The organism is Variovorax sp. Soil_C_33 (assembly GCF_057656935.1).
In genome coordinates this window covers 382,206-438,642 of the sequence record NZ_JBDGJK010000002.1, presented here as the reverse complement: position 1 = coordinate 438,642, position 56,437 = coordinate 382,206, and the positions used below count along the sequence as shown (strand labels likewise).

Here is a 56,437-nt window from a genome sequence, read left to right as displayed (position 1 = left end):
GTCGCCCATGTGGATGCAGCGCACGTCGGGGTCGAGGGGAAGGGACCAGGCCAAGGATCCGTCTGCCTGTTTTTGCGGCGAAAGGACGCCGGGGAGGTTCTGATAGAAGAAGGGCGCGACGACGAAGGTGTGATTCGCGAACCCGGCCTCCCGGACGATCCGATCGATCCTGGCCTTGCCGGTGAAGTGCGCCACGTCGAACTTGCCGCCGCTGATCGCTTCCACATTGGGCAGCGTCGACCAGACAAAGTGTTTGACGCCGGCGTCCTTGGCCGCGCGTACCGCTGCCGTTGCCTGCTTGAGCTCGTCGGTGCCCTGCTCCCAGAAGTTCGTGACCAGAAAGACGCCATGGGCTCCTTCAAATGCAGCTTGAAGGGTTTCCGGGCGGTTCAAGTCCGCTGCAACGACTTCATCGGCAAGTCCGCGATGCCGGTCCGGATTGCGAGTCAGCGCGCGTACTTTGAATCGGCCGCTGGCTTGCAGGGCGCGCTTGACTGCGCCTCCCTGCTGGCCGGTTGCGCCGATCACGGCGATCAGTTTTCTATCGTCGGATGCCATGTCTATTTCCTTGCTTCAAAAAAAGCTTGCCGCAGCCGCGCGCCGATGCGCCGGATCTCGGCCTCGCCCTGATCGAGCGCCGTCTTGTTCGTGTGCACCGAGTAGCGCCCCACCACCAGTTCGTGCGGGTGCTTCACGGCCGAGCCCAGAACGAAGGCCGTGTCGCCGTGGGCCACGAAGTCGATGGCCGCGCCGGACTCCTCGAAGATCGCGAGCTCGCCGGCGACGACCGGTCCACCCGCATCGAGCCGGCCGGCGTTGACCGCGACCCAGCCGACCGTGTGGCCGGCGGGCGGCGTGTAGCGCCAGCGCTCGCCGTCTTTCAGGCGCACGGCCAGATAGTTCATCGACGCCGGCGCGGGAATGACGCTTTGCGCCGTGCCGTGGCGCCCGAGCAGCACGCGTGCCGGGCCCTCCTGCGGCACCTGCGAGGGCGCGAGGTAAAGGCTTTGGGCGGGCGCGTTTTCTTCCGCAGCGGGCAACGCCACCCAGAGCTGGAAGCCCAGTACCGGCGAGTCGCCGACCGGCGCGCCGGTGTGCCACACGCCGTTGCCGGCGCGCATCCATTCCACGCCGCCGGCGGGCAGCACGCCCTTCTTGCCGGTCGTGTCTTCATAGCCGACGTCGCCTTCGATCATGAAAGTCAGCGTCGCGATGCCCGAGTGCGGGGGCATGCCGAAGCCCTTGTGGCCGGGCTCGGGCCGGAAGCCGAAGAGGTCGAGAAAGACGAAGGGCTTGAGAACCTCGCCCAGATCGCTCGGACTCACGAGCCGCGTGATCGGCCCATGCGTGCTGCCGCGCGTGCGGTAGACGATGGCGCGGGCTTTGGTGTCGACGATGGTGGTCATGCGATTTCCCTCAGTCCGGCGCCGGGAGCGAGACGGGCCGCAGCCGCCAGGCCACAAAGGCCGCGAGCGCCCCGAGCACCAAAGCCGGCGCAGGATTGCCGCCGATCAGCAGCACGTGCGTGGCCGCCGCTGAGACCATGGTGGCGCCGAGCAGCAGGCCGCCGAAGAAGCCGGTTGCAGGTACGAGCAGTAGCACGGCGCCGACGACTTCGACCGCACCCGTCAGGTAGCGAAACCACTGGCCCAAGCCGATGGCATCGAACACCTGGACCATCTGCGGCACGCCGGCCAGCTTGGCGATGCCTGCCGCGCCGAAAGCCAGCGCCAGAAGAATGCGAACTCCCCAGACGATGCGGCGCTGCGTGGGGGAAAGGGGAGAAAGAGTCATGCACAGAAGATTAGGGCCGCAGCTATTCATCGACTAGACGGCACAATCGGATTGCACTCATCCAAGAACAGAAGGAATTTCCTCGTGCTCGACCTGAACGACATCGCCATGTTTGTGCAGGTGGTGCGCTGCGGCAGCTTTGCCGAGGCGGCGCGGCGCCTGGGCGTGCCGTCCAACACCTTGAGCCGGCGCATCCAGCAGCTCGAAGCCCGGGTGGGCACGCGGCTGTTGCAACGCTCCACGCGCAAGCTCACGCTCACCAGCGCCGGGCAGGCGTTCCATGAGCGCTGCGCAGGTGCGGTCGACGGACTGTTCGAGGCCGGACAGGAGTTGATGACGGGGAGCCAGGAACCCAGCGGCCTGGTGCGCGTTGCGGCGATGGCCGATTTCTTCGACTTCTTTCCGATGGAATGGGTGGCTGAATTTCTGGCCGCGCATCCGCGGGTGCGAATCGACTTCGTGCTCAGTGATGCGAAGGCCGATCTGATTGCCGAGCAGATCGACGTCGCGTTTCGCGGCGGCCCGTTGCGCGACTCCGGCTACGTCGGTCGCCAGCTTCTCGGCGTCCGCAGCGACGGCATGGTCGCCAGCCCTGCCTACATCGCCGCGCGCGGCAGGCCAGGCACGCTGCAAGAGTTGGCGAGCCACGACTGCGTGACTTCCGCCCATCCCAGCGGCCGCGCTGTTTGGCGGCTGACCGGACCCGAGGGGGTGGAAGAGGAAGTGCAGGTGGCCGGCCGCTTCTGCGGGAACACGGCGCAGGCATTGCGCAAGGCGACCCTAGCCGGCCTCGGCATCGCGCTGCTTCCACCGAGCATGGCCGGGCTCGACATTCGGGCGGGCCTGCTCGTGCCGGTGCTGCCGCAATACCAGCGCCGGGGCCACGGATTGAACGTGCTCTATCCGAGCCGGCGGCAGCTTCCACGGGCGGTGTCGGCGTTCATCGGCTTGGTCACGCAGAAGCTGAGTGCGGCAGAGGCGTTGCCGGCGGTGCTCCGGCCCTAGGCCGGCACGGCGTCGATGTTCGGCCGGTCCCAGTGCCGGTGCTTAGCGATCGCCGCGATGAAATCCTGCGCGATCTGCGTGGCGGCACTGGTGTCGCCGAGGTTGGTGGCGGGCGTCGCGGCCACCACCACGCCGGCCGGCGCCTTGGCCGGATCGGCACCGACGCCCAGCGTCGCGAGCAGTTTCACGCCCTCGCCCACCGTGCAGATGGCCTTGCAGTGCTTGTAGGCCTCGAGCACGAAATGCAGCGCATCGCCGCTGCGCGCCAGCGCCTCCGCGCCCTGCGCGCCGGCGGGCACGAGTACGGCATCGAACATCACCGAAGGCATGTTGGCGAAGGTGGCGTCGACATCCAGCTGGCGCCTCGACGCGCTCGCGACGGTGCCGAGCCGCGGGCCGACCACCTTGCACTGCGCGCCCGCCTGTTCGAGCGCTTCGCGGATCGGCTTCAGCGAGGCCGAGTCGATGCCGTCCATCACCAGGATCGCCACCTTGCGCGTCTTGATCGAGCCGTCGCCGGTGTCGGCCATGCTGAGCGCGCGCGACTCCTCGATCGGCAGCGTCATGCGGTGCTCGCGATAGCCGGCCCGGCCCGCGGCCGCCTTCGCATCGGGGGCGTTGATGCCCAGCGGCTCGGCCACGCGGCGCGCGAGCTTCTCGTCGACGTGAGCGAGGTTGTCCACCATGCGCTGGCGTATCGCCGGCGCCTCGACCTTCGAGAGCTCGAAGCGGAAGGCCGCGATGATGTGCTCCTTCTCGGCCACGCTCTGGCTGTTGAAGAAGAGCCGCGCCTGCGTGAAATGGTCGTCGAAGGAGGGGCTGCGGCGCCGCAGCTTGGGCGGGTCGATTTCCTCGGGAAAGGACTGGAAGCCGCCGCTCGCGCCGTCGATGCGGAACTCCTTGCCGTCGATGAGCGAGTGCGGTTCGTAGGCCACCTGGCCGCGCGCGATGCTCTGGCGGTGCATGCCGTCGCGCTGGAAGTTGTGGAAGGGGCAGACGCTCTTGTTGATCGGCAGCTCGTGGAAGTTGGCGCCGCCCAGGCGCGAGATCTGCGTGTCGGTGTAGGAGAACAGGCGGCCCTGCAGCAGCGGATCGTTCGTGAAATCGATGCCCGGCACCACGTGGCCCGGGTGGAAGGCCACCTGCTCGGTCTCGGCGAAGAAGTTGTCGGGGTTGCGGTTGAGCACCAGGCGGCCGATGCGCTGCACCGGCACCATCTCCTCGGGCACGATCTTGGTCGGGTCGAGCAGATCGAAGCCGAAGGCATGCTCCTTGTCCTGCGGAATCAACTGCACGCCCAGCTCCCATTCGGGGAAATCGCCGCGCTCGATGGCCTCCCACAAGTCGCGCCGGTGGAAGTCGGCGTCCTTGCCGGCGATCTTCTGCGCTTCGTCCCAGGCCAGGCCGTGGATGCCGAGCTTGGGCTTCCAGTGAAACTTGACGAAATGGCTCTCGCCGCGCGCATTGACGAAGCGGAAGGTGTGGACGCCGAAGCCTTCCATCATGCGCAGGCTGCGCGGGATCGCGCGGTCCGACATGATCCACATCAGCATGTGGGTGGTCTCAGGCATCAGCGAGGCGAAGTCCCAGAAGGTGTCGTGCGCGCTCGCCGCCTGCGGCATCTCGTGGTGCGGCTCGGGCTTGACGGCATGGATCAGGTCGGGGAACTTGATCGCATCCTGGATGAAGAACACCGGGATGTTGTTGCCCACCAGGTCGTAGTTGCCCGCGCGCGTGTAGAACTTGACCGCGAAGCCCCGCACGTCGCGCACCGTGTCGGCCGAGCCGCGCGATCCCGCCACGGTCGAGAAGCGCACGAAAACGGGCGTGCGGACCGCCGGGTCCTGCAGGAAATCGGCAGAGGTGAACTGCGACATCGACTTGTAGACCTCGAAGTAGCCGTGCGCCGCCTCGCCGCGCGCGTGCACCACGCGCTCGGGGATGCGCTCGTGGTCGAAGTGCGTGATCTTCTCGCGCAGGATGAAGTCTTCGAGCAGCGACGGCCCGCGCGCGCCCGCTTTCAGCGAGTTGTGGTTGTCCGGGATCTGCAGGCCCTGATTGGTGCTGAGCTGCGGCGTGTTGTCGCTCGTGAAGGCGGCCAGTTGTTCCTGCTTGGCATTGCTGCCGGCGCCCGGCTTCGGGCGACGGGCGGCGGCCGCCTTGTTCTGTGCCGTCATCGAGATTCCTTCGTTCTTTTAAGAATGCGGCGCCTCGAAGCGCCGCGGATCAGCCGGTCTCCGCGTCGAAGAACACGTCCAATGCGCTGACCACCGCCACGAGTCCGACGATGGCGGCCGCAGCCGCTATGGCCCAGAACAGGACATCGTCGATCCAGCCATTTCCGAGCGCGCCGAACAATGTGGAAAGCTCCATGATTCGCTCCAGATCAACTTTGCGGGACGGTTCGGCAGGCACTGCATGCCGGCTGCGAGCAAGCCATGAGCTTAGATTTGGCACCGCCGAAACCCCGTAGTGGCCGCGCGCTCCGGCGTGTGGGAGCGGCGAGGAGTACACGGTAGGACCGCACTGACGGCTCTGTGGGCGTGCCTACGCCGCTTCGCGTACCCGTCCACGTCCGCCGGCCGCGGCGATCTATATAGGATGAAGCGGCTGCGCTCGGCACCAAAACTGCTTGTGCGGTATCACACCTCCGACCTTCTCAACCGGCCCGCGCCACCATGCTCATCCAAATCGGCTTCGACATCGAACTCGGCGTCACGGCGCCCACGGCGCTGATCTACATGCTGCAGGTGCACCCCTCGCGCGCTGCCGACATCGCGGACGGCGAGCACATCACGATCAGTCCGCCGCTCCACACCGACCACTACCGCGACGCCTTCGACAACCATTGCGCGCGCGTACGGGTGCCCGCCGGCGTGAGCAGCGTGCGCCTTCGCAACGAGGCCGTGGTATTCGACTCCGGCTGGGCCGATCCGGTCGACCTGGGCGCGGTCGAGCACATGCCGGCCGACCTGCCGGTGGAAACGCTGCCCTTCCTGCTGCCCAGCCGCTACTGCGAAGTCGACAGCGAGCTGCTGCAGTTCGCCTGGAACACCTTCGGCCAGGTGCCCAAGGGCTGGCCGCTGGCGCAGGCCATCTGCGACTACGTGCATCAGCACCTGCGCTTCGACTACCAGCGCGCCCGCGCCACGCGCACCGCGCTGGAAGCCTGGCGCGAGCGCGTCGGCGTGTGCCGCGACTTCACCCACCTGGCGATCACGCTGTGCCGCTGCATGAACATCCCGGCGCGCTATGTGACCGGCTACCTCGGCGACATCGGCATTCCGCCCGTGCCCTATCCGATGGATTTCAGCGCCTGGTTCGAGGTCTACCTCGGCGAGCGCTGGTACACCTTCGATGCGCGCCACAACACGCCGCGCATCGGCCGCATCACGATCGCGCGCGGGCGCGACGCGGCCGACGTGCCGATCACGATGATCTTCGGCGAGAACACGTTGCAGCGCTTCGAGGTGACCACCGACGAGGTGGTCTGAAGCGTCAGGCCGGCGGCGGCGTGTAGCCCAGCGTCTTCATCGCCGCGCCCAGGCCTTTGCGGCTCTTCTCCATCGCGGCCCACGGCTTGTTGCCGGTGGCGATGCGCTCGCCGATGTTGCCGACCGTCCATTGCGCTGCGCTCTTCAGCTCGGGCAGCTCGTCCCATTCGAGCGGCACCGACACGCCCAGCCCCGGCCGCGAACGCGCCGACCAGGCGCTGACCGTGGTGGCGCCGAAGCCGTTGCGCAGATAGTCGACGAATATCTTGCCGACCCGGTTGCGCGGCCCGCTCTTGGCGACGAAGCGGTCGGGAATGGTCTGCGCCAGGTGCTGCACCACCGCCTGCGAGAAGCCCTTGACCGCATCCCAGCTGTAGTGGCGCCGGATCGGCACCACCACGTGCAGGCCCTTGCCGCCGCTGGTCTTCAGAAAGGCCGGCAGGCCGAGCTCGGTGAGCAGCGTGCGCACCAGCAGGGTGGCGTCCAGCATCTTCGGCCATTCGACGCCCTCCCCCGGGTCCAGGTCGAAGGTCATGCGGTCGGGCCTGCCGATCGCGTTCGAGGTGGCGTTCCAGGTGTGCAGCTCGATCACGTTCATCTGCGCCGCCGAGAGCACGCCGCGGGCGGCGTCGATCTGCAGCAGCGGCTCGTGCTCGGGATCGAGCGCCGGGTCCAGCAGCTTGACGCCCGGCATTTCGCTCTGGTTGGCATGCTTCTGGAAGAACAATTCGCCGCCCACGCCCTCGGGCGCGCGCACCAGCGCCACCGGCCGGCCCTTCAGATGCGGCAGCAGGAGCTCCGACACCCCGTCATAGAAGGCGACGAGTTCGCCCTTGGTGGTTCCGCTCTTCTCGTCGATCACGCGGTCGGCGTTGGTGATGCGCAGGTCCATGGTGCGGCTCGCTCCTTTGCTGCTGTTTCCGGCTGCCGCCGGCTTGGGGGGCGCCTGCGCCTTCTCGCGGCGGATCTCTGTCGCCGGCTTGTCGGCGCGCAGGCCCTGGAAGACCGAATGGCGGATGCGGTGGTCGCGCGTCCACTCGCCGAACGCCACCTCGGCCACCAGCTTCGGCCTGACCCATTGCGCCTTGACGCCGGCGGGGCGTCTGTCGAAGGGGCAGTCGCCGGTCGCCAGCTTGTCGAGCCTGGCCTTGACGTCCGCCAGGCGGTCGGCGTCGAAGCCGGTGCCGACGTTGCCGCAGTACTGCAGTGCGCCCTGCTCGTCGTACACGCCGAGCAGCAGCGAACCGAAACCCGCGCGCGCGCCCTTGGGCGCCGTATAGCCGCCGATCACGAACTCCTGCCGCTGCTGGTTCTTCAGCTTGATCCAGGTCGGCGAGCGGCGCGAGACATAGCCCGACCCCTTGAGCTTGCCGATGATTCCTTCGAAGCCGAGCTGCGCGGACGACGCCAGCAGATCCCGCGGCGCGGCATCGACGGCCTGCGAGAGCCGCAGCGGGGCCGGCGGCTTCCTGCCCAAGAGCTTGGCCAGCAGTCCGCGGCGTTCTTCCACCGGTGTCTTGCGCAGGTCGCGGCCGTCGAGGAAGGGCGCATCGAAGAGCCAGTAGACGATCGACGAGGTCGCATGGCGGTCGAAGGCGTTCTGCAGCGCCTGGAAGTCGGGCGCGCCATTCGCGCCATGGACCACGATTTCGCCGTCCAGCCAAGCCGAGCGCGTGGGTAGCCTGGCGAGCGCCTTCACGAGGCCGGGAAGCTTCGCGCTCCAGTCGTGGCCGTTGCGCGTGACGCATTGCACCTGGTCGCCGTCGATGCGCGCCAGCAGGCGGTAGCCGTCGAACTTGAGTTCGTAGAGCCATTCCTCGGCCACGGCCGGCGGCGCCGCGACCAGCGTGGCGAGCTGGGGCTCGAAGCTGTGGGGCAATGCGGCCTTGGGCAGAGCCGGCGCCCTCTTCGCCGCGGACGATGCCTTCTTCTTCGCAGGCGGCGGCTGAGGCGGGTCGTCGACGCCACGGCCGCTGAGCACGCTGTCCGGCAGTTCTTCGACCACGTCGAAGTCGGCCAGCGGGCGCGCCTCCTCGTCGTTCTCCTTGATCAGCAGCCAGGGCTCCTGCTTCTCGCCCTTGCCGCGCATGCGCACCAGTGTCCAGTGGCCGCGCAGCTTGTCGCCGTGCAGCTCGAACTTGAGCTTGCCCTCGGCAAGGCCGCGGCGCGCGTCGCCCTCGGCCTCCCACTCGCCGCGGTCCCAGACGATCACGGTGCCGGCGCCGTACTGCCTGGGCGGGATGGTGCCTTCGAAGTCGGCATAGGAGACCGGATGGTCTTCCACGTGCACCGCCATGCGCTTGACGCTCGGATCGAGGCAGGGGCCCTTGGGCACGGCCCAGCTCTTCAGTGTGCCGTCGAGCTCGAGCCGGAAGTCGTAGTGCAGCTGGCTCGCATGGTGCTTCTGGACCACGAAGGAATGCCCGCCGCGGCCGGCGCGGCCGGCCGTGCGCGGCTCCGGCGTCTTCTTGAAGTCGCGCTTGTCGTGATAGCGCGCCAGCGCCTCGCGCGCACTCGGTCTGTTCGCCACGCGCTGCCTCAGGCGGCCGCCTTGCGGCGCGATGCGGATTTGCGGGCCGGCGCGCGCTTGCGTGCCGCGGCCTTGGCAGCCGGCTTGCGGGCGGTCCTGGCCGGCTTTTCTTCCGGCTCTTCTTCCTCGTCGTCTTCAGCCGCCGCCTTGCCGCCCTTGCGCAGGCTGCGCTGCAGCAGCTCGGTGAGGTCGACGATCTTCGCGCTCGAGCGCCCTTCGTGCTCTTCCACCGGCTCGAGCTTGGTCACCTCCTCGGTCTGGCCCGCTTCGATCTTCCGGTCGACCAGCCGCATGATCTCGTCCTTGAACGAGTCCTTGAATTCATCGGGGTCCCAGTCCGAGCTCATGTCCTTGACCAGTTCGCCGGCCATCTTGAGTTCGCGCTCCGACAGGCCCACCTGCTTGACGCTTTCCGACGGCAAGGGCAGCTCTTTCCATGGGCGGATGTCGGCACCCCAGCGCAGCAGGTTGAGCACCAGCCCCGGCCCCACCGGCACCAGCGCCGCGAGATGCTGCTTGGTCTGGATCACGACCCGCGCCACGCCGATGCGGCCGGCGCGCTTCAGCGTTTCGCGCAACAGCGCGTAGACCTTGCCGCCGCGGTTGATCGGCGCGACGTAGTAAGGCCGCTCGAGATAGACGAAGGGGATGCTGTCGGCCGGCACGAAGGTCTCGATCTCGATGGTCTGCGTGGTCTTGGGATAGGCGTCGGCGATTTCCTTGTCGCTCAACACCACGTACTCGCCGTCCTCGTACTCGATGCCCTTCACGATCTGCTCGCGCGCGATCTCCTTGCCGGTCTTCTTGTTGATGCGCTTGTAGCCCACCGGGTCCATGGTGCGCTTGTCGAGCCAGTCGAAGTCGATGCCGTGGTCGACAGTGGCCGAGTACAGCGCCACCGGGATGTGGACCAGACCGAAACTGATGGCGCCCTTCCACAGGACGCGCGGCGCGGGGGCTTTGGATGCGGGCATGACGACGATCCTCCGGACGGCCACCGTAGGGCGGCCTGCCGGCGCCGCATGTAGGAACGCGGCGTCGCGCGTCGTAAGGGCTGCGCCTCTACGCGGCGAAGCCGTAGAGCTCGGCCGGGTTGTCCACCAGCAGCTTGCGGCGCGCGGCCTCGCTGTCGAAGAGCGCCAGCGCCCAGTCGAGCAGGGCCGGGTTGGAGGGCTCGGGCTTGACGTTGGGATGCGGCCAGTTGGTGGCCCAGACGCAGCGCTGCGGATAGCGCCGGGCCAGCAGGCGCGCGAGCGGCACCGCGTCGGCATACGCGGGCGGGCCGCTCTTGGAGGTCTCGTAGGGCGCGGCCAGCTTGATCCAGCAATTGCCCTTGTCGAGCAGGCGGCAGAGAGCGCCCACGGCCTCGCCGTCGAGCGGCGCCGGACCGAGGAACTTGCCGATGTGGTCGATGACGAAGCGGCCCGGCAGGCGCTCCAGCATCGCCATGTGCCGCGGCAGCTCGCGGCCGTCGAGCTGCAGGTCGATGTGCCAGGCGAGCGGCGCGATGCGCGCGGCCATGTGCTCCAGGCTGGACCAGGGCAGGAGGCCGCCCGACAACATCATGAAGCGCACGCCGCGCATGCCGGCATGGTGCAGGCGCTCGAGCTCGGCATCGGCCACTTCGGGCGGCACCACCGCGATGCCGCGCGCCTCAGGGCCCAGCTGCGCGAGCGCCGACAGCGTGCAGCGGTTGTCGAAGCCGTAGCCCGTGGGCTGAACCACGATGGTGCGCGTGAGGCCGAGCGCCTGCTGCACCTCGCGGTAGGCCGAGGCCGGCGCATGCGGCGGCTTGAAGGTCGCGGTGGGCGCGAGCGGCCACGCGTCTTCGTAGATGTGGACGTGGCAATCGCAGGCGCCGGCAAAGTCGATCGTCATGCGGCAAGCCTCCATTGCGCAAGCCGCGTGGCATGCGCCGCATTCACGGCGCCGGGCGGCATCTCGCCGCGCATCAGCGCGGCGATCTGGGAGACGGTCTCGAGCGCCTGGTGCTCCACCGCCGGCAGCGTGAGCCCGCCGATGTGCGGCGTGGCGACGACGCGCGGATGGCGCGCCAGCGCCGGCGCGGGCATCTGGTCGGGCGCGCGGCCGACGTCGAGCGCGGCGCCGGCCAGGTGGCCGGATTCCAGCGCGGCGAGCAGGGCCTCGTCGTCGACCAGCTCGCCGCGCGCGGCATTGACGAAAAAGGCGCCCGGCTTCATGGCCGCGAAGGCTTCGGCGTTCATGAGCTTCTCGGTCTGCGCGTTGGCCGGCGCCAGGCAGACGACGAAGTCGGACTGCGTCAGCAGCGCCGGCAGCGCGACCTGCTCGCGCATCGGCTGCCGCTCGATTGGCTGCGGATCGTTGACCAGCACGCGCATGCCGAAGGCCTGCGCCAGGTCGCCGAGATAACGGCCGATCGCGCCGAAGCCGATGATGCCCAAGGTCGACGCGCGCAACTGCCGGCCCATGAAGGGCGCCGGCGGCTCGCCGCGGTGATAGGCATGGGTGTAGCGGCCGATGCCGCGGGCGAGGTCGACCATCACGGCGACGATCCACTCGGCCACCGCCGGCACGAAACCCGGGCTGGCCTGCGTCACCAGCACGCCGTGCCGGCTCGCGGCCTCGACGTCGACGGTGCGGATGTCGACCGCGCAGCGCACGAAGGCGGCCAGCCGCGGCAAGTCGCGGAACAGCGATTCGGGCCCCGGCGTCTGCCGGTAGGCGATCAGCGCGTCGCAGCCCTGCGCCGCGGCCACCAGCTCCGGCGTCGAGAGCTCGCGCGGCTCGGGATTGAAGCGCACCTCGACGATCGCCTCCAGCGCCCGGGTGGCCTTGGGGCCGAAGTACTGCGCCAGCTTGTCGGCTGGATGCGTCACGAAAACGGTCGTCATGTGGCTGCCTTCTCGGGCTTGGTTTTTCTTGTGCTGCGGGGCCGGCCGGCCGCGGGCGGCGGCGCGACGGACTCACGTTCGATCAGTTGAACATCGGTAAAGACCTGCTCGCGCTCGTCCTCGCCGGGCTCGCCCGGGTGCTGCATCGCGCGCTCGACCATGGCGCGCGCCATCTCGCGCACCGGCAGCTGCACCGTGCTCAGCATCGGGTTCGACAGGGTCGCAAGGAACAGGCCGTCGATGCCGACCAGCGAGACCTCCTCCGGCACGCGCAGGCCGGCTTCGCGCAGGCCGGCCATCAGCCCGAGGGCCATCAGGTCGTTGAGGGCGACGATGCCGGTCGGATGCTCGGGCAGGCCCGCGATCTGCAGCGCGGTCGCGCGGCCGACCTCGGCGATCACCGAGTCGCCGTATTCGTTGAGCGCGCCGCCATCGAGCACCTGCGCGCTCGCACGCAGGCCCGCGGCCTCGGCGGCGGCGAAGAAGCCGTCGATTTTGGCGCTGCGGCTCATGGTCATGCCGGCCACGGTGGCGAAGGCCAGGCGCCGGTGGCCCTTGTCGATCAGGTGCTGCGTCGCCAGGCGCGCAGCCTCGAAGTTGTCGGGCATCACGTGGCCCACCTTCGAAGGCTTGCCCGGCGTCGCGCCGCGGTCGTAGCTCACCACCACCATGCCGCGCTCCACCGCCGACTCGAAGTGGCGCTCGTCGGCCAGCGAGGAGATCACGATCACGCGCCGCACGCCGTGCGCCAGCAGGTCCTCGAAGAAGGCGCTTTCCTTCTCGCGGTCGCGGTAGGTGCTGCCGATCAGGAGGCGATAGCCGAAGCGCTCCTGCGCGATGCTCTCGATCTCGCGCGCGATGTAGCCGTACATCGGGTTCGCCATCGACGGCACCAGGAGGCCCAGGAGCGGCGTCTGCCCGGTCTTGAGCTGCTGGGCCAGCTTGCTGGGCCGGAACTTGAGCGCCTGGATCGATGCTTCGACGCGCGCCAGGGTTTCCGAACGCATGCGGTCGGTGCGGCCGTTGAGCACGTTGGACACGGTGCTCACCGACACGGCGGCATGGCGGGCGACGTCCTGGATGGTGGTCATGGATTCGGTTGTTCGGCTACAGCCCGAGCCGGTTCGGGAGCCACAAGGAGAACGACGGCACGAGCACCAGCACGACCAGCGTCACCAGGAGCACAGCCAGGTATTTCATCATGGGCCGGGCCACGTGTTTCACCTCTGTGCCGGTGATCGCGCAGGTGGCGAACAGGCCGAGGCCGATGGGCGGCGCGAACAGACCCAGGCCCATCGCGATCACCATCACCGTGCCGAAGTGCAGCGGATTGATGCCCAGCTGCTGCGCGATCGGCGTCAGCAGCGGCCCGAAGATGATCAGCGCCGGCGCCCCTTCGAGCACGGCGCCGAAGACGATCATGATCGCCACCGACAGCAGGATGAACATCACGCTGCCGTACTGCTGCGCGAAGGAGATCATGGTGGCCGACACCAGCTGCGGGATCTGCTCGATGGTGAGCGCAAAGGACACGCTGGACGCGGCCGCCACGATGAAGAGGATGCTGCCCGCCATCGAGGCCGAGCGCACGAAGAGCTGCGCCATGGCGCGCACGCTGAGCTCGCGGAAGGCCAGGCTGCCGACCACCAGCGCATAGACCACGGCAAAGGCCGAGACCTCGGTCGAGGTCGCGACGCCCGAGGTCACGCCCTTGCCGATCATGCCCACCATGACGATCGCGACCAGCGCGCCGCCGAGCAGCTTGAAGAGCGGCGTGCGCTTTTCGAAGGCGTCGTCGGGATTGATCTTGCGCCCGACGATGATCGCCAGCGCGCCCAGCGCCAGCGCCATCACCGCCGCGGGCACCAGGCCGGCCATGAACAGGCCGGCGATGGAGATGTTGGCGACGAAGCCCATGATGATCATGTTGATGCAGGGCGGGATGGTCTCGGCCATCACGGCCGTGCAGGCGAGCAGCCCCGCTGCTTCATTCGGGTCCTGCTTGGTGCGGCGCACCGCCGGCATCACGATGCCGCCCACCGCGGCGATGTCGGCCAGCTTGGAGCCGGAGACGCCCGAGAAGAAGGCGGTCGCGGTGATGGTGATCAGCCCCAGCCCGCCGCGCACGCGGCCGAAGATGCGCAGCAGCAGCTCGATCAGCCGCGAGGACATGCCGTTGGACTCCATCAGCAGGCCGGCCAGCACGAAGAAGGGAATGGCCAGGAGCACGAAGTGGTCGGTGCCGGCCATCACCTGCTGCGAATAGATCAGCATCGGCAGCGAGGGATCGGAGAGGAAGTAGAGCAGCGCCGAGAAGGCCAGCACGAAGCCGATCGGCACGCCCAGCAGCAGCCCGCCGATGAAGCCGGCCGCCAGCAGCAGGCCGCTCGGGATGGCGTGCTGCGGCACCAGCGCGTTCCAGCCGAAAACCAGCACGGCAAGAGCCACGCAGGCGGCCAGCGTGCCGAGCACGACGCGGCGCGGGCCGTTGAGCGCATTGGCCAGGCCGAACAGCGTCATGAACAGGCTGCCGATCACCACCGGGTAGACGTAGAGCCATTGCGGCAGGCCGATCGAGGTCGTCTGCCCGTAGGTGTCGACCAGCAGCAGCGTCGACGAGACGAAAAGGCTCGCGGCCACGCCCGCGATGATCCAGTGGCTCACCTGCATCAGCGCCGGCTGCCAGTGCGCGGGCAGCAGGTGGCGAAACAGGTCGATGCCCACGTGCTGGCTGCGCGCGAGCACGGTGGCGGCGCCGAAGAAGACCAGCACGATCATCAGTGCGCGCGCGATCTCCTCGGCCCAGTCCACCGGATCGTGCAGGAAGTAGCGGAACACCACCGAGAGGAAGACCACGACCACGTCGGCCGCCAGCACGACGGCCGACAGGATCTCGGTCCAGCGGTTCAGTGCGCGGAGCCAGCCGCCGGAGACGGTGTCGTGGCGAAAGCCCAGCGCGGGCGCGGCGATCGCGGACATGGCCTCAGACCCGCGCCGCGTTGACCGCGGCGAAGAGCGGCGCCGTCGCCGGATACTGCCTGGCGAAGTCGACCCAGAGCCTGCCTTCCATCTCCTTGCGCACGGCGGCGCGCTCGGCCGCGGCCATCGGGAAGAACGTCATGCCCTTGCGCTGCAGCTCGTCGATCGCGGCCTTGCCCTTGTCGCTCGCGATGGCGCGCTGCTGCGTGGTCGCATCGTTGACCGCCTTCAGGAAAGCCGGGCGCAGGCTGGCGGGAATCTTGTCCATGCCGCGCTTGCCGATCACCACCACCATCGGGCTGAACAGGTGCTCGGTGAGCCAGCAGGACTTGACCACCTCGTTGAGCTTGCTGGCCAGCACGGTGGCCGCGTCGTGCTCGAAGCCGTCGACCACGCCGGTCTGCGCCGCCATGTAGAGCTCGCCGAAGGGAATGGGCGTGGGGATCGCGCCCATCAGCTTGAAAGTCTCGATGAAGGCCGGGGTGGGCAGCACGCGCAGCTTGACGCCCTTGACCTGCGCCAGCGAGGTGACCGGTGCCTTGGTGTAGACGCTGCGCGCGCCGAAGTGCGAGGCCCAGGTCAGGATGCTGCAGCCCGAGCGCTTCTGCAGCAGCTCGTTGAGGGTGGCGCCGGCCGGGCCTTCGAGCGCCTTGCTGGCATGGGCGTAGCTGTCGAACAGGTAGCCCAAGTCGAGCATGCCGATTTCGGGCGAGAGGGTGGCGAAGATGGAGGAGCCGGTCACCATCATGTCGACCGAGCCGACCTTGACCTGCTGCACCACGTCGCTTTCCTTGCCCAGCTGATTGTTGGGGAAGTAGTCGATGCGGATGGCGTCGCCGACGGCCGCTTTCAGGTTGGCCTGCAGGCGCTGGCACCAGACGAAGTGCGCGGCGTTGTCGTCCGCCAGCATCGAGGAGGAAAAGCGCAGCGCAATGGTCGATTGCGCACGGACGAGGGCAGGAAATCCTGCAAGGGCGGCCAGCGATGCGGCAGCGCCCGCATGCACGAATCGGCGGCGGGGGATCGAAACCATGCTTTGTCTCCAGTCTTGTATCGAAGGAACGTCAGAATCGGTGTATCGATTTACTGTACCGGTTTACTATATCGATATACAAACTGCAGGCCGATCAGGGTTTCCCCGCACTGCGCGGATGATTCGCTTTGCCGCGGCCATTTCAGCAAGCGACCGGTTCGGCCGACCACCGACAGGTCGACGTAACTCGCGATGCGTTGTGATTGCGATCGGAGAAGCGCGCCACTTAGCCACCCAGATCGACTTCGTGCATGCCTTCCAGCGCCCGGGCGAGCGTGGCCGGGGTCGGCCTCTTGCCGGCGCGCCGCAGCCCTGCGATCAGTACCTTGGCGGACAGGAAGCCTTCCATGGGGTTGTAGGTGAGCTCTTCGATGCCGTTGCTGCGGGCCAGGATGGCCAGTTCGCGCGCCGCGGCATTCGTGCCGCCGAAGGGCTGCGGCATCACCTGTGCGATCACCGCGCCCCGGCTGCGCTCCGCGACAGCGCGGCGCTCTCGCGAATCTCGCTGTCGGCCGGATCCTTCTTCAGCCGCGCGGCAGAGAGGCGATCGAACATCGGCGCCAGCCGGGGCTGCTCCGACGCGAGGCTCGAATCCATGAAAGTCACCGCGGCCTGCGCCCCCTCGGCGCGCGCCAGTATCCGCAGCACGCCGCCGCGCGGCATGGCATCGCAGACCATGCGCACGATGTGCGCGAGCATGCGCCGCAACTGTTCGGCATCGCCCCAGACCCAGAGCGCGGCATTCGGCACGCGTTGATCGATGTCGATGCCGGCGGCGCGCAGCGCCGTGCTGCTTGCGCGGGGCATCTCTTCGAGCAGCTGCCGCAGATCGATGCAGTGCCGCTTGAGGGGCTCGTGGCGCACGGGGGCAGGACTTGTGGCGCGCGCCTCGCGCCTGGCGACGACGCGCTGCAACGCAACGAACAGACAGCTCAGGCCACGGGCAACGCCGACGGCGGACGCAAGTGCCATGGGGAATAACCTCCGAATGGGTGACAGGCACCCGATGCTGGCCGGCAAAAACGGAGGAAATTGGGAGGGGCGCCTGCGCGCCTCAGGCGCGGGGCGGGGGCCGGCTCAGGTCGCGCTCGCTCTCGACCGCGAAATAGAACCACTCGGTGCCGGGCAGCGCGGCCGAATTCGGGAACACGATGAAACCGTCGCGATCGGCCTGCAGCACGCTGCCGTCGGCGCGCACGCCGATGGGCTCGCCCTTCGCCACCGGATCGAAGGTGGCCCATTCGCGCACGAACTGGTCTTCATCGTCCAGCCGATCGGTCACGCTGACCAGCCGCAGCAGCGAGGGCGCCGCCGGCGGCAGCGCCCGCGGATCGGGCGCGATCATGCCCAGCAGGCGCAGCGCCGCAAGAATCGCCCGGTAGGCCACCTCGGGCGCGGCCGGGTCCGCATGCTGCCCGCATTCGAGCGTGACGCCGTAGCCGCCGCGGCTGCGCATGTACTCGTTGGTGCCCCAGCCGAAGGCCAGCGCCGCATCGTCGGCCGGCTGCCCGCCGGCGCGCTGCGCGAGCCCCACGGCATAGATGTCGAGCCAGCCCTCGACCACGCGCGGGGTTCCCAGGTGCAGCGCGAGCTGGCCCTCTTCGAAAGCGCGCGCGAAGGGTTCGAGCGTGCCCGTGTTGTCGCGCGGGCCGATCATCGCGAAGGCTTCGCCCGCGCTCTGGAAGGAATGCAGATCGAGCAGCACCTCGTGCCGGTCGAGCAGCGGGCACAGCAGGTCGGTGATGCGGCCTTCGTAGTCTGCCGGGTCGAGGCCCGGCGGGCTCGGACGGAACAGGCGGTTGAGATTGCGCTCGCCCTCGCGCCGCCCCAGGCGGCGCGCGAGCGGATTGGCGACCGGCACCATCGTGAGTTGTCCGCGCAGCAATTGCAGCGAACCGGCGTCGAGTTCGGCCACCGTGCGTTCGATGCCGGCCGTACCGCAGGTTTCGTCGCCATGGACGCCGCCCAGCACCATGAGCCGCGGGCCCGGCTGCAAGGCGGCGTAACCATGAATGCGAAGGGTATCGGTGGGTTGCTCGCTCATCTCGTCGGCCATCCTACAACGCGGCGCATGGCGGTCCTACCGGGCTCTGTGCTGCGCCATGGGACAAAGGCCCGATGACAAAGGAACACACCATGGCCCGCAAGCCCAAATCTCCCGCCAAGACCGATCCGGCGAAGGATGCCGGCGGCGGCAAGACCAAGGTCGAACAGGGCGGCGAATCGGCGCCGCGCCTGCCGCACGAGCGCGACCAGTCCTCGGACAGCCAGCAGAACCAGGACGGCAGCGGCGCACCGCGCGTCGGCCGCCAGGCGCTGGAGGACGTGGAGCGCGGCGTGGTCGACACTGACCGCGGTCCGGTGACGGACCGCGTCTACAACGACAAGCTCAAGCCGTGAGCGGGGTCTGGAGTTGAGCGCGCATGGCCGAGATCACGCTCGCGTAGTCCTTGGCATTGAAGATCGCGCTGCCGGCCACGAAGGTGTCGGCGCCCGCGCTCGCGACCCGGGCGATGTTGTCGACCTTGATGCCGCCGTCGACTTCGAGCCGGATGTCGCGCCCGGTCTCTTCGATGCGCTTGCGCGCCAGTTCGATCTTGCGCAGCGCCGAATCGATGAAGCTCTGGCCGCCGAAGCCGGGGTTCACGCTCATGATCAGGATCAGGTCGATCTCCTCGATCGCCCAGTCCAGCGGCTCCAGCCCCGCGCCCGGGTTGAACACCAGCCCGGCCTTGCAGCCGGCCGCCTTGATGGCCTGGATGCTGCGGTGCGTGTGAGGCGAAGCGTCGGGATGGAAGCTGATGTAGTCGGCCCCGGCCTGCGCGAACGCGGCGGCCAGCGCATCGACCGGCTCGATCATCAGGTGCACGTCGATCGGCAGCGGCGTGCCGTCGGCGGTCTTCGCGTGCGGCCGCAGCGCCTGGCACACCATGGGGCCGAAAGTGAGGTTCGGCACGTAATGGTTGTCCATCACGTCGAAATGGATCCAGTCGGCCCCGGCGGCGATCACGTCGCTTACCTCGGCGCCGAGGCGCGCGAAGTCGGCCGAGAGAATGGAGGGGGCGATGCGGAACGGGCTGCTCATGGCTGCGATTGTCGCAGGGCTGTCGGCAGCCTCCGTGACGTTGTTACCATCGCGGCGATGTCCAGCAACCCGATGACCGTTCAGGTGGAGCCCCGCTACCTGCCAGACCAGTCTTCGCCAGAAGACCGGGTCTACACTTTTGCCTACACGGTGACCGTCACCAACACGGGCAAGGAGGCCGCGCAGCTGATCTCTCGCCACTGGCTCATCAACGACGCGTCCGGACACACGCAGGAGGTCAAGGGCCTCGGCGTGATCGGCCAGCAGCCGCTGCTGGCGCCGGGGCAGTCCTTCCGCTACACGAGCGGATGCCGGCTGCAGGGGCCGAGCGGTACCATGCACGGGAGCTATTTCTTCGTGACCGAGCGCGGCGAACGCTTCGACGTCCCGATTCCCATGTTCGTGCTGGAAGCCGACGCGGGCGGCGTGCCCGTCTCGCGCGTGCTGCACTGACACCCGGTCCTTCCCTGGAACCATGAACGCCCTGTGCGCTCTGGTTGCCTGGCGGCGGCGCGACCGGCGCCCCGCCGCTTGAATTTGCCTGCCTGATGACGTCTTTCCTTTCCAACGACTTGCTGGGTTTCTGGGCCGAATGGGTGCGCCCCTCTGCCGGCCTGCCCACGGTCCTGTGGTCGCTGCTGCTGGCGGCCGCGGCCGCAGCGGGCCACTTGGTGCAGCGCTACATGGGCATGCCCAAGGTGGTCGGCTACTCGGTGGTCGGCACCGTGGTCGGCTTCGCCGGCTTCGAGGGCGCGATCTGGCCGCTGCAGGGCATCAGCCTGTTCCTGCTCGAGCTCGGCGTGGCGATCGTGCTGTTCGAGGCCGGCGGCCGCCTGCCCCTGCGCTGGTTCCGCCACAACCCGATGGTGCTGGTGCAGAGCCTGCTGGAAGCGACGCTGACCTACTTCTGCGTGTTCTGGGTGCTGCACTGGCTCGACGTGCCCGACCCGGTGGCCAATCCGATCGCGTTGATGGCGATCGTCGCCTCGCCGGCCGTGCTGAGCCGGGTGGTGATGGACACCCGCGCCTCGGGCCCGGTGACCGAGCGCGCCATGACGCTGGCCACCCTCAACACCTTCTACGCGCTCGCCCTCGGCTACGCGCAGGCCGGACTGATCGAGCACGCGCCGCTGGGCCTGCTGCAGAAGCTCTACCCGGTGGCGGTGGTGCTGGGCCTCTCGTTCGTGGTGGGCGCGCTGATGGCGCTGTCGCTGCGCTCGGCGCTGCGCGTGATGAGCCCGGCCAGCGAGAACACCTCCATCCTGCTGCTCGCGATAATTGCCGCCGGCGCCGCGCTGGCGGCGCATTTCGGCGGCTCGGCGCCGCTGGCGGCGCTGATCGGCGGCGTGCTGCTGAAGGCGCTGCATCCCAAGCCCTGGGCCTGGCCGCGCCAGCTGGGCACCGCCGCCTCGCTGCTCACCATGCTGATGTTCGTGCTGGTGTCGATCGTGGCCGCGCAGGCCGACTGGAGCCTGCCGGTCGCCAGCGTGGTGCTGGCGGTGATCGGCGTGCGCACCTTCGCCAAGATCGCCGGCGTCGCGATCGCCAATCCGGGCAGCGGCGCGAGCTGGAAGCAGGCTCTGTGGGTCGGCTGCGCGATGTCGCCGCTGTCCTCGATCGCGCTCCTGATCACTTCCGCCTTCGTCTCGGCGTCGCCGCTCCTGGGTGCGATGATTACGCAGATCGCATTGCCGGCGATCCTGTTGATGGAAGTGCTGGGTGCCGTGCTCGCCACCATCGCCATCCACGGCGCCGGCGAGAGTTCCCACCCCTGGACGCCCGAGGCGTTCAGCACGACGGAGGACACGCAACGATGAGCGACGTGACCGCCACCACCGACCTCCGCGCCGACGGCAGCTCCGCCTTGCCCGCAACGCCATCGAGCCGCGTGGTGCCGCTCGAGCCCTTCAACAAGTCGGTCGCGCTTTCGCTCGGCGTCGAGCTCGAGCTGCAACTGGTCAACACCCACGACTACGACCTCGCGCCCTATGCCGAGGACATGCTGCGCCTGATGGCCCAGACCCCGCTGCCCGGCAGCGTGGTGCCCGAGATGACCTCGAGCATGATCGAGATCTCGACCGACATCTGCCATTCGGCGAAGGACGTGATCGCCCAGCTCACGCCGATCCGCGATGCGCTGGTCAAGAATGCCGACAAGCTCAACATCGCGGTGGTCGGCGGCGGCACCCACGCCTTCCAGCAGTGGCACGAGCGGCGCATCTACGACAAGCCGCGCTTTCGCGAGCTGTCGGAGCTCTACGGCTACCTGTCGAAGCAGTTCACCATCTTCGGCCAGCACGTGCACATCGGCTGCCCCGATGCAGACGGCGCGCTGCTCATGCTGCACCGCATGTCGCGCTACATCCCGCACTTCATCGCGCTGTCGGCCTCCTCGCCCTTCGTGCAGGGGCAGGACACGCAATTCGACTCGGCGCGGCTCAACTCGGTGTTCGCCTTTCCTTTGTCCGGCCGCGCGCCCTTCACCCTCAGCTGGCGCGAGTTCGGCAACTACTTCGAGCGCATGACCCGCACCGGCGTCGTGCGCAGCATGAAGGACTTCTACTGGGACATCCGGCCCAAGCCCGAGTTCGGCACCATCGAGATCCGCGTGTTCGACACGCCCCTCACGGTCGAGCGCGCCGCGGCGCTGGCCGGCTACGTGCAGTCGCTGGCCGCCTGGTTTCTGCAGGAGCAGCCCTTCACGCCGACCGAGGACGACTACCTGGTCTACACCTACAACCGCTTCCAGGCCTGCCGCTTCGGGCTCGATGCGCTCTACGTCGACCCCGCGAGCGGCGAGCACATGCCGCTGCGCGACCACATCCTCATGACCATGACGCAGCTCGAGTGGCACAGCGAGGCGCTCGATGCCACGCAGGCCTTGGGCGAGCTGCGCACCAGCGTCGAGGCCAACCGCAACGACGCGCGCTGGCTGCGCGAGCGGCAGGGCAAGGAGCGCCTGCTGGCCGAGGTCGTGCGACAAGCGGCCCTGCGTTTCCGCGGCGCCCCCGCGTGAGGGCGAATGTGAGCGGCCTCGGCGAATTCGACCTCATCGCGCGCTACTTCAAGCGCCCCGCGAAGCGCTCCCCGCTCGGCGTAGGCGACGACTGCGCGCTGCTCGCGCCGGCCGCGGGCATGCAGCTCGCGGTGTCTTCCGACATGCTGGTGGAAGGCCGCCACTTCCTCTCCACCGTCGACCCGGCGCGGCTCGGCCACAAGGCACTGGCGGTCAACCTGAGCGATCTCGCGGCCTGCGGCGCGAAGCCGCTGGCCTTCACGCTGGCGCTCTCGCTGCCGGCGGTCGACGAGGCCTGGCTCGAAGCCTTCTCGCGCGGCCTGTACACGCTGGCGGACGCCCATGATTGCGAACTGGTCGGCGGCGACACCACGCGCGGCCCGCTCAACCTCTGCATCACCGTCTTCGGCGAAGTGCCGGCCGGCGCCGCGCTGCTGCGCTCGGGCGCCCGGCCCGGCGACGAGCTCTGGACCAGCGGCACGCTCGGCGATGCGCGGCTCGCGCTCGAGGTCTTCCGCGGCGCGCTCGCGCTGCCGGCCGGGCTCTTCGAGCTGGCACGCATGCGCATGGAGCAGCCGACGCCGCGCGTGGCGCTGGGGCAGGCGCTGCGCGGCATCGCGACGGCGGCGGTCGACCTCAGCGACGGGTTGGTCGGCGACCTCGGCCACATCCTGGCGGCCAGCGGCGTGGGCGCGACGCTCGACGCCGATGCCGCGGCCGCGTTGATCGCCGTCTGCGCCGATCCCGCGCATGCCGCGGTGCTCAGTCCGGAACTGCGGCGCGCCTGTGCGCTGGCCGGCGGCGACGACTACGAACTCCTCTTCAGCGCGCCGTCGGACGCGAGCGCCGCGGTGCTCGAAGCCGCCCGCCAAAGCGCGACCCCGGTCGCGCGCATCGGCCACATCGAGGCTGCGCCGGGCCTGCGCATCGTCGATGCGCTGGGCGCGCCGATCGCGCAGCGCTTCAGCGCCTTCGACCACTTCGCCTGATCGCGCTTGCGGCGAGAGGCGGCGGCTGGCGTGCGAAAACCGGCCGCAGCAGGTATGCTCGCGCCCGGCCCCTGGCCGCCGACTCTCGACGCTTCTTCTCGCGTCCCCTCCCATGCCCAGTTTCCTTTCCTACAAACTTCTGATTCCCCTGACCTTCCTGGGCGCGGGCCTCTACGTTCACTTCCGCGGCCAGGTGCGGCACCGCATCGGCCGCCAGCTGAGCGACCACTCGACCTTCTTCGCGCCCCTCAACGTGCTGATGTACTGGTTCTCTTCGGTACCATCGAAGCCCTACATCGACCTCCAGCAATTCCCCGAGCTCGACGTGCTCAAGGACAACTGGCAGACCATCCGCGACGAGGGCCTGAGCCTGTTCGACGAAGGCCATATCCGTGCCGCGGCGGGCTACACCGACATCGGCTTCAACTCCTTCTTCCGGACCGGCTGGAAGCGCTTCTACCTCAACTGGTACGGCGACTTCCTGCCGTCCGCCAAGGGCCTCTGCCCGAAGACCACCGAGCTCCTGGCCGGCATTCCCTCGGTGCGCGCGGCGATGTTCGCCATCCTGCCGCCGGGCAGCACGCTGGTGCGGCACCGCGACCCCTTCGCGGGTTCGCTGCGCTACCACCTGGGCCTCAAGGTGCCGCAGGACGCGCCGAACTGCCGCATCTTCGTCGACGGCCAGTCCTACCACTGGAAGGACGGCGAGGCCGTGATGTTCGACGAGACCTACATCCACTACGCCGAGAACCTCACCGACGAGACGCGGCTGATCCTGTTCTGCGACATCGAGCGGCCGCTCAACAACCCCGTCGCGCGGTGGATCAACCGCGAGATCGGCTGGCGCATGATCAAGGCCGCGGCCACGCAGAACGTCGACGGCGAACCGATCGGCGGCCTGAACAAGGCCTTCGCACAGGTCTACAAGATCCGCGTGCTGGGCAAGCGCCTGAAGGCCTGGAACAAGCCCAGCTACTACGCCGTCAAGTGGCTGATCTTCGGCGGGCTGTTCTACCTGCTCTTCTTCTGAGCGCCGGCGCAGCGCGCCGAAGTGTGCGTTGTTACGCGTGCGCGGGCGGGCCGGGGCCTGAAATCATCGGAAAATAGAGGCCCCACAAAATCATCCAGGTGCCGCCGAGCATGCACGCGACAACCCTTGACGAGCTGTTTGCCCAGAACCACTCGCTGCCCACGGTACCGAAAGTCGTGCGCGACCTGATCGAGGTTCTGCAGAACGACAACGCCACGCTGTCGCAGGTGGCTCGCAAGATCGATGTGGACCAGGTGCTCACGGCGAAGATGCTGCGCCTGGCCAACTCGCCGTACTACGGCGTGCGCAAGAAGATCTCGACGATCGAGGAAGCCATCCGCATGCTCGGCCTGTCCTCGATCCGGACGCTGGTGGTCAGCTCGAACCTCGCAGGCGCTTTCAAGCGGATCCCCAACGTCGACCTGCCTACGTTCTGGCGCCACAGCCTGCGCGTCGCTTCCGTCGCGCGCCACCTGGCCGGCACGACCCGCGCGGTCGACCCGAACCTCGCTTTCACGGTGGGCAGCATGCACGCGATCGGCCACCTGATCATGTCCATCGTCATGCCCGCACGGATGGCGTCGCTCGACGCTGCATGTCCGATCGATGCCATGAACCGGCTTCAGGCCGAGGAGCAAGCCTTCGGCTACCACTTCGGAGACGTCAGCGCCAAGCTGGCCTCGCGCTGGAATTTCTCCGACGAGTTCATCACGGCCCTCGCCGGCTTCGCGCGGCCCATGGGCGTGCAGCCCTTCGATCCGCTCGCCGGCATCGTGCACCTGGCCGTCTGGCGGGTGGCGCTGGATCGCGAAGGCGCTGCGGCCATCGAGGCCCTCGAAGGCTGGCCCGCGGAGGTCGCGCAGGCCGCGGGCGCCTCGCGCGAGATGCTGCAGGAGATGCCGGCGCCGGCCGAGCTCGCGGCCGACCTCGAGGTCATGATCGCCTGATCGCCGAGGCTCAGCGCGTCGAGAGCGCCAGCGGCGAGGTGTCGAGCCCCGCGAACGAGGAATCGAGCTCGCGCCCGTTCAACACGAAAGTCATCGCGCGGTACAGCTCGCTCGGCAGCACCGGCTTGTGCAGCAGCGGCACGCCGGTGGCGCGCGCTTCGCGCAGGCGCTGCGGCGCGGTGTCGCCGGTGATCAGGAGCGCCGGCAACGCAGCGCCGAACTCCGCGCGCAGCGCCGCGATCGCCTCGGCGCCGGTGCGCAGCTCGCGCAGGCGGTAGTCGCTGATGACCAGGCCCGGCGGACGGGCGCGCGCGAGCGCCTGCGCCTCTTCGATGGAGTCGGCCACGTCGCATTCGCAGCCCCAGGCGCCGAGCAGCTGGCGCATGCCGGTGCGCACCGACTCGTCGTCGTCGATCACCAGCACGCGCACGTCGAACACGTTCGGCCCGCTGGGCGCGATGTCGGCATTGCCGGCCACCACGCCGATGCGGGCGACGGGCAGGCTGAGCCGGAAGACGGTGCCGCGCCCCGGCTTCGAAACCAGCGTGAGCTGCTGCCCGAGCGCGCGCGCCAGTCCCTGGGCAATGGCCAGGCCCAGGCCGAGGCCCTTGCGCCGGTCCCGCTCCGCATTTCCGAGCTGGTGGAATTCGCGAAAGATCGCCTGGTGCTGAGAGGGCTCGATGCCGATGCCCGTGTCCCACACCTCGACGAGCAGCGCCTCGCCGCGCGCGCGACAGGCCACCAGCACGCCGCCGCGCTCGGTGTAGCGGATCGCGTTCGACACCAGGTTGCGCAGGATCAGGGCCACCAGCGCGGGGTCCGCGTGGACTGCCGCATCGGTTTCGCGCGAGCGGTAGACGATGCCCTTGGCATCGGCCTGCGGCGCGAGCTCGTTCTCGATCTTGTTGAAGAGGGGCTGCAGATGGAAGGACTGCATCTGCGGCTCGACCACGCCGGCCTCGATGCGCGAGAAGTCGAGCAGGGTGTCGAGCATCTCGGCCGAGGCCTGCCAGGTGGCGCGCGCATTGGCCAGCGCGTCGTGCTGGCCGGCCGAGAGCTTGCTGCGCGCCAGCACTTCGAGGAACAGGCCCTGCGCATGGATCGGCTGGCGCAGGTCATGGCTGGCGGCGGCGAGGAACCTGGACTTGGCGAGGTTGGCTTCCTCGGCCGCGCGGTGCGCCGCCTGCGCATGCTCGGTCTCGACGCGCAGGCGCTCGATGAGTTCGAGGTTCTCGAAGCGCAGGCCGATCGCGGCGCGCGCCGCCCGCGAGCCGTTGCGCGCCTGGCCCAGCAGGGCCGCCGTGTAGAGGATTGCGGCCACGCCCAGCGCGTCGTAGGCCGGATCGTCCATGGTCCACAGCTTCGCGCCGAGCACGATCAGCTCGGCGGCGCCGAAGACGATGAACACCGGCAGGATCGGCGCCAGGGAAGACATCGAGCTGCCCGCCACGCCGGCCAGCACGGCCACCACCAGGATGCTGCCGGCGACCGTGGTGGTGCCCAGCGCGGCCCAGGCCAGCGCGCCCCAGGTCACGCCGTCGATCGCATTGAGCACCATCTTGCGCCGCAGCAGCCGGCGTGCGCGCTCAGGACTGATCTCGGAAGCCAGCCAGCGCCGCGCCTCCCACGCGAGGTACAGCTTCAGCACCACGATGACGACGCACCAGGCGCGCAAGGCCACTGCGTTGCGCTCGTTGGAGAGCACCCACACCAGCAGCAGCGCGACCAGGATGGTCGGAATGACCGAACTGCCGATATTGCCCAGCTGCAGCCGCAGCTGCTCGACCAGCATGCGCTCCTCGGGCAGGCGGGAGCGCTCTGTCATCAGGCGACCAGGCCCCGGCGCCGCGCCGCGAAGCCGGCTTCCGACCGGCTCGACACCTGCAGCGCCGCCAGCACCGCCTGCACGTGGCCGCGCACCGTGTTCTCCGAGAGGTTGAGCCGGCGCCCGATCACCTTGTTCGAGAGCCCCTGGCACATCAGGTCGAGCACCTCGCTCTGGCGCGGTGTCAGAAGCTGGCGCGAGCCATCGCCTTCGCCGGCCGGCACGAGCGCGGAGGATGCGGCCGCGACCGGCAGGCCTCGCCGCAGCTGATCGATCACGGCGAGGATCTTGTCGGCCGGTTCGGCCTTGGACACGAAGGCGAGCGCGCCGCGCTCCAGGGCGAGCCGGATGTTGTGGTGCGCGAAGTCGGAAGAAAGGATGACCACCGCCGCCTCCGGCCACCTGCGCTTGACCAGCGCGATGCCTTCCAGGCCGTTGAGCCCGTGCAGCTGGATGTCCAGCAGGACCAGCGCCGGGTTCTCCATCGGCGCGCGCATCGCCTCCTCGAGGGAGGCCGCCTCTGCCACTTCCACGTCGGCGATGCCCGCGGCCAGCACCATGCGCAGTCCGCAGCGGAACAGCGCGTGGTCGTCGATGAGAAGAATTCTGGGCGGCAGCATGAAGGCGAGGCAATCTCGAAAAGCGCGATCATTCTGCGTCAGTACGGCGGGCCTTCGCCCGGTCCAAATGGACTATTTACCCGCCAGCGCGTTGCGGCGACCATCCATAGCCAAAAGTTCACAAACCCGCCTCTTCCCCCGAATGAAACCTCTCATCGAAATCCACCGCATCGGATCGGACGCCTATGGCTACCGCATCAGTGCTCTAGGCAGCGATGGGCAGGACAAGAGCGGCAGCGGCGCCTTCGATTCGCTGGAGAACTGCCTGTTCGACGCCGGCGCCTCGCTGGGCACCTATTTTTCGCGCGTGGAACTCAATCTCGAGGGCATGTTCCTGGGCTCCTGTTCCACCGACACGCTGCGCCGCAATCCCAAGGGCGTGGCCCAGCGCATCCGGCAGCACTTCCAGCCGGCCTGATCAACCCTCTTTCAGCGCACGCCGCAAGGTCTCGATGAAGCTGCGGCTCGCCGCCGACAGCGAGCGCCCGCGCTTGGTCACGACCGAGATGTCGCGCGACACGCGCGGCGCGGTGATGGGCCGCACGACCAGCGCCGGATCGCCCGCTGCCTTGGCGAAGGCCGAGGGCATGATCGACGCGCCCATGCCGCTGGCCGTCATCCAGAGCGCCGTCGACAGGAACGAGACTTCATTGACCACGTTGAGCACCACGCCGGCCTGCGCGGCCGTGCCGTCGATCAGCGGGCGGATGCCGTAGCCGGGGCGCACCGTGATCAGCGGGTGGCCGCCGAGATCCACCCAGCGCACCGCCTTCTTCGCCGACGCCAGCGCATGGTCGCGCGTGCAGACCAGCGCCAGGTGGTCGCGCAGCAGCGTCTGGGTCTCGACCTCGGCGCCCGGACGCTCGGGCGTGCCGATGCCGAAGTCCACGTGCTCACCGATGATGCGCGAGACGAACTGGTCGGGCGCGCAGTCGTCCACCACGATGCGCACCTGCGGATGCGCCTCGCCGAAACGCCGGATCGCCGCCGGCATCAAAAAGGAAGCCAGCGTCGGCGTGATGGCCAGGCAGACGCGGCCGCGCTGCAGCTGCGAGAGCTCGCGGAAATCGGCGGAGAGCGAATCGACGTCGCGCAGGATGCGCTCGGCCGTGGGCAGCATCTCGGAGGCCGCGGCGGTCGGCTGCAGCGAGCGCGTGGTGCGGTCGAAGAGCCGCGTGCCCAGGCCCTCCTCGAGCTGGCGGATCAGCATGCTCACGGCCGACTGCGTGACGTAGAGCTTCTCGGCCGCGGCGCTCAGCTTGCGCAACTGGTGCACCGCGAGGAAGGCACGCAGCTGGCGGATCGTGGGGCTGAACTTCTGATTCATCAGAGGAAATCATATTTCATTCGCAATTTATTGATTTACGAATGAATAGAGCTGCCGTCCAATGCGCGCTGGAGACAGACATTCATGAAGGAACAACGATGACGAGGAACTTCGCCCGCGTTCTGGTGCCGCTGGTCGCGGCCTGCGCGCTGCTCGCCGGCCCTGCGCGCGCGCAGGGAAGCGGCAGCGACTTTCCCAACAAGCCGATCCGCATGGTCGTGACCTTCCCGCCCGGCGGCAGCGCCGACGCGGTGGTGCGCATGCTGGTGCCGCGGCTCAACGAGAAGCTCGGCCAGCCGGTGGTGGTCGACAACCGGCCCGGCGCCGGCGGCAACGTCGGCCTCACCGTGGTGGCGAAGGCGCCGGGCGACGGCTACACGCTGGGCGTGGGCGCCGCCGGCGCGCTGTCGGCCAATACCAGCCTCTATGCGCAGATGCCCTTCGACCCGTTGAAGGACTTCAAGCCGGTCGGCATGCTCGCGGCCATTCCCTTCGTGATCGTGGGCCATCCCTCGCTCGCCGCGAAGACGCAGGCGCAGCTGATCGCGCTGGCGCGCGCCGAGCCGGACAAGCTCTCGATCGGCCATGGCGGCAACGGCACGGCCATGCACCTGTCGGCAGCGCTGTTCAGCCAGATGGCCGAGGTCAAGCTGGTCGAGGTGCCCTACCGCGGCTCGGGGCCGGCGGCGGTCGACGCGATCGCGGGCCAGATCCCGCTGGCGGTGGTCGACCTGCCCTCCGCGCTGCAGCAGATCAAGGCCGGCAAGCTGATCGCCTTCGCGGTGACGAGCCGCGAGCGCCTGCCGATGCTGCCGGACGTTCCCACGGTGGCCGAAGCCGGCCTGCCCGGCTACGACTCCACCGGCTGGTTCGGCGTGGTCGCGCCGGCCGACACGCCGGCGCCCGTGGTCGCGCGACTCAATGCCGAGATCAACGCGGCGCTCAACGACGAACAGGTGAAGACGGCCATGCGCAACCTCGGCGTGGAGCCCGCGCCCGGCACGTCGAAGGCCTTCGATGACTACATCCGCGCCGAGACCAGGAAATGGGCCAAGGTCATCAAGGCCGCCAACATCAAACTGGAATAGGGCTCACCCCCAGGCTTGCCCACTTCGTGTGGCCGCCAACCCCCTCACCGGGGGCAACACCAGCGGCCCGGCAAAGCCGGTTCCGCGGTGTCCCCTGAACGGGCCTGGCTTCGCCGGCCTCGCGAGCGCCGCAAACAAGGACCGTGAATGACGGAGAGTGACGTGAAAGAAGATGAAGTCCTGAACGCCGATGTGCTCGTCGTCGGCGCCGGCCCGGTGGGCCTGACGCTGGCGATGGACCTGGCCGCGCGCGGCGTACGCGTGCTGATCGCCGAAATCCGCCGCTATGCCGAACCGCCCAGCGTGAAGTGCAACCACGTCTCGGCGCGCACGATGGAGCAGTTCCGCCGCCTGGGCGTGGCGCAGAAGGTGCGCGATGCGGGCCTGCCGGCGGACTTCCCGAACGACGTGGTGTTCCGCACCAGCGTCACGGGCATCGAGCTCACGCGCATCCCGATTCCGTGCCGGCGCGACCGCTACACCGAGACCCAGGGCCCCGACGCCTGGTGGCCGACGCCGGAGCCGCCGCACCGCATCAACCAGATCTACCTGGAGCCGATCCTGCTCGAGCACACGGCCGCGCTGCCGAACGTGACGCTGTTGAACCGCACGCAGGTCACGGACTTCGCGCAAGACGACGAAGGCGTGACTGCGACGGCCACCGACCTCGACACTGGCGCGACGCGCAGCATCCGCTGCCGCTACATGGTGGGTTGCGACGGCGGCAGCTCCGGCGTGCGCAAGAAGATGGGCGCCAGCCTCGAAGGCACGGCCGTGATCCAACGTGTGCAGTCGACCTATATCCGCGCGCCGCAGCTGCGCGGGCTGATTCCGGGCAAGCCCGCGTGGTCCTGCTATGCGATGAATCCGCGCCGCTGCGGCACCGTGTTCGCGATCGACGGATACGAGACCTGGCTGGTGCACAACCACCTCAACGCCGAGGAGCCCGAGTTCGATTCGGTGGACCGCGACCGCTCGATCCGCGAGATCCTCGGCGTCGGCCCCGACTTCCGCTACGAGGTGATCAGCAAGGAAGACTGGATCGGCCGCCGCCTCGTGGCCAACCGCTTCCGCGGGGGCCGCGTCTTCATCGCCGGCGACGCGGCCCACCTGTGGGTGCCCTATGCGGGCTACGGCATGAACGCCGGCATTGCGGACGCCATCAACCTCTCGTGGCTGCTCGCGGCCTGCGTGCAAGGCTGGGCCGACGAGCGCATCCTCGTTGCCTACGAGGCCGAGCGCCAGCCGATCACCGAGCAGGTCTCGCAGTTCGCGATGGACCATGCGCAGAAGATGATCCGCGCACGCCGCGCCGTGCCGGCCGGCATCGAGGCGACCGGCGCCGAGGGCGACGCGCTGCGCGCCGAGGTCGGGCGCGAGGCCTATGCGCTCAACGTGCAGCAGTTCTGCTGCGCCGGCCTCAACTTCGGCTACTTCTACACCGGCTCGCCGATCATCGCGGGCGACGGCGAGGCGCCGCCGGCCTATTCGATGGGCGACTTCACGCCCTCCACGGTGCCCGGCTGCCGCGCACCGCACCTGTGGCTGGCCGACGGCCGCTCGCTCTACGACGCCTTCGGCCCGGGCTACACGCTGCTGCGCTTCGACCGCAGGATCGACGTCGCGCCCCTTGAGGATGCCGCGCGCGCCGTGCGCATGCCGCTCACGGTGCTCGACGTGGACGCCGCCGACGTGCCGCGCGCCTACCGGCACCGCCTGGTGCTGTGCCGGGCCGACCAGCACGTGGCCTGGCGCGGCGATCGCATTCCGACACAGGCGGACGAGCTGGTCGCCCAGCTGCGCGGACAGGTGCGCGAAACGGCCCCTGCACGCTGAAGAGGCGCCGCGGATGCGCGACACTGTCGGCCGATGCAGACTGTTTCCACATCCGGCGCCATGCCCGTTCCCTCCCTGCAGCGCCCGACGCTGCGCTTCCTGTTCGCACACCCCGCGCACCTGATCGCGCTCGGCTTCGGCTCGGGGCTGCCGCGCCGCGCGCCGGGCACGGTGGGCACGCTGTGGGCCTGGGCAGCCTTCCTGGTCATGCAGCGCTGGCTTTCGATGCCGGCGATCGGCTGGGTGATCCTCGCTTCGCTTCCGATCGGATGGTGGGCCTGCACGGTGACCGCGCGCCATATGAACATCGCCGATCCGGGCAGCATCGTGTGGGACGAGGTGGTCGCCTTCTGGTTGGTGCTGTGGCTGGTGATGCCGACCGGCCTGCTGGCGCAGATGATCGCCTTCGCGCTGTTTCGCTTCTTCGATGCCGCCAAGCCCGGCCCGGTGGCCTGGGCCGACAAGCTGTTCAAGCAGCGCGACGCCGCGCCGGGCGCGGTTCAGTGGGGCGCGGCAGGCTTCGGCATCCTCTTCGACGACTTGGTGGCGGCCTTCTGCACCCTGCTGGTGATTGCCGCCTGGCGCGGATGGTGAATGCGATGGACAACCACGAATCCGAATACGACACGCCGGAGCTGGCCCGGCTGCTGGCCGAACTGCTGCAACAAAAGGGCTGGATGCTCGCCACCGCCGAGAGCTGCACCGGCGGGCTGATTGCCGGCGCCTGCACCGAGCTCTCGGGCTCCAGCCTCTGGTTCGAGCGCGGCTTCGTCACCTATTCCAATGCGGCGAAGACCGAGCTGCTGGGCATCGACGCGGCGCTGATCGCGGCGCACGGCGCAGTCAGCGAGCCGGTCGCGCGCGCGATGGCCGAGGGCGCGCTGGCGCGCTCGCAGGCGCAGGCCGCGGTGTCGGTCACCGGCGTGGCCGGCCCCACCGGCGGCACGGCCGAGAAGCCGATCGGCACGGTCTGGTTCGGCTGGTCGGTCGCAGGCCGCGTGCACACCGAACGCCGCCGCTTCGACGGCGACCGCGCCGCGGTGCGCACCGCCACCGTGCGGCATGCGCTGCAGACGCTGGTGAATCTGATTCGCGCAAGCTAGGGCCTGTTGGCCCTAAGATGCCCGCCCATGCAAAACGAAGAAACCATCCAGCGCCTCTACCAGGCCTTCGCGAAGCTCGACGCCGACGCGATGGCCGCCTGCTACGCGCCGGATGCGCGCTTCGACGACGAGGCCTTCTCGCTCAAGGGCGCGCGCGAGGTCGGCGGCATGTGGAAGATGCTCTGCGAAGCCACGCGCGCCAAGGGCGCCGACGTCTGGAAGCTCAGCTGGCGCGACGTGAAGGCCGACGCCTCCACCGGCAGCGCCCACTGGGATGCGCATTACCGCTTCAGTGCCACCGGCCGCCTGGTCGACAATTCGATCGACTCCAGCTTCACCTTCACGCCCGCCGGCCTGATCGCCACCCAGCGCGACCGCTTCGATTTCTGGGCCTGGTCGCGCCAGGCGCTCGGCACGCCGGGCCTGCTGCTCGGCTGGTCGCCGATGCTGAAGGACAAGGTGCGCGCCGGCGCCGCGAAGAATCTGGCCGCCTACCTGGCCCGCAACCCCTGAACACCATGGCAGACATCAAGATCACCAACCAGCCCGAGCAGCACCGCTACGAGGCCCACATCGACGGCCAGCTCGCCGGTTACTGCGAATACAACCTGCTCAGCGAAGCGGTGATGTTCACCCACACCGAGGTGCTGCCCGAGCACGAAGGCAAGGGCGTGGGCTCGGCCATCGCGCGGCATGTGCTCGACGAGGCGCGGGCCCAGGGCAAGCAGGTGATCCCGGTGTGCCAGTTCATCGCCGGCTGGATTCGCAAGCATCGCGAGTACGCCGAGCTCGTGCGGCCCGACGTGCAGCGCGCGTTCAAGATCTGAAGGCCGCGGCGGGCTTCGGCAGCCAGGCGAAGGCCGCGGCGCCCGCGACCAGCAGGGCGGCGATGGTCGCCAGCACCACCTTGAAGCTTTCGATGCCGTTGGCCGCGGCCACCGAGGCCACGGCCCCGGTGAGCCACTGCATCAGCGCCACGCCGAGGAACATCGCCATCGTGAACACCGCCATCGCGCGGCCGGTGAGCGCTGCCGGGTAGGCGAGCCGCACGTCGGCGTACTGCCAGACGATGAAGCCGGAGACGAGGCCGATCAGCATCGTGGCCGCGATGTCGATCCAGGCCGCGTTCAGGAAGGCGATGGCGGCGAACAGGCCCGCATAGGCCAGCGCGCACAACACGATGCGCCGGCGGCGCGCCGGGCCGTCGCGGTCGAACCGGCCGAACAGCGGCGGACCGACGAGCGAAATGACGGAAACGGCGAGCGCCACGTTGCCGCTTTGCACCAGCGAGTAGCCGTGGCGCTCGATCAGGAGCGGGCCGAGCCACAGCCCGCGCAGCGAGATGAAGGCGGCATAGGTCACGGCGCCGAGCAGCAGGATGCCCAGCGTGTGCGGCATCGCGAACAGCGTGCCGAACTGGTGCAGCGCCGCCGGCACCGATTCCCTCGGCTGCGCGCCTTCGCGTGCCGGCTCGCGCACCCACAGCGCGATCGCCAGCCAGGCCGCCACCGAAGCCACGCCGAGCACGACGAAGCCCGCGCGCCACGAATGGGCCTGCACCAGCCACGCGAGCGGCGTGCCGGTCGCGAGCATGCCGACGCCACCGATGCCGAGCACCAGGCCCGAGACCGAGGCGAAGCGCGCGGCCGGGAAATGGCGCGCGATGAACACCGTGCACACCAGGAAGGCCGGCGCGCAGCCGACGCCGATCAGCACCTGGCCGGCCAACAGCACGAGGTAGTCGGTGGACAGCGCCGAGACCACCGCGCCGACGATGGCGAGCGGAAAGGCCGAGAGGACCGTGCGCCGCACGCCGTACAGGTCGATGCCGATGCCCATGAAGAGCTGCATCGCGCCGAAGGCGAAGTGGAAAGAGCCCGAGAAAACGCCCAGGGCCTGCGCCGAAAGCTTGAAATCCGCCTGCAGCTGCCCGGCCATGATCGCGCCCACCGTGCGGTAGGCCTGGCTCAAGGCGAAGGCGGTGCACAGGGCGAGCACCATGCCCCAGGCGCGTCGTTCCGGGAGTCTGACGGACGCCACGTTCATTCGAGACAGACATGATTCCAGGAACACCGCGGAACCGGCTTTGCCGGGCCGCTGGTGTTGCCCCCGGCGAGGGGGTTGGCGTAGCGACACGAAGTGCGCGAAGCCTGGGGGAGAGCTATTGCCCGTGGCACTTCTTGTATTTCTTGCCGCTGCCGCAGGGGCAGGGGTCGTTGCGGCCAGGCGTCGCTTCCTTGCGCATCGTCTCCACGCGCGGCCCCATGCTGCGCCAGAGCTGGCGCAGGTCGTACACGGCCCAGATCGCGGTGCCGAAATCGTCCACGCGCTGCTGGCTCACGCTCGGCGGGCCGTCCTCGCTGTACATCGAGACCGCGGGTTTGGCGCGGTCGTCCTCGGTCAGGGTGACGATGGCGTCGAGCGCCTCGTCGAGCATCTGCGCCGCCTCCTTGTCGCGCGGCGGGGCCCAGTCCTCGGGCCAGTTCTCGACCGCGAACATGAAGCCGAGCGCCCAGACCTGCGCGAAGGAGGGGATGGCCTCGCCCTCCATCTCGGCGCGCTCCTCTTCGGGCAGCGCCGCGATCGCGCCGCGCGTGTCCAGCACCTCGGGCTGCCAGGCCCTCTGGTCGTCGAGCGACTGCACGTCGGCGTCGAGCCCCGCCTCGATCTCGCGCCAGCGCCGCTTCCAGCGCCAGACGAACTCCATGTGCTGGGCCGGCACGAAACCCTCGCCCAGCAGCACCGGCCAGTATTCGGCCGGCTCGATGGGCCGGCGCGTGCACACCAGCGCGGCCATGAAGCCCTCGCAGAACTCCCATTGCGGGACCTCGTCGTCGTGCTCGCGCATGGCGTCGAGCGCCTGGTCGAGGGCATCGAAATCGTCGGGGCCGAGGGGTGCGTCGTCGGGGCGGGAAGTGGGTGTAACGGGGTCGATGGTCGTCATGGCGTTGCGGCGGCAGCCCTCTATGATGCAGCAGGGCTCTGGGAGACACACCATTTCAACACCGACGCTTTCGCCGTTTCCGGCGCGTTACAGCGCCTTTGCGCTGTGCGCGCTCGGCCTGACCGCCAGCCTGCCAACCTCATGAACCCTGTCAAACGCGGCACGCGCGTGCAGACGCGCAAGGGCACGGCTTCGGCGCCGGCGCCGCTGGAGGCGAGCACGCCGCCGCTGGAACCCGGCGATTACGCGGAATTCCTGCGCACCATGCTGCCGCAGCAGCAGAAGGCGGTGGCCAGCCACCGGCTCGGCAGCGAGCGCGTCTGGCTCAAGAAGGCCGGCCCGCCCCACGGCAAGCTGGGCTACCACCTGATGGCGGCGGTCGCCGGCCTGCTGCGGCTGGACGTGCTGACGCCGGTGCCGAATCCGGGCGGCGAGGCCGGCATCGCGACCGAGGCGCGGCGCCTGCGCGCGCTGGGCGCGGCCGGCCTGCGCGTGCCGGCGGTGCTGGCCCAGCAGCCCGACGGCCTGCTGATCTCCGACCTGGGCGAGAGCGGCCGGCCGCCGGTGGTACTGCAGGAACGGCTCGACCAGGCCGCGGCCGCCGGCCCGGCCGCACTGCTCTCGGTCTGGCGCGAAGGCCTGGCCGCCATCGCCACCGTCCATGCGCATGGCGCCTACCTGAGCCAGGCTTTCGACCGCAACCTCGTGCAATGCCCGGACGGCGTCATCGGCTACATCGATTTCGAGGACGACCCGGGCGAGACGCTGCCGCTGGCCGAGTGCCAGGTGCGCGACTGGCTCAGCTACCTGCACTCCACCGCCATGCTGGTGCGCGCGGCTTCGCCGCAGGCGGCCGGCGCGCGCTGGCACGCGGCGATGGCCGATGAAAGCGACGAAGTGCGCGAGCGGCTGGCCCTGGCGGCGCGGCGCATGCGCTGGCTGCGGCACCTGCCGGCCGGCCGGCGCTGGGGCCGGGACACGCAGCGTTCGCGCGCGGTGGCACGGCTGCTGGCGCGCTGGTACGGCCACGAGCTGCCCGCGCCGCCGACGACGAACTGAGCCGCCGGCAGCCGGCAATTCTTCGTCAACGCTCCCGCACGGCGCGGCGCAGCACCTGCGTGACCGGCTCAACCAGGTATTGAAGTGGCGTGCGCTCGTCTCCCTTGACGTAGATCTCGGCCGGCATGCCGGCCAGCAGTTTCAGGTCCCCTGCCGTCGCCAATGAAGCCGGGTCGGCCTCGACCAGCACCGAGTAGTAGGGGACATGGGTCGCGCGATCGACCAGGCGGTCGGCCGAAACGTAGACCACCTTGCCGCGCACCAGCTGCGTGGTGCGGTACGTGAATGCGGTGAACCGGATGTCGGCTGCCTGGCCGCGATGGATCCGGCCAATGTCCTCGGTGCGAACGCGCGCATCGGTCACCAGCCGGGTGTCGTCCGGCACAACATCGGCAATCGTCTCGCGCGGCGGGATCACCGAGCCGGGCGTCGAATACTTCAGGTCGATGATTTCGCCGCTGGCCGGGGCTGTGATCACCTGGCGCGCCGACGCATCGAGCGACTTGCGCCGCTCCTGCTCGATCTCGGACAGCCGCGCCGCCGTGACCTTCAGCTGGTCGCTCGCATGCTGGCGGTAGTCGCTCTCCAGTGAACGGATGCGCAGATCGGCGTCGACCGTGCGCTGCTCGGCGCGCGCCAGCTCCGCTCGCCTTTCCTCGATCTTCACGCCGTAGTCGGCCACGGTGCCTTCAAGTTGGCCGATGCGGGTGGCCGAGATGAAGCCGTCCTTGAGCAGCTTCCGGTTGGTCTCGAGATCATTCTTCTGGAATTTGATCGAATCGCTCGCCTGCGCGATCTGCGCGCGCAGCGCGACGATTTCTTCGGCGACCTTTTCGCGCTGCGAACGCAGCAAGCGCACCTGTCCCACGAGCGCATCGCGCCGTGCATCGAACAGCGCGCGTTCCTTCGCCAGCTGCTCGGCCAGGCGCGGATCGCTTGCCGCAGTCTCGATCAGGTCCGGCGGGAAGGTGATCGCGCGCGCCATGGTCTGCTCGGCGTCGAGTCGCGCCAGGCTCGCACGCTCGGTCTTGACACGATGGTCCAGCCGGTTCCTGTCGGCATCCACCGACACGTCGCCCAGCACCAGCAAGGGCTCTCCCTGCCGCACGCGCTGGCCATCGCGCACCAGGACTTCGCGCACGATGCCGCCCTCGGCATGCTGCACCGGGCGCCGGTTCAGGTCGACCTTCACATACGCCTGTGCCACCACGGCCGACGACAGCGGCGCGAAGCTCATCCAGGCGGCTGCCGGCAGCAGTCCGCAGACAAGCACGGCCATGCCCCAGTGCGTCAGGCGACGCGCGTCGCGCACATGGAGTGCCAGGGGATCGTTGGCCGCGATGGCACGCGCCGCGCTGTTCATGACACCTTCTCCGCAGGGCGCGGCGGCATCGCCACCACCTGGCCGCCGCCCGTGTTCTGACCCGTTCGCTTGATCGTCTGCATGACCTCCGCCACGGGTCCGTACTGCAGCACGCGACCGGCTTCCAGAACCAGCAGCTTGTCCATGTGCTGCACCAGCGTGCTGCGGTGCGTGACGACGATCACCGTGACCTGCCCGCGCAGCGCCTTCAGCGCCTCCCCGAGCGCGAGTTCGCCAGCCCCGTCCAGGTTGGAATTGGGTTCGTCCAGCACCAGCAGCTTCGGGTTTCCATACAGCGCGCGTGCCAGCGCAATGCGCTGGCGCTGGCCCGGCGACAGCATCACGCCCATGGCGTCGATCACGGTGTCGTAGCCCTCCGGCAGGGTCAGGATCAGCTCATGCACGCCGGCGCGCTCGGCCGCGTGCACGACCTTGTCCGGGTCGACTTCGCCCAGCCGCGCGATGTTGTCGGCGACGGTGCCGGCAAACAGCTCGACGTCCTGCGGCACGTAGCCGAGCCACGGGCCGAGTTCCTCGCGCGGCCATTGCGCGAGGTCGACGTGGTCCAACCGCACGACGCCGGCGCTGGGCTTCCACAGGCCGGTCAACAGGCGCACCAGGGTCGACTTGCCGGCGCCGCTCGCGCCCGTGATGGCCAGCGACTCGCCGGGCTCCAGGCTCAGCGACACGCCGGCAAGGATCATCCGCTCGCTCTGCGGCGGCCGGAACACCAGGCCCTGCGCGTGCAGGCGGCCGGTCGGGGCCGGCAGCGTCATGCGCCCCGGCTGGCGCTCGGCGGCGCCCAGCAGCTCGGAAAGGCGCGCGAAGGCAAGACGCCCCTCGGCCAGCACCCGCCAGCTCCCCACCACCTGTTCGACCGGCGCCAGCGCCCGGCCCAGCAGGATGGTGCAGGCCACGAGGATGCCGGGCGTGCCTTCGCCCGTGATGACGAGGTAGGCGCCGAGCGCCTGCAGCAGCACCTGGACCGCCTGGCGCGTGGTCCGCGTGAGTGCCGCCATCGCCACCGACTTGCGCGCGGTCGGGCCCTGCAGCGCGGTGACGCCGGCGTTGAGTCGTCGCCAGCGCCCGATCAGCGCGTCGCCCATCCCGAGCGACTGCGCCAGCTCGGCGTTCTGCATCGAGGATTCGAGGTAGCGCGTGGCCTTGGCGGCTTCCTTTTGCAGCGCTTCGATGTCGCGGCGCGTCGCACGGTCGTTCACCACGGCAAGGCCGAGCATCAGCAGCGACGCACCGGCGGCCGCCATGCCCAGCAGCGGATGCGCCAGCCAGATGACGGCGACATAGACGAAGGCCCAGGGCGTGTCAAACAGTGCCAGCAAGCCCTGGGCGGAAAAAAGGTTGCGCAGTGCCGCGACGTCGCGCAGCCCCTCCGACGGCGCCCGCTCCGCGCGCTGCGCCGAGCGGGCCAGCATGACCTTGGCCACGGTCGGGGACAACTGCTCGGCGACCAGATGGCCGGCGACGCCTTGCAGGCGGCTGCGCAGGTAGTCCAGCATCAGCATCAGGCCAAGAGCCACGGCCACGCCGAGCAAGAGGACCAGCAGCGTTTCCTGGCTTTGGCTCGTCAGCACGCGGTCGAATACCTGCAGCATGAAGAGCGCGGGCGCGAGCAGCAGCAGATTGACGAAGAAGGAGAAGCCCGCGACGAAAAGGAGCGGTCGCCTGAGAAGCTGGAAAAGAGGCTTCATGCCACCCGCGCCGGCTGGCTCGAACGACAGGAAGTCACGCCCCGACCTTGATGTCGTTGTGGTCGAACGTATCCGCCGGATTGCTCTGCGTCAGCGTCGCCACCAGCGTGCGGTTGGCGGCGCTGAGGCCGTCCGCGTCGTAGTACAGGTTGCCGGTCGCGCTGTCGTAGATCACGTGCACGCCCGAGCCCACTGCGTCTCCGGCGCCGCCGCCGTCCAGGGATGAGAACTCGGTCGCCGACAGCGTGCTGCCGCTCGCGGACGAGAGGGCCGTGAAGGTACCGAGCGACAGCTCGATCAGGTCGCCGCTCGCCGCCGACCCCGAGGCGTCGAAGTCGGAGATGGCGTCCACGGCGTTCGGCGCCGAGTCGAAGACGAAGGTGTCGTTGTCGGCGCCGCCGGTGAGCGTGTCGGCACCCGTCCCGCCGACGATACGGTCGTCGCCGCCGAGGCCGCCGATCGCATCGTTGCCGCCACCGCCGCGCAACTGGTCGGCCGATGCCGAGCCGGCGATCGTGTCGGCGAAGGCCGTGCCGATGACGCCCTCGAAGTTCCTGTAGCTATCGGTGCCGAGCCCGGCGGCGCTGGCATCGAAGCTCATCGCGCTGCTGCCTTGCGTCAGCGTGAACGTGAGGCCGGCCGTGCCGTCCGAGAAGTCGAGCAGGTCTCCTGCGCCGCCGGCGCCGTCGAGCGTGTCGCTGCCGGCGCCGCCGCGCAGGATGTCGTTCGAGGTGCTGCCGGTCAGGGTGTCGGCCTGGGCTGTGCCGATCACGCCTTCGATGTTCTGGTATCTGTCGTTGTTGCCAAGCCCTCCGGTGCCATTGGCGATGCTGGTCAATACGGCACTTTGGACGAGCGTGAAATTGACCGCCGCGGTGCCGTCCGAGAAGTCGAGCAGATCCTCGCTGCCGGCGCCGCCGTCCATGGAGTCGTTGCTGCCGGTGCCGCCTCGCAGCACGTCGTTGCCTGCGCCGCCCGACAGACTGTCGTTGCCGTCGCCGCCAATCAGCAGGTCGTTGCCAGCAGAGCCGATCAGCGTGTCGGACCCATTGCCGCTGCCTCCGATGAAGACATCGCCAGCCGCTCCGCCGGTCAGGTTGTCGGCGCCGCCGCGGCCGTCGATGAAGGAGGCCTGGTAGGTGCCGCCAGTTGCGCCGAGGTCGATCGTCTCCGCGGTATTTCCGCCGGACACGGCTCTGATGTCGATCGTCGCCGTCGCCGTGGTCGTGCCGCCGGCGCCATCCGATACCGTGTACTGGAAGCTTCCGGCCGTGGCTCCCGCCGTGTTGCCGCTGGTGAAGCTGATCGTGCCGTTGGCGGCGTCCAGGACCAGTCCGGAGATTCCGACAGCGCTGCCGATGCTGGTGATCGCCAGGGCGGCGCCATCGATGTCGGTGTCGTTGGCGAGGAGTGCGTTCACCGACATCGTGACGAGCGTATTGCTCGAGACAATGATCCTGTCGGCCGCCGCGACCGGGTTGTCGTTCACCGCGCTGACTGCGATGCTCGCCGTATCGGTGGTGCTCGAGAATGCGGAGCTGCCCCCGCTGGCTGCGGTGCTCACCATGGTGCCGGCCGTGCCGCTGCTTTGATCCCAGGCGCGGAAGGTGATGCCGTCGCTGACCGTGCCGTTGAAGTCGGAATCGCCCTGGAAGTAGAGCCGCGTGTTCGTGTCGGCAGCCAGCAGCAGCGCGGAGGTGTCCGAAACTGCACCGACCGCCGTCCAGTCGGTCCCGCCATTGGTGGAGTACCACCAGGTCCCGTTGGCGCTATTCACGCCTGTCAGCGCAATGCCGGTGATGGCGCCGTTGTCCGCATCGGTCACGTTGTCGAGGCCGCCAGCCGGCGGGCTGAGATTCACCAGGCTGGACACGAGCGTGCCGACGGCTCCAACCGGTGCGCCCGCATCCTCGGCGACCGATGCCAGGACCGGTGTCGCGGCAGCACTCAGGACCGGCGCATCGTTGGTGCCGCTGATGCTCACGGTCACCACTTGGCTCGCCGTGCCGTCGGACGACACCGCGGTGAAGCTGTCGCTGATCGACTGGCCGGCGCCCAGCTGTTGGATCGCTGCTTGGCTGTTGTCAGCCGTGTAACTCCAGTTCCCATCAGCCAGCAAGCTGAAGCTGCCGTAGCCGTTGCTGCCGGCGGTGCTTACCTGCGGCGTGAAGTTGGACTGGCCTTGGTCGACATCGGCAATGGTCAGCACACTGCTGGTGCTCAGATGGGGCGTCGAGTCGTCCTCGCTCACCGCAGCGCCGGCCACGCCGCCGATGACCGGCACGTCGTTGGTACCGGTGATGGTCACGGTCACGAGCTGGCTGGCTGTGCCATCGGACGACACCGCGGTGAAGCTGTCGCTGATCGACTGCCCCACACCCAATCGCTGAATCGCCGCTTGGCCGTTGCTGGCCGTGTAGCTCCAGCTGCCGTCGGCGGCCAGCGTGAAGCTCCCGTAGCCGTTGTCGCCGGCGGTGCTTGCTTGGGGCGTGAAGCTGGACTGACCTTGATCGACATCAGCAATCGTCAGCGCACCGCTGGTGCTCAGGTTCGGTGTCGAGTCATCCTCGCTCACCGCAGCGCTGGCCACGCCATCGATCACCGGCACATCGTTGGTTCCGGTGATGGTCACCAACACGAGCTGGCTGGCTGTGCCGTCGGACGACACGGCAGTGAAGCTGTCGCTGATCGACTGGCCCGCACCCAATTGCTGAATTGCGCTTTGGTTGTTGTCAGCCGCGTAGCTCCAGCTGCCGTCGGCTGCCAGCATGAAGCTGCCGTAGCCGTTGCTGCCGGCGGTGCTTGCTTGGGGCGCGAAGTTGGATTGGCCCTGATCAACATCGGCAATGGTCAGCACACCGCTCGTCGCAAGGTTGCTGCCAACCACGCCCACATCTTCTTGCACCGCACCGCTGGCCACGCCGCCGATGACCGGCACATCGTTGGTGCCGGTGATGCTCACCGTTACGAGCTGGCTGGCTGTACCGTCGGATGACGACGCGGTGAAGCTGTCGCTGATCGACTGCCCAACACCCAATTGCTGAATCGCGCTTTGGTTGTTGTTGGCCGCATAGCTCCAGCTGCCATCAGCCGCCAGCGTGAAGCTCCCGTAGCCGTTGCTGCCAGCGGTGCTTGCCTGGGGCGTGAAGCTGGACTGACCTTGGTCGACATCGGCAATCGTCAGCGCGCCGCTGGTGCTCAGGTTCGGTGTCGAGTCATCCTCGCTTACCGCGCCGCTGGCGACGCCGCCGATCACAGGCACGTCGTTGGTACCGGTGATGGTCACCGTCACGAGCTGGCTGGCTGAACCGTCGGACGACACCGCCGTGAAGCTGTCGCTGATCGACTGACCGGCGCCCAGTTGCTGGATCGCTGCTTGGCTGTTGTCAGCCGCGTAGCTCCAGCTGCCGTCGACCAGCAGGCTGAAGCTGCCGTAGCCGTCGCTGCCAGCCGTGCTTGCCTGAGGCGTGAAGCTGGACTGTCCCTGGTCGACATCGGCGATCGTCAAAATGCCGCCGGTGCTCAGGCTCGGCGTCGAGTCGTCCTCACTCACCGCCCCGCTGGCCACGCCACCGATCACCGGCACGTCGTTGGTGCCGGTGATGGTCACGGTCACGAGCTGGCTGGCTGTGCCGTCGGACGACACGGCAGTGAAGCTGTCGCTGATCGACTGCCCCGCGCCCAATTGCTGAATCGCGCTTTGGTTGTTGCTGGCCGTGTAGCTCCAGCCGCCATCAGTCGCGAGCGTGAAGCTGCCATAGCCGTTGCTGCCAGCAGTACCGGCCTGAGCCGTGAAGCTTGACTGGCCCTGGTCGACATCGGCAATCGTCAGCGTACCGCTGGTGCTCAGGTTCGGCGTCGAGTCATCCTCGCTTACGGCGCCGCTGGCCACGCCGCCGATCACCGGCACGTCGTTGGTGCCGCTGATGCTCACGGTCACCACTTGGCTCGCCGTGCCGTCGGACGACACCGCGGTGAAGCTGTCGCTGATCGACTGGCCGGCGCCCAGCTGTTGGATCACTGCTTGGCTGTTGTCGGCCGTGTAGCTCCAGCTGCCGTCGGCCGCCAGCGTGAAGCTGCCGTAGCCGTTGCTGCCGGCGGTGGCGGCCTGGGGCGCGAAGCTGGACTGGCCCTGGTCGACATCGGCAATAGTCAACACGCCGCTGGTGCTCAGGTCCGGCGTCGAGTCGTCCTCGCTTACCGCGCCGCTGTCCACGCCACCGATGACCGGCACGTCGTTGGTACCGGTGATGGTCACCGTCACGAGCTGGCTGGCTGTGCCGTCGGACGACACGGCAGTGAAGCTGTCGCTGATCGACTGGCCCGCACCCAATTGCTGAATTGCGCTTTGGTTGTTGCTGGCCGTGTAGCTCCAGCCGCCATCAGTCGCGAGCGTGAAGCTGCCATAGCCGTTGCTGCCGGCAGTGCTTGCCTGCGGCGTGAAGTTGGACTGACCTTGGTCGACATCGGCAATCGTCAGCGCACCACTGGTCGCAAGGTTGCTGCCGACGACGCCGACATCTTCTTGCACCGCACCGCTGGCCACGCCGCCGATGACCGGCACATCGTTGGTGCCGGTGATGCTCACCGTTACGAGCTGGCTGGCTGTACCGTCGGATGACGACGCGGTGAAGCTGTCGCTGATCGACTCCCCCGCGCCCAACTGCTGGATCGCTGCTTGGCTGCTGTCAGCCGTGTAGCTCCAGCTGCCGTCGGGCAGCAGGCTGAAGCTGCCGTAGCCGTTGCTGCCGGCGGTACCGGCCTGGGGCGCGAAGCTGGACTGGCCCTGGTCGACATCGGCAATGGTCAGCATGCCGCTGGTGCTCAGGTTCGGCGTCGAGTCATCCTCGCTTACGGCGCTGCTGGCCACGCCACCGATGACCGGCACGTCGTTGGTGCCATTGATGGTCACGGTCACGAGCTGGTTGGCTGTGCCGTCGGACGACACGGCAGTGAAGCTGTCGCTGATCGACTGCCCCGCGCCCAGTTGCTGGATCGCGGCATGGCTGTTGTCAGCCGCGTAGCTCCAGCTGCCGTCGGCCAGCAAGCTGAAGCTGCCGTAGCCATTATTGCCAACCACGTTCGCTTGGACCGCAAAGCTGGACTGTCCTTGATCGACATCGGCGATCGTCAACAGGCCGCCGGTGCTCAGATTGGTCGTCGAGTCGTCTTCGCTTACCGCACCGCTGGCCACGCCACCAATCAGCGGCACGTCGTTGGTGCCAGTGATCGTCACCGTCACGAGATGGCTGGCCGTGCCGTCGGATGACATGGCGGTGAAGCTGTCGCTGATCGACTGGCCCGCACCCAGCTGTTGAATGGCGCATTGGTTGTTGTTGGCTGTGTAGCTCCAGCTGCCATCGGCCAGCAGGCTGAAGCTGCCGTAGCCGTTGCTGCCGGCGGTACCGGCCTGGGGCGCGAAGCTGGACTGGCCCTGGTCGACATCGGCAATGGTCAGCGTACCGCTGGTGCTCAGGTTGGGCGTAGAGTGGTCCTCGCTCACCGCGCCGCTGGCGACGCCACCGATCACCGGCACGTCGTTTGTACCGGTGATGGTCACGGTCACGAGCTGGCTGGCTGTGCCGTCGGACGACACGGCAGTGAAGCTGTCGCTGATCGACTGGCCGGCGCCCAGCTGTTGGATCGCTGCTTGGCTGTTGTCGGCCGTGTAGCTCCAGCTGCCGTCGGCCAGCAAGCTGAAGCTGCCGTAGCCGTTGCTGCCAGCGGTGCTTGCCTGGGGCGTGAAGCTAGACTGACCTTGGTCGACATCGGCGATCGTCAGCTCGCCGCTAGTGCTCAGATTGGGCGTCGAGTCATCCTCGCTTAGCGCGCCGCTGACTACCCCGCCAATCGCCGGCACGTCGTTGGTGCCGGTGATGGTGATGGTCACCGTCGCCAGGGCGCTGCTTCCGTCGGCGTCCTTCACCTCGTACGTGAAGGTGTCGGTCGCGCTCTCGCCCGCGGCCAGGTACTGAAAATCAGCCAGGTGGGGCTGGTACTGGAAATACCACGTCGATGGACTGTCCATGGCCGGCTGAACGAGGGTCGCCGTTCCGTGAGTCGGAGCCGAGGCAAGCGCCAAGGTCTTGATCAGATCGGGCACCAGATCGTTCTGCAGAACATGGATCTGCACCCCGGGGCCATCTTCGGTCGCCGTCCTGACGTCGTTCAGCGCCGTCACCGCTTCGTTGGCCGGATTCTGTTCGATGCCGTCCACGAGGATTCTCAGGACTTCCGTCATCTGGACCGTCAGCGTGGACGACCCGAAGCTGAAAACGAAATCGCTGGCCGAGCCATTGGAAACCTCACCCGTCCTGGCGTTGGCGACAGCGGAAAGATGCGCCAGGTAGGCGGCAATTTGCGTCTGGGTGGAAGACTCCAGCCACTGCGCCATGGTGAGCTGGAGTTCAAGCGTATCGACACCCGACCCGCCCATGTACACGTCCTTCGTGCCCGCTGCGAGGTTTTCGCTCACGTTGTAGATCAGCGTGTCGCTCCCCGAGCCCCCGTTGAGCTGATCGCTGCCACTGCCGCCATCGAGGGTGTCGCCTCCCGCTCCGCCATTCAGCGAATCATTCCCGCTGCCGCCATCGACGCTGTCATCGCCGTTGCCGCTGTTGATGGTGTCGTTGTCGACTGTGCCTGTGAGGCTGTCGCTTCCGTTGGAGCCGGTCATGGTCGCCATGTTTTTCCTTGGAGAGCACCGGGAATGCCGGCGATTGGAAGACCATCATCCAGGTCATCGCTCTCAAGCGCATGGGACGGATGTCCTCTTTTCCTCGTCGACAAGTACCGGAACTGTTCAGAAGAAAGTAGTACTTTTGCCCTGACAGGGCGGTCATGTCGGAGCCGCGTCTTCGCCGGCCGCCGCGCTGCGCGCGTCGAGGTGTAGCGGGCCTGCCCTAGACCCCGGACACTTCGACACCCAGCGCCGCCAGTCGCTTGCGCATCGCGAGCACCGCCCGGTCCTTGCTCAGGAGCCGCGCGCGGTGCGCCACCGCGAGGTCAATGAAGATCTGGTCGTCGGGGTCGCTGCACGTGCAGGGCGCGCGCGCCGGCGCCTCGCTCACCGCCCCCACCCGGCGGTCGAAGGCCGCCAACACACTCTCGGCATCGCGGCCGTTCTGCGCCAGGCGCGCGGCGATCAGGTGATAGCCGAGCACGCGCTCGAATTCCTCGCGCATCGCCGCGGTGGCAAGCCAGCGCAGCTCGCCGGCGTCGAGGGCCGCGGCGAGCGGCAGGCAGGCGGGGTCGTCGAAGACCAGCAGGTCGAGGGCGATGTTGGTGTCGATCACGAGGGTCATGGGCAAAGCGGTGCTTTTCCTTTTGCCTCCGATCCTAAGAGCAGCGGCTCAGAAGCCCCGCAGATCGTCCACCGGCAACGGGAGCTCGGCGCCCGTGATGCGCTTGAGGGTGCGCGTGACGACGTCGAGGTCGTTGTCGAAGCCGCCATGCGCCGCGGCTTGCAGCACGGGCCGGCCTGCCGCGTCCTTCGCCACCTGGACGCGCTCGTCCTTGACCCGCTTGGTGCGGCTGTCGAGCCTGGCGGCCTTGGCAGCCTGGCGCCAGAGCGCGAGCGCCTCGCCGGTGTCGGAGGAGCCGTCCCAGCCGGAGTAGGCCTCGTCGTGGATGCGGTCCAGGCCCAGGATCGGCGTGTGCAGGTCGGGCTCGAGCGCATTGGAGACGAAGTAGAGGAGCGACTTGCGGTAGGCCGGACTGACGCTGTCTTCGCGTTCGATCTTGTCGGACAGCACATCGATGTGGAGGCGTTCCATCACGGTCGAGCTGCAGGCGTAGTGGCGGTTGGCGAAGGCCACCGAGCACGCGGGCGCATAGAGATTCACCGACGCGAGCCGGTCCCCGAGGCCGCCGTCGCGCCCGGCGCGCCGGCGCGCGGACAGCGCGCTCAGCATGTGGCCGATCGCGATCGAGCCTGCCGAATGGCCGACCAGATGAAGCTCGAACTGCGCGCCCCAGCTGCCGGCGAGCGACTGGATCGCATCGAGCAGCAGATCGCCGCCGCGGCGCTCCGCGAAGGCCATCTCGGCGTTCTCCTTCATCTCGGCCCAGAGCGGGCGCGCGAAGGGCCGCCCGATGCTCTTCTCGACGAACGGGTCGGTCCGGTCGCTGATCCATTCGCCGATGCCGGCGCCGGCCGGCTGCGGCTGGCTGCGGATGCGTTCCGAAAGGATGTTGCGGATGGATTCGAAGAGGCCGGTCTTCCAGACCAGGAACAGCGGATAGCAGCCGTTGCCGATGAAGTAGCGGCCCATGGCGCCGGCGCGCTTGATCGCCTCGTCCTCGTTGTTGAGTCCGCCGTGCACATAGAGCACCAGGCGCTTGCGCTCGCCTGCCTGCTTGCGGAACCACTCGTCCGGCAGCACGTAGGCCTGCTGCTGCAACTTGCGCGGCTGCTCGTCTTCCGTCAGGTAGCGGCTCACGCGGCCGTCGTTGCCGAGCACGATGCTGTGCTGGTAGGCCAGCGCGGTGTCCCACCACTTGCTGCGGTCGGCGGTCGAGATGCCGGCGGCGGCGCCGCTGCCGGTGCCGGCCACCGCCAGCCGGCCGGCGATCACGCCCGGCACGCCGAGCGAGGCGACCCAGGCGTCCATCGCATTGGCCAGCCAGTCGAGATAGCTGAGCACGGCGAAGCCGCCGGCACCCCACTTGTCGCCCCAGGAGTTCTGCAGGATGAAGCCTTGCGCATTGAAGCCGATCAGCGCGAAGGCATGGCCGCCTGTTTCGGAGCGCCGGCCATCGAAGGCAATGACCGGCAGGTCGGCATGGACTTTCGGTGCGGCCGAGTGCGGCAGCGCGTCCCAGCCGGAGTGCGTGAAGGCGGAGACGAAGACCGCGCGGTGCTGCGCGATCGCAGCCTGCATGTCGGTGATCGAGCTGGTGTCGATGCGATAGTAGACGCCGAGGGTGTTCTGCACGGCCCGCGTCGCGAAGCCGTACTTTGCCGGATTCGATTTCTCCGGCAGGTAAGGCCAGTCCGGCTCCAGGCAGACGCCGTGGTTGAACCAGCCCTTGAGCGCCCCGCGGCAGCTCGAGCCCTCGTAGTTCTCGCCTTCGTATTCGTCGTGCCGGCGCGCCAGCGTGTAGAGCATGCGCGGGCTCACCGAGGCCATCTGCGCCGGCAGCCCGGCCTTGACCCAGCGCAGGTAGTTGATGACGCAGCTCAGGCCGAAGCCGGTGCACGCCCCTTCGCGGCCCTGGTCGAGGATCAGGCCGGCCTTGGTGTAGGCCGGCAGGTACTCGCGCATTTCCTTCACCGGCGGGAATTCATCCGGCAGGCTGATCGCGGGCGGGTGGTAGAGGCGGTCGCGCAGGTCGGCCGCGTCCTTGCGCGTGAGCGAATCGGTCGAGCGGCGCTCGGCCGGCTGCGGCTCGGCCGGCGCAGAGGCTGCAGCGCCTCGCCTGGCGCCGCCGGCGCCCGCGCGCACCGGCGGCCAGACGGTCTTTGCGCGCTCGAACACGTCCCTGAAGCGATCGAGCCCGTGCGCGCCGCCGTTCACCAGCTTGCGGGCTTCCGCCAGGCCGTCCTTGCCGTCGATGCCGTCGTTCCTGATCGCCTGGCGGAACTTGGTCGCCCGGTCGGCCAGGAACAGCGCGAGCAGCACCGCGGCGACCTCGGGCGCGTTGGCCCTGTCGGGACTGGTGTCCAGCGGTACGCCGATGCGCTTGCCGTATTTCGTGTAGTTGTCCTTGCCGGTGAGCTGGACGAAGCCGCGGCCGCGGTAGCGCTCGCCGTCGCCGGCCTGGCTGTTGCCCAGGTCGCCGCGCGTGTCGTACTTGCTGAAGGGCGGACCACCGGGCGGCGTGTTGTATTTCGACGGCGCCTCCGCGATCGGCACGAAGCCCTCGGTCTCGGCGCGGATGGTGCCGAGCGCGCCCAGGATCATCGGGCGGTCGGTGAGCTCGGCAACGCCGAGCGCCGCTTCGATGTAGGGCAGGTAGCGCGCGATGTTGGCCGGCTTGGTGGCGGGGAAAAGACGACTCACACTGCCCACGTTGAGCGCCAGCTCGAACCTGTTCGCGTCCAGCGCGAGGAGGTCGAGCAGCAGCTGGCATCGCGGGCCGACCACGCCGTCGCCGATGAGGCCGACGCCGGCCTGCCAGCGCCGTATCGCGGCATCGAAGTCCTCGTCGATCGGGGTGTTCGATTTCTTCAGCGAGGGGAAGAGCTCCGCGTCGCCGCCCAGCGCGTTCGCGAGTGCGCGGCGCAGCCGCTCCACATCGTCGCCAACGCTTCCCTTGCTCATCAGGATGTGCATCGCAGCTCCTCGGGCGGCTGTGGTCGCCGCGCGTCGCATGGTGATGCGCGCGGATGCGGGTGTCCATTACCCGAAATGGGTAGACCTTCGGCTTAGCCTTGGGGCTATTGCATACGCCGCCTATGATTTGCACTGGCGCGGCCCTTGCGTGGGGTTGCACGCGAACGTTTCTCCAGGAAGGCTTTCCATGAAACCCGTTTCCGAACTGCTCAAGCGCCGCGATTCCGCCGCCTGGCGCATCGAACCCGGCGCGACGATGTTCGACGCGCTGGAGGCGCTGGCCCATCACGAGGTCGGCGCGCTGATGGTGATGTCGCACGACAAGCTCGTCGGCGTGATCTCCGAGCGCGACTACACGCGCAAGGTGGCCCTGCAGGGCCTGAACTCCAAGGAGGTGCTGGTGGCCGAGCTCATGACGCCCGATGTGCTGACCGTGACGCCCGCCACCCGCACGCGCGAGTGCATGACGCTGATGAGCCAGAAGCGCATCCGCCACCTGCCGGTGGTCGAGGGCGACCGGGTGGTCGGCATGATCTCGATCCGCGACCTGATGGACGACATCATCGCCGACCACGAAGAGACCATCGAGCAGCTGCGCACCTACATCCAGAGCTGAGCGCCCCGAGACGCGCAGACGCATTCGCGGGATTGAAGGGCGCCGCCGTCCGCGGCACGATTCCTCCGCGCGGCCAGTCCGCGAAGAAGGAGCTCTTCATGAACACCCTGTCGATCCAGGTCCTGGCGCTGGCATTGCCGCTGGCCCTCGCTGCGCATGTCCGCGCCGAGGCACCGAGCTTCGTCGCATCCGCATCGATACAGCAGCTCAAGCACGTCTACCTCCGGTGCGCCGAAGTATCCGCCAACGAGGTGCTGGACCACGGCACCGCGGCGCATTGCTCGCTGGTGGCCGAGGCGCTGCGGGACCGCGGCTTCGACGGCAGTTTCGAGCACATGCTGCGCTGGTGGCAGATGGCACGCCAGGCGGGCGCCGGGCGCGGACGGGAGGACGCCGAACCTGCGGCGACATCGGCGCACCTGCGCTAGTCATTCCATCGCGTCATCGCCGGATCGCCGAACTCGTCCTGGGGCCCGATCGCCAGATCGCCCGAGAGCCGATGGAAAGTAGTCGGCGCGCCATCCGCGAATTCTCGAAAGCCCGTGTGGCGCCGCCATAACGCTACCCGGCGCAGGGCCGCCCGGGCGCGCGGAAGTCACGCGACTGACATGTCGTCCAGGCGTGATGCGGCAAGCCCTCTTGGCACGAGGCCGCATTCGCAGTTCAATCGGCGCTCCTAGTCCGATGCGAGTCTTCTGACAAGAGCACTTTTGGAGGAGGTGCAAGGGCGTATGCCTTGCCACACTTCCGAAAATGGAAGGAAGTTGCCGTGACAAAGAAAATTCAGCTCAACGACGAACAGTGGAGAACCCTGCAGGCGCTGCGCGAAGCCGCCGCCCTGCGATCGCCCACCGATTCGATCAAGGTGTCCAGCCGCCTCCGGTCCAACGGCTTCGTCGCTTCGGATCAGCGGGGCACCTTTTTCCTGACCGACCAGGGCCTCAGCCGGTTGAGCCAGGGGCGCTAGGGGGCCTGTTCCCATGGGCCCCGCCGCGATCGACGACTTCGAGACCGCCGAGATCCAGACGGACGAGACCCGTATCCATGCGCGCTGGGCCGGCTCCGGCCAGCCGATCCTGCTGTTGCACGGCTTTCCGCAGACGCACCTGATGTGGCGCAGCGTGGCGCCGCTGCTGGCCCGCAACTTCACCGTGGTCTGCGCCGATCTTCGCGGCTATGGGCGAAGCGGCTGCCCGGCCTCCGCGCCCGACCATGGGCCGTATTCGAAGCGTGCCATGGCACGCGACATGGCGATCGTCATGGAACGGCTGGGATACCCGCATTTCTCCGTTGCCGGACATGACCGCGGCGGCCGTGTCGCCTACCGCATGGCACTCGACCATCCGACCCGCATCGACCGGCTTGCTGTCCTCGACATCGTGCCGACGGAAACGGTGTGGGCCCGCGCCGATGCCCGCTTTGCGCTCGGCTACTGGCCCTGGTCGCTGCTGGCCCAGCCCGAACCGCTGCCGGAGCGTCTGCTGGCCGCGGCGCCCGCTGCCGTCCTCGACGCCGCGCTCGGCGGCTGGGGCTCTCCCGCGGCGGTGTTCCCGCCGGAGGTGCGCTCGGCCTACCTGGAGACGCTGCAGGATCCCCAGCGCATCCACGCGATCTGCGAGGAGTACCGCGCGGCCGCGAGCCTCGATCGCACGCACGACCAGGTCGACCTCGCCGGCCGGCGGCGCATGGACTGCCCTGTGCTTGCGCTGTGGGGCGCGCAGGGCGCGCTCGACACCTGGTACCCCGAGGCGGGCGGGCCGCTCGCGCTCTGGCGCGCATGGGCCGAGGACGTGCAGGGCCATGCCGTCGATGCCGGCCATTTCTTCCCGGAGGAAGCGCCAGAAGCCACGGCCGAAGCCTTGACCCGCTTCTTCTCGGTGCCGGTTTCGAACCACCCGGCCGGGCCGCTTCTGCACCGCGACCCTTCCTGATCGGAAGGCGCCCTCAGACCCGGTTGCGCGCCGAACCCGCCACCATATCGAAGCGGAACAGCCGGCACTCGATCGGCCCGTTCCACATCGGCACGCGGCGCGACTCCTTCAGGCGCATGCGCTTGGGCAACTGGAGGTCGGGCGTCAGCACCCAGGCGGTCCAGCCGGCGTAGTTCTTCTTCCAGTGGCTGGCGAGCTGCACGAAGAACTCGCCGCCGTCCTCGGTCTGCGCCTCTTCGCGGCCGCCGCCCTTGCCGCGCGCTGCCGCGACACCGCCCACCTCGATGCGCTCGCCGTAAGGCGGATTCAGCACGATCACGCCCGACTCGGCCGGCGGCATGCGCTGCAACGCGTCGCCGCCCCTGAACTGCACCGCGTCGGCCACGCCCGCGCGCTCGGCATTGCGCTCGGCGAAGTCGACCATGCGGTGCGACACGTCGGAGCCGAAGATCGCCACCTCCGGTGCCGCAGCACGCTGCGATGCCTCGGCCTTGAGCCCCGACCACACATGGGCCTGGAAGGGCAGCAGTTTCTCGAAGCCGAAGCGCCTCTGCGACCCGGCGGCGATGCCGCGCGCGATCTGCGCGGCTTCGATGGCGATCGTGCCGCTGCCGCAGCAGGGGTCGTACAGCGGCTCCCCGGCGACTTCGCCGGTTTCGGGATTCCACCAGCCGCTGGCGGCCAGCATGGCGGCGGCCAGGGTTTCCTTCAGCGGCGCATCGCCCTTGTCCTGCCGCCAGCCGCGCTTGAAGAGCGGCTCGCCCGAGGTGTCGATGTAGAGCGTGCACTGGTCGGTGGCCAGGTGGGCGAACACGCGCGCGTCGGGCCACTGGGTCTCGATGCTGGGGCGCACGCCGTTCGCCTTGGCGCGGAAGCGGTCGGCGATCGCGTCCTTGATGCGCAGGGTGGCGAAGTTGAGGCTGGTGAGCGGGCTGTGCTGCGCCGTGGTCTCGATCTTGAAGGTCTGCTTGGGCGTGAACCAGATCTCCCAGGCCACGCCGCTCGCGATGGCATAGAGGTCGTTCTCGTTGCGATAGGGCGCGTGGGCCAGTTCGATCAGCACCCGCTGCGCGAGGCGGCTGTGCAGGTTGAGCTTCATGGCTTCGCGCCAGCCGGCACGCACGCGCACGCCGCCGCGCAGGGTCAGCAGGTCCTGGCCGACACGGCCGGTCAGCGCATGCACTTCTTGCGCGAGAAAGTCTTCGACGCCGGCGGCGCAGGGCAGGAAAAGGGAGAGGTCGTTCATGGCGGGATTCGAAGGCCAGTATCCCATGCGGCCCTACCGCGTTTGCGCTATCGCCACGCAAGTCCCCGGTGCGAAAATCGCCGGGTCGCGTCGCGAAGGGGCTCATATGACCACCAGCGTGCTGATTGTCGAAGACGAACCGGAGTTCATGCGCCGTTTCTCGGATGCGGTGCTGGCAGACCCCGGCCTGCAGCTCATTGCGGCGGTGGCCACCGGGCGCGCCGCGCTGGCGATGCTGGATGCGCAGGCGCCCGACGTGATGCTGGTCGACCTCGGGTTGCCCGATATCGACGGCGTCGAGGTGATCCGCCACGCGGCCCGCCATCGGCCGCAATGCGATGTGCTGGTGGTCACGATGTTCGGCGACGACCAGCACGTGCTGTCCTCGATCGAGGCCGGCGCCACCGGCTACCTGCTCAAGGACGCCGGGTCGGACCGCATCGCCGCCAGCATCCACGAGGTGCGCGCGGGCGGCTCGCCCATCAGCCCGAGCATCGCGCGCCGCGTGCTGGCGCGCTTCCGCGTGAGCGCGCAGGCGCCGGCCGCAACCCAGCCATCGGCGCGCGAGACGCCGTCTCCCTTGACCGAGCGCGAGACCGAGATCCTGCGCCTCACGGCCAAGGGCCTGAGCTTCGACACCATCGGGGAGCTGATCGACATCTCGCCGCACACCGTGGTCGCCCACGTGAAGAAGATCTACCGCAAGCTGGCCGTCCATTCGCGCGGCGAAGCGGTCTACGAAGCGAGCCAGATGGGATTGCTGTGATGCGCCGGCTGGCGGTCGCCATGCTGTTGGCGGCCTGCATGGCGGGCAGCGTCCATGCGGCATTGCAGGAGCCGCGCCAGGCATCGGTGTTCGCGGCGCCGGTGGTCCCGCGGACCCCGCCGCGGCCCGATGCGGCCTGGGAAGCGGTGGCGCTGCCCGACGACGCGGGCTACTCGCGCCCCGCGCGCGCCAAGGCGCCGGCCTGGTACCGCATCGGCTTCGACTACCCCGAGGATCCGGCGCGGCAGGCGCAGTGGGCCGTCTATGTGCCCTACTTCTACGACGGCGGCGACCTGTGGCTCAACGGCACGCTGCTCGCCGGCGTGCAGGAGAACACCGAGCAGGTCTACGCGCGCACCTACCGGCCGCAGATGGCGGTGTTTCCGGCGCCGATGCTGCGCCCCGGCCGCAACGAGCTGGCGATCCGCGTCGCGGCGCCCAAGGGCTACCCGCTGCGCTTCCCGCGCGTCGCCGTCGGACCGCAGGCCGAGATCCAGCCGCTGCACGACCGGCGGCTGTTCTGGACCCGCACCGTGCCCGAGCTCACGGTGCTGGTCTCGGTGCTGGTCGCCGGCTTCGTGGTCTTCATCTGGTGGCGCCGCCGCAGCGAGGTGCTCTACGGCCTGTTCGGCCTGGCGGCCGCGCTGTGGGCCACCCGCACCATGACCTTCCTGATCGACGCGATGCCCATGGCGCAATGGCAGTGGTGGCGCGTGATCTACCACAGCGCCACGGGCGGCTTCGTGGTCGTGATGGCGGTGTTCACGCTGCGCTATGCCGGCGTCCATCGGCTCGGACTGGAGCGCAGCCTGGTGGCTTACTGGCTGCTGGGCCCGCTCGCTTTCGCGCTCGGCGGCTTCGCGGCGGAGCCGTACGTGGCGCGCTACTGGCTGGGCGGCATGATGGCGGTCGGCCTGCTGATCATCGCGACCTCGATCGGCTATGCCCGCCGCCGCGGCACGCTGACTTCGGCCGTGCTCTCCGCCGTCATGGCCTTTGCGGTGCTGGTGGGCGTGCACGACTATCTGATCACCTGGGACCCGCGCCTGCTCGGGCGCTTCCTGCCGGAATGGGTCGGGCACCGCATCCACCTGCTGCACTTCGGCTCGAACACGCTGCTGCTTGCGATGGCGGCGCTCCTGACGGCGCGCTTCCTGCGCACGCTGCGCTCGCTCGAGGACCTGAACCGCACGCTGGAAACGCGCGTCGCGGACCGCGAGCGCGCGCTCGCCGCCAACTACGAGCGGCTGGCCGCATTGGAGCGCGAACACGCCGCCTCGGAAGAGCGCCAGCTGATCATGCGCGACCTGCACGACGGCCTGGGCTCGCAGCTCTTCACCTCGCTGTCGCGCGTGGAGCGCGGCGACATGGACGACGGCCAGATCGCCACCGCGCTGCGCAGCTGCATCGCCGACATGCGGCTCGCGCTCGACGCCCTGGCTTCCGACGAGCACAACCTCGGCGCCGCGCTCGGCAATTTCATGTTCCGCTGGGAGGCGCAGCTGATCGCCGCCGGCGTGCGCCCCCGCTGGGACATCGACCTGCCCGACGATGCGATGACCTTGTCGCCGCACGCCGCGCTGCAATTGCTGCGGGTGGCGCAGGAGGCCTTGACCAATGTGCTCAAGCACGCGCGGGCCACGCGGGTCGAGGTGCGGCTGCGCCAGATCGGCGACATGCTCGAGATGGAAGTCGAGGACGACGGCCGCGGGCTGGGCATGGTCCCGCCGCGGCAGGGCCACGGACTCGGCAACATGCGCACGCGCGCCCGGCGGCTCGGCGGCGAGCTCGAGATGCGATCGGGTGCCAGCGGGACCTGCGTCGTGCTGCGGCTGCCGATGACCGCACCGGTCGCCTGAGCGCCGTCGCGCGGCCCCTCCCGCGAACGCGGGATCCCGAACGCGAAGGCGGCATTTTCCGCGCGCGGCTTCCTGCCTAGATTGCATGCACAC

At 68.7% G+C, this 56,437-nt stretch carries 50 protein-coding genes (1 of these 50 running past the window's edge); 23 read left to right on the top strand and 27 right to left on the bottom strand.

All coding sequences use genetic code 11. From position 1 onward, the window contains the following. The 3 genes in view from AC3A6B_RS05015 to AC3A6B_RS05005 are tightly spaced (at most 10 nt apart) and all read right to left on the bottom strand, a layout consistent with a single transcriptional unit that may run on beyond the window. A protein-coding gene (locus tag AC3A6B_RS05015) for an NmrA/HSCARG family protein (protein WP_487835656.1) crosses the window boundary here: on the bottom strand, positions 1-558 show its 5' portion. Its footprint begins 348 nt before the window's first position; only the first 558 of its 906 coding nucleotides appear in the window; it begins with the start codon at positions 556-558; its stop codon lies off the left edge, out of view. A 2-nt stretch (positions 559-560) separates the two neighbouring features. Then, positions 561-1,406: a pirin family protein gene (locus AC3A6B_RS05010; protein ID WP_487835655.1), complete on the bottom strand. Its 846-nt coding sequence runs from the start codon at positions 1,404-1,406 to the stop codon at positions 561-563. Between the two features lie 10 nt (positions 1,407-1,416). Next, entirely contained in the window at positions 1,417-1,794 is a 378-nt protein-coding gene (locus tag AC3A6B_RS05005; RefSeq protein WP_487835654.1) for a DoxX family protein, read from the bottom strand. 84 nt (positions 1,795-1,878) lie between these two features. On the opposite strand from AC3A6B_RS05005, the gene AC3A6B_RS05000 reads away from it, so the two are divergent. Further along, a complete protein-coding gene (locus tag AC3A6B_RS05000) occupies positions 1,879-2,799 on the top strand; it encodes a LysR family transcriptional regulator (RefSeq protein WP_487835653.1) in 921 nt (306 codons plus the stop codon). Here the strand turns inward: AC3A6B_RS05000 and katE are convergent. Both katE and AC3A6B_RS04990 read right to left on the bottom strand, forming a co-directional pair. Then, positions 2,796-4,976, bottom strand: coding sequence for a catalase HPII (gene katE / locus AC3A6B_RS04995; RefSeq protein WP_487835652.1), 2,181 nt, complete (start codon positions 4,974-4,976; stop codon positions 2,796-2,798). The two genes, AC3A6B_RS05000 and katE, sit on opposite strands and share 4 nt — an antisense overlap. Before the next feature lie 49 nt (positions 4,977-5,025). After that, positions 5,026-5,172 (bottom strand): hypothetical protein, encoded by a 147-nt coding sequence (locus tag AC3A6B_RS04990; RefSeq protein WP_487835651.1) that lies wholly within the window; start codon positions 5,170-5,172, stop codon positions 5,026-5,028. Between the two features lie 305 nt (positions 5,173-5,477). Between AC3A6B_RS04990 and AC3A6B_RS04985 the strand changes: the two genes are divergently transcribed. Continuing rightward, positions 5,478-6,293 carry a transglutaminase-like domain-containing protein gene (locus AC3A6B_RS04985; RefSeq protein ID WP_487835650.1) on the top strand — a complete coding sequence of 272 codons (816 nt, stop codon included), beginning with the start codon at positions 5,478-5,480 and terminating at the stop codon, positions 6,291-6,293. 4 nt (positions 6,294-6,297) lie between these two features. On the opposite strand, the gene ligD is transcribed toward AC3A6B_RS04985, so the two are convergent. The 10 genes from ligD to AC3A6B_RS04935 all read right to left on the bottom strand — a co-directional run bounded on the left by ligD (position 6,298) and on the right by AC3A6B_RS04935 (position 17,752). Beyond that, a complete protein-coding gene (ligD, locus tag AC3A6B_RS04980; RefSeq protein ID WP_487835649.1) occupies positions 6,298-8,823 on the bottom strand; it encodes a DNA ligase D in 2,526 nt (841 codons plus the stop codon). Between the two features lie 8 nt (positions 8,824-8,831). Then, positions 8,832-9,797 carry a non-homologous end joining protein Ku gene (gene ku, locus AC3A6B_RS04975; RefSeq protein ID WP_487835648.1) on the bottom strand — a complete coding sequence of 322 codons (966 nt, stop codon included), beginning with the start codon at positions 9,795-9,797 and terminating at the stop codon, positions 8,832-8,834. 88 nt (positions 9,798-9,885) lie between these two features. Continuing rightward, the gene (locus tag AC3A6B_RS04970) at positions 9,886-10,701 is read right to left on the bottom strand and encodes an amidohydrolase family protein (protein WP_487835647.1); all 816 of its coding nucleotides are present in this window, start codon (positions 10,699-10,701) and stop codon (positions 9,886-9,888) included. Then, positions 10,698-11,696 carry a hydroxyacid dehydrogenase gene (locus tag AC3A6B_RS04965; RefSeq protein WP_487835646.1) on the bottom strand — a complete coding sequence of 333 codons (999 nt, stop codon included), beginning with the start codon at positions 11,694-11,696 and terminating at the stop codon, positions 10,698-10,700. The genes AC3A6B_RS04970 and AC3A6B_RS04965 overlap by 4 nt, the downstream gene beginning before the upstream one ends. Next, positions 11,693-12,787, bottom strand: a complete 1,095-nt coding sequence (locus AC3A6B_RS04960; protein ID WP_487835645.1) for a LacI family DNA-binding transcriptional regulator — start codon at positions 12,785-12,787, stop codon at positions 11,693-11,695. The genes AC3A6B_RS04965 and AC3A6B_RS04960 overlap by 4 nt, the downstream gene beginning before the upstream one ends. Positions 12,788-12,803: 16 nt before the next feature. After that, on the bottom strand, positions 12,804-14,675 hold the full coding sequence (locus AC3A6B_RS04955; RefSeq protein ID WP_487835644.1) for a TRAP transporter large permease: 1,872 nt from the start codon (positions 14,673-14,675) through the stop codon (positions 12,804-12,806). 4 nt (positions 14,676-14,679) lie between these two features. Next, positions 14,680-15,708, bottom strand: a complete 1,029-nt coding sequence (locus tag AC3A6B_RS04950; RefSeq protein ID WP_487835643.1) for a TRAP transporter substrate-binding protein — start codon at positions 15,706-15,708, stop codon at positions 14,680-14,682. A 226-nt stretch (positions 15,709-15,934) separates the two neighbouring features. After that, positions 15,935-16,165, bottom strand: coding sequence for a hypothetical protein (locus AC3A6B_RS04945; protein ID WP_487835642.1), 231 nt, complete (start codon positions 16,163-16,165; stop codon positions 15,935-15,937). Continuing rightward, positions 16,162-16,680, bottom strand: a complete 519-nt coding sequence (locus AC3A6B_RS04940) for a sensor histidine kinase (RefSeq protein ID WP_487835641.1) — start codon at positions 16,678-16,680, stop codon at positions 16,162-16,164. Before AC3A6B_RS04940 ends, AC3A6B_RS04945 begins: the two co-directional genes overlap by 4 nt. A gap of 82 nt (positions 16,681-16,762) precedes the next feature. Next, positions 16,763-17,752 (bottom strand): M14 family metallopeptidase, encoded by a 990-nt coding sequence (locus AC3A6B_RS04935; RefSeq protein ID WP_487835640.1) that lies wholly within the window; start codon positions 17,750-17,752, stop codon positions 16,763-16,765. Positions 17,753-17,844: 92 nt separating this feature from the next. Between AC3A6B_RS04935 and AC3A6B_RS04930 the strand changes: the two genes are divergently transcribed. Then, the gene (locus AC3A6B_RS04930; RefSeq protein WP_487835639.1) at positions 17,845-18,108 is read left to right on the top strand and encodes a hypothetical protein; all 264 of its coding nucleotides are present in this window, start codon (positions 17,845-17,847) and stop codon (positions 18,106-18,108) included. Here the strand turns inward: AC3A6B_RS04930 and rpe are convergent. Continuing rightward, on the bottom strand, positions 18,098-18,793 hold the full coding sequence (gene rpe / locus AC3A6B_RS04925; protein ID WP_487835638.1) for a ribulose-phosphate 3-epimerase: 696 nt from the start codon (positions 18,791-18,793) through the stop codon (positions 18,098-18,100). The genes AC3A6B_RS04930 and rpe overlap by 11 nt on opposite strands. Before the next feature lie 57 nt (positions 18,794-18,850). Between rpe and apaG the strand changes: the two genes are divergently transcribed. The 6 genes from apaG (at position 18,851) to AC3A6B_RS04895 (ending at position 24,775) form a co-directional block, all read left to right on the top strand. Continuing rightward, positions 18,851-19,246: a Co2+/Mg2+ efflux protein ApaG gene (gene apaG / locus AC3A6B_RS04920; protein ID WP_487835637.1), complete on the top strand. Its 396-nt coding sequence runs from the start codon at positions 18,851-18,853 to the stop codon at positions 19,244-19,246. A gap of 95 nt (positions 19,247-19,341) precedes the next feature. Continuing rightward, positions 19,342-20,610, top strand: coding sequence for a cation:proton antiporter (locus tag AC3A6B_RS04915; protein ID WP_487835636.1), 1,269 nt, complete (start codon positions 19,342-19,344; stop codon positions 20,608-20,610). A gap of 74 nt (positions 20,611-20,684) precedes the next feature. Further along, the gene (locus AC3A6B_RS04910) at positions 20,685-21,809 is read left to right on the top strand and encodes a YbdK family carboxylate-amine ligase (protein WP_487835722.1); all 1,125 of its coding nucleotides are present in this window, start codon (positions 20,685-20,687) and stop codon (positions 21,807-21,809) included. Beyond that, on the top strand, positions 21,806-22,798 hold the full coding sequence (gene thiL / locus AC3A6B_RS04905) for a thiamine-phosphate kinase (RefSeq protein ID WP_487835635.1): 993 nt from the start codon (positions 21,806-21,808) through the stop codon (positions 22,796-22,798). The genes AC3A6B_RS04910 and thiL overlap by 4 nt, the downstream gene beginning before the upstream one ends. Positions 22,799-22,910: 112 nt before the next feature. Continuing rightward, positions 22,911-23,828 (top strand): aspartyl/asparaginyl beta-hydroxylase domain-containing protein, encoded by a 918-nt coding sequence (locus tag AC3A6B_RS04900; protein WP_487835634.1) that lies wholly within the window; start codon positions 22,911-22,913, stop codon positions 23,826-23,828. Between the two features lie 110 nt (positions 23,829-23,938). Then, positions 23,939-24,775, top strand: coding sequence for an HDOD domain-containing protein (locus AC3A6B_RS04895; RefSeq protein WP_487835633.1), 837 nt, complete (start codon positions 23,939-23,941; stop codon positions 24,773-24,775). Between the two features lie 10 nt (positions 24,776-24,785). On the opposite strand, the gene AC3A6B_RS04890 is transcribed toward AC3A6B_RS04895, so the two are convergent. Then, positions 24,786-26,600: an ATP-binding response regulator gene (locus AC3A6B_RS04890; RefSeq protein WP_487835632.1), complete on the bottom strand. Its 1,815-nt coding sequence runs from the start codon at positions 26,598-26,600 to the stop codon at positions 24,786-24,788. Then, positions 26,600-27,220, bottom strand: a complete 621-nt coding sequence (locus AC3A6B_RS04885; RefSeq protein ID WP_487835631.1) for a response regulator — start codon at positions 27,218-27,220, stop codon at positions 26,600-26,602. Before AC3A6B_RS04885 ends, AC3A6B_RS04890 begins: the two co-directional genes overlap by 1 nt. Before the next feature lie 142 nt (positions 27,221-27,362). On the opposite strand from AC3A6B_RS04885, the gene AC3A6B_RS04880 reads away from it, so the two are divergent. Continuing rightward, positions 27,363-27,638 carry a hypothetical protein gene (locus AC3A6B_RS04880; RefSeq protein WP_487835630.1) on the top strand — a complete coding sequence of 92 codons (276 nt, stop codon included), beginning with the start codon at positions 27,363-27,365 and terminating at the stop codon, positions 27,636-27,638. On the opposite strand, the gene AC3A6B_RS04875 is transcribed toward AC3A6B_RS04880, so the two are convergent. Further along, entirely contained in the window at positions 27,639-28,547 is a 909-nt protein-coding gene (locus AC3A6B_RS04875; RefSeq protein ID WP_487835629.1) for a LysR family transcriptional regulator, read from the bottom strand. Between the two features lie 98 nt (positions 28,548-28,645). On the opposite strand from AC3A6B_RS04875, the gene AC3A6B_RS04870 reads away from it, so the two are divergent. The 6 genes from AC3A6B_RS04870 (at position 28,646) to AC3A6B_RS04845 (ending at position 33,401) form a co-directional block, all read left to right on the top strand. Continuing rightward, positions 28,646-29,635 (top strand): Bug family tripartite tricarboxylate transporter substrate binding protein, encoded by a 990-nt coding sequence (locus AC3A6B_RS04870; RefSeq protein WP_487835628.1) that lies wholly within the window; start codon positions 28,646-28,648, stop codon positions 29,633-29,635. A 162-nt stretch (positions 29,636-29,797) separates the two neighbouring features. Then, positions 29,798-31,471, top strand: coding sequence for an FAD-dependent oxidoreductase (locus AC3A6B_RS04865; RefSeq protein ID WP_487835627.1), 1,674 nt, complete (start codon positions 29,798-29,800; stop codon positions 31,469-31,471). Between the two features lie 60 nt (positions 31,472-31,531). Then, the gene (locus tag AC3A6B_RS04860) at positions 31,532-32,065 is read left to right on the top strand and encodes a phosphatidylglycerophosphatase A family protein (RefSeq protein WP_487835626.1); all 534 of its coding nucleotides are present in this window, start codon (positions 31,532-31,534) and stop codon (positions 32,063-32,065) included. Continuing rightward, positions 32,059-32,574 (top strand): CinA family protein, encoded by a 516-nt coding sequence (locus tag AC3A6B_RS04855; RefSeq protein ID WP_487835625.1) that lies wholly within the window; start codon positions 32,059-32,061, stop codon positions 32,572-32,574. The genes AC3A6B_RS04860 and AC3A6B_RS04855 overlap by 7 nt, the downstream gene beginning before the upstream one ends. A 27-nt stretch (positions 32,575-32,601) precedes the next feature. Further along, positions 32,602-33,087 carry a nuclear transport factor 2 family protein gene (locus tag AC3A6B_RS04850; protein ID WP_487835624.1) on the top strand — a complete coding sequence of 162 codons (486 nt, stop codon included), beginning with the start codon at positions 32,602-32,604 and terminating at the stop codon, positions 33,085-33,087. A 5-nt stretch (positions 33,088-33,092) separates the two neighbouring features. Beyond that, a complete protein-coding gene (locus AC3A6B_RS04845; protein ID WP_487835623.1) occupies positions 33,093-33,401 on the top strand; it encodes a GNAT family N-acetyltransferase in 309 nt (102 codons plus the stop codon). Here AC3A6B_RS04845 and AC3A6B_RS04840 read toward each other — a convergent pair. Together AC3A6B_RS04840 and AC3A6B_RS04835 are read right to left on the bottom strand one after the other, a co-directional pair. After that, entirely contained in the window at positions 33,391-34,575 is a 1,185-nt protein-coding gene (locus AC3A6B_RS04840) for an MFS transporter (protein ID WP_487835721.1), read from the bottom strand. The genes AC3A6B_RS04845 and AC3A6B_RS04840 overlap by 11 nt on opposite strands. A 160-nt stretch (positions 34,576-34,735) precedes the next feature. Further along, positions 34,736-35,518, bottom strand: a complete 783-nt coding sequence (locus AC3A6B_RS04835) for a UPF0149 family protein (RefSeq protein ID WP_487835622.1) — start codon at positions 35,516-35,518, stop codon at positions 34,736-34,738. A gap of 141 nt (positions 35,519-35,659) precedes the next feature. On the opposite strand from AC3A6B_RS04835, the gene AC3A6B_RS04830 reads away from it, so the two are divergent. Beyond that, positions 35,660-36,577 carry a BUD32 family EKC/KEOPS complex subunit gene (locus AC3A6B_RS04830; protein WP_487835621.1) on the top strand — a complete coding sequence of 306 codons (918 nt, stop codon included), beginning with the start codon at positions 35,660-35,662 and terminating at the stop codon, positions 36,575-36,577. Between the two features lie 25 nt (positions 36,578-36,602). Here the strand turns inward: AC3A6B_RS04830 and AC3A6B_RS04825 are convergent, their stop codons facing one another. From AC3A6B_RS04825 to AC3A6B_RS04805, 5 genes are all read right to left on the bottom strand, one after another. Continuing rightward, positions 36,603-37,940, bottom strand: coding sequence for an HlyD family type I secretion periplasmic adaptor subunit (locus tag AC3A6B_RS04825; protein WP_487835620.1), 1,338 nt, complete (start codon positions 37,938-37,940; stop codon positions 36,603-36,605). Beyond that, positions 37,937-39,649 (bottom strand): type I secretion system permease/ATPase, encoded by a 1,713-nt coding sequence (locus tag AC3A6B_RS04820; protein ID WP_487835619.1) that lies wholly within the window; start codon positions 39,647-39,649, stop codon positions 37,937-37,939. Before AC3A6B_RS04820 ends, AC3A6B_RS04825 begins: the two co-directional genes overlap by 4 nt. Positions 39,650-39,683: 34 nt before the next feature. Then, positions 39,684-46,334 (bottom strand): VCBS domain-containing protein, encoded by a 6,651-nt coding sequence (locus tag AC3A6B_RS04815; protein WP_487835618.1) that lies wholly within the window; start codon positions 46,332-46,334, stop codon positions 39,684-39,686. A gap of 217 nt (positions 46,335-46,551) precedes the next feature. Beyond that, complete coding sequence (locus tag AC3A6B_RS04810) at positions 46,552-46,953, bottom strand: PIN domain-containing protein (protein WP_487835617.1); 402 nt, start codon at positions 46,951-46,953, stop codon at positions 46,552-46,554. Positions 46,954-47,001: 48 nt separating this feature from the next. Further along, positions 47,002-49,914, bottom strand: a complete 2,913-nt coding sequence (locus tag AC3A6B_RS04805; protein ID WP_487835616.1) for a C1 family peptidase — start codon at positions 49,912-49,914, stop codon at positions 47,002-47,004. Positions 49,915-50,113: 199 nt separating this feature from the next. Here AC3A6B_RS04805 and AC3A6B_RS04800 point away from each other — a divergent pair, with 199 nt between their 5' ends. The 4 genes from AC3A6B_RS04800 to AC3A6B_RS04785 all read left to right on the top strand — a co-directional run bounded on the left by AC3A6B_RS04800 (position 50,114) and on the right by AC3A6B_RS04785 (position 52,473). Continuing rightward, the gene (locus AC3A6B_RS04800; protein WP_487835615.1) at positions 50,114-50,542 is read left to right on the top strand and encodes a CBS domain-containing protein; all 429 of its coding nucleotides are present in this window, start codon (positions 50,114-50,116) and stop codon (positions 50,540-50,542) included. A 98-nt stretch (positions 50,543-50,640) separates the two neighbouring features. Continuing rightward, positions 50,641-50,970 (top strand): hypothetical protein, encoded by a 330-nt coding sequence (locus tag AC3A6B_RS04795; protein WP_487835614.1) that lies wholly within the window; start codon positions 50,641-50,643, stop codon positions 50,968-50,970. 341 nt (positions 50,971-51,311) lie between these two features. Then, the gene (locus AC3A6B_RS04790) at positions 51,312-51,509 is read left to right on the top strand and encodes a hypothetical protein (protein WP_487835613.1); all 198 of its coding nucleotides are present in this window, start codon (positions 51,312-51,314) and stop codon (positions 51,507-51,509) included. 13 nt (positions 51,510-51,522) lie between these two features. Next, positions 51,523-52,473 carry an alpha/beta fold hydrolase gene (locus AC3A6B_RS04785; RefSeq protein WP_487835612.1) on the top strand — a complete coding sequence of 317 codons (951 nt, stop codon included), beginning with the start codon at positions 51,523-51,525 and terminating at the stop codon, positions 52,471-52,473. Between the two features lie 13 nt (positions 52,474-52,486). Here AC3A6B_RS04785 and AC3A6B_RS04780 read toward each other — a convergent pair whose 3' ends face one another. Continuing rightward, a complete protein-coding gene (locus tag AC3A6B_RS04780) occupies positions 52,487-53,719 on the bottom strand; it encodes a THUMP domain-containing class I SAM-dependent RNA methyltransferase (RefSeq protein ID WP_487835611.1) in 1,233 nt (410 codons plus the stop codon). A 106-nt stretch (positions 53,720-53,825) separates the two neighbouring features. Here AC3A6B_RS04780 and AC3A6B_RS04775 point away from each other — a divergent pair, with 106 nt between their 5' ends. Together AC3A6B_RS04775 and AC3A6B_RS04770 are read left to right on the top strand one after the other, a co-directional pair. Continuing rightward, entirely contained in the window at positions 53,826-54,485 is a 660-nt protein-coding gene (locus tag AC3A6B_RS04775; RefSeq protein ID WP_487835610.1) for a response regulator, read from the top strand. After that, positions 54,485-56,344: a sensor histidine kinase gene (locus AC3A6B_RS04770; protein WP_487835609.1), complete on the top strand. Its 1,860-nt coding sequence runs from the start codon at positions 54,485-54,487 to the stop codon at positions 56,342-56,344. Before AC3A6B_RS04775 ends, AC3A6B_RS04770 begins: the two co-directional genes overlap by 1 nt. The last annotated feature ends 93 nt before the right edge of the window (positions 56,345-56,437 follow it).

Bases quoted from the DNA above. Each gene is read 5' to 3' on its own strand.
- AC3A6B_RS05010 (WP_487835655.1), bottom strand. From the start codon at position 1,406: ATGACCACCATCGTCGACACCAAAGCCCGCGCCATCGTCTACCGCACG.
- AC3A6B_RS05005 (WP_487835654.1), bottom strand. From the start codon at position 1,794: ATGACTCTTTCTCCCCTTTCCCCCACGCAGCGCCGCATCGTCTGGGGA.
- katE (WP_487835652.1), bottom strand. From the start codon at position 4,976: ATGACGGCACAGAACAAGGCGGCCGCCGCCCGTCGCCCGAAGCCGGGC.
- AC3A6B_RS04990 (WP_487835651.1), bottom strand. From the start codon at position 5,172: ATGGAGCTTTCCACATTGTTCGGCGCGCTCGGAAATGGCTGGATCGAC.
- AC3A6B_RS04985 (WP_487835650.1), top strand. From the start codon at position 5,478: ATGCTCATCCAAATCGGCTTCGACATCGAACTCGGCGTCACGGCGCCC.
- ku (WP_487835648.1), bottom strand. From the start codon at position 9,797: ATGCCCGCATCCAAAGCCCCCGCGCCGCGCGTCCTGTGGAAGGGCGCC.
- AC3A6B_RS04970 (WP_487835647.1), bottom strand. From the start codon at position 10,701: ATGACGATCGACTTTGCCGGCGCCTGCGATTGCCACGTCCACATCTAC.
- AC3A6B_RS04965 (WP_487835646.1), bottom strand. From the start codon at position 11,696: ATGACGACCGTTTTCGTGACGCATCCAGCCGACAAGCTGGCGCAGTAC.
- AC3A6B_RS04960 (WP_487835645.1), bottom strand. From the start codon at position 12,787: ATGACCACCATCCAGGACGTCGCCCGCCATGCCGCCGTGTCGGTGAGC.
- AC3A6B_RS04955 (WP_487835644.1), bottom strand. From the start codon at position 14,675: ATGTCCGCGATCGCCGCGCCCGCGCTGGGCTTTCGCCACGACACCGTC.
- AC3A6B_RS04950 (WP_487835643.1), bottom strand. From the start codon at position 15,708: ATGGTTTCGATCCCCCGCCGCCGATTCGTGCATGCGGGCGCTGCCGCA.
- AC3A6B_RS04940 (WP_487835641.1), bottom strand. From the start codon at position 16,680: ATGGCACTTGCGTCCGCCGTCGGCGTTGCCCGTGGCCTGAGCTGTCTG.
- AC3A6B_RS04935 (WP_487835640.1), bottom strand. From the start codon at position 17,752: ATGAGCGAGCAACCCACCGATACCCTTCGCATTCATGGTTACGCCGCC.
- AC3A6B_RS04930 (WP_487835639.1), top strand. From the start codon at position 17,845: ATGGCCCGCAAGCCCAAATCTCCCGCCAAGACCGATCCGGCGAAGGAT.
- rpe (WP_487835638.1), bottom strand. From the start codon at position 18,793: ATGAGCAGCCCGTTCCGCATCGCCCCCTCCATTCTCTCGGCCGACTTC.
- apaG (WP_487835637.1), top strand. From the start codon at position 18,851: ATGTCCAGCAACCCGATGACCGTTCAGGTGGAGCCCCGCTACCTGCCA.
- AC3A6B_RS04915 (WP_487835636.1), top strand. From the start codon at position 19,342: ATGACGTCTTTCCTTTCCAACGACTTGCTGGGTTTCTGGGCCGAATGG.
- AC3A6B_RS04900 (WP_487835634.1), top strand. From the start codon at position 22,911: ATGCCCAGTTTCCTTTCCTACAAACTTCTGATTCCCCTGACCTTCCTG.
- AC3A6B_RS04895 (WP_487835633.1), top strand. From the start codon at position 23,939: ATGCACGCGACAACCCTTGACGAGCTGTTTGCCCAGAACCACTCGCTG.
- AC3A6B_RS04890 (WP_487835632.1), bottom strand. From the start codon at position 26,600: ATGACAGAGCGCTCCCGCCTGCCCGAGGAGCGCATGCTGGTCGAGCAG.
- AC3A6B_RS04885 (WP_487835631.1), bottom strand. From the start codon at position 27,220: ATGCTGCCGCCCAGAATTCTTCTCATCGACGACCACGCGCTGTTCCGC.
- AC3A6B_RS04880 (WP_487835630.1), top strand. From the start codon at position 27,363: ATGAAACCTCTCATCGAAATCCACCGCATCGGATCGGACGCCTATGGC.
- AC3A6B_RS04875 (WP_487835629.1), bottom strand. From the start codon at position 28,547: ATGAATCAGAAGTTCAGCCCCACGATCCGCCAGCTGCGTGCCTTCCTC.
- AC3A6B_RS04870 (WP_487835628.1), top strand. From the start codon at position 28,646: ATGACGAGGAACTTCGCCCGCGTTCTGGTGCCGCTGGTCGCGGCCTGC.
- AC3A6B_RS04860 (WP_487835626.1), top strand. From the start codon at position 31,532: ATGCCCGTTCCCTCCCTGCAGCGCCCGACGCTGCGCTTCCTGTTCGCA.
- AC3A6B_RS04855 (WP_487835625.1), top strand. From the start codon at position 32,059: ATGGTGAATGCGATGGACAACCACGAATCCGAATACGACACGCCGGAG.
- AC3A6B_RS04850 (WP_487835624.1), top strand. From the start codon at position 32,602: ATGCAAAACGAAGAAACCATCCAGCGCCTCTACCAGGCCTTCGCGAAG.
- AC3A6B_RS04845 (WP_487835623.1), top strand. From the start codon at position 33,093: ATGGCAGACATCAAGATCACCAACCAGCCCGAGCAGCACCGCTACGAG.
- AC3A6B_RS04840 (WP_487835721.1), bottom strand. From the start codon at position 34,575: ATGGTGCTCGCCCTGTGCACCGCCTTCGCCTTGAGCCAGGCCTACCGC.
- AC3A6B_RS04835 (WP_487835622.1), bottom strand. From the start codon at position 35,518: ATGACGACCATCGACCCCGTTACACCCACTTCCCGCCCCGACGACGCA.
- AC3A6B_RS04830 (WP_487835621.1), top strand. From the start codon at position 35,660: ATGAACCCTGTCAAACGCGGCACGCGCGTGCAGACGCGCAAGGGCACG.
- AC3A6B_RS04825 (WP_487835620.1), bottom strand. From the start codon at position 37,940: ATGAACAGCGCGGCGCGTGCCATCGCGGCCAACGATCCCCTGGCACTC.
- AC3A6B_RS04820 (WP_487835619.1), bottom strand. From the start codon at position 39,649: ATGAAGCCTCTTTTCCAGCTTCTCAGGCGACCGCTCCTTTTCGTCGCG.
- AC3A6B_RS04815 (WP_487835618.1), bottom strand. From the start codon at position 46,334: ATGGCGACCATGACCGGCTCCAACGGAAGCGACAGCCTCACAGGCACA.
- AC3A6B_RS04810 (WP_487835617.1), bottom strand. From the start codon at position 46,953: ATGACCCTCGTGATCGACACCAACATCGCCCTCGACCTGCTGGTCTTC.
- AC3A6B_RS04805 (WP_487835616.1), bottom strand. From the start codon at position 49,914: ATGAGCAAGGGAAGCGTTGGCGACGATGTGGAGCGGCTGCGCCGCGCA.
- AC3A6B_RS04800 (WP_487835615.1), top strand. From the start codon at position 50,114: ATGAAACCCGTTTCCGAACTGCTCAAGCGCCGCGATTCCGCCGCCTGG.
- AC3A6B_RS04795 (WP_487835614.1), top strand. From the start codon at position 50,641: ATGAACACCCTGTCGATCCAGGTCCTGGCGCTGGCATTGCCGCTGGCC.
- AC3A6B_RS04785 (WP_487835612.1), top strand. From the start codon at position 51,523: ATGGGCCCCGCCGCGATCGACGACTTCGAGACCGCCGAGATCCAGACG.
- AC3A6B_RS04780 (WP_487835611.1), bottom strand. From the start codon at position 53,719: ATGAACGACCTCTCCCTTTTCCTGCCCTGCGCCGCCGGCGTCGAAGAC.
- AC3A6B_RS04775 (WP_487835610.1), top strand. From the start codon at position 53,826: ATGACCACCAGCGTGCTGATTGTCGAAGACGAACCGGAGTTCATGCGC.
- AC3A6B_RS04770 (WP_487835609.1), top strand. From the start codon at position 54,485: ATGCGCCGGCTGGCGGTCGCCATGCTGTTGGCGGCCTGCATGGCGGGC.